Below are 57,671 nucleotides of genomic sequence, written 5' to 3'. Positions count from 1 at the left end.
CATCGTTGGTGACGCCGCGATCGATCAGGGTCGTCTGCTTGAACCAGTCGCGCCCTCCAGCCAGACCCAGGCCGAACTCACCACCGCCCACGCCGTCTTCATTGGCGTATTCGCCGCTGACGACCAGATGGATGCGGTCGTCGGCGAAGCTGGTTCCGGCGGCCAGCTGCACCAGCACCTGTTCATTGTCGCCATATTTGCTGATGCCGCCCTGCACATTGCCCTTGATACCCTTGAACCGGGTATCGGTGATGAAGTTGACGACGCCGCCGACCGCATCGGAGCCGTAGGAGGCCGACGCGCCGCCGTTCACGACATCGACACGCTGGATCAGCAATTGCGGAAACAGGCTGATGTCAGGCACACCTGTCACGTTCGCGCCGACGACGCGCTGCCCGTCGAGCAACGTCAGCGTGCGAATCGCACCCACTCCGCGCAGAGAGAAGGAACTGAGACCCTGCTGGCCGCTCGAGGTGCTGAACGTGTTGGTGGCAGTGCCCGAAGACCCCTGCAAGGACGGAAGCTGCGCGATGGTGGTGAAAATATTGGGCTGCGCATTGGCTTCGATCGCGCCGGAATCGATCACGGTCGTGGGCGTCGGCGCGGTATAGCCGCTTGCCTTGATGCGCGAGCCGGTGACGACGATGTCGGCGGTGTTGCTGCGTTGCGCGCCACTCTGGGGCGGCGCTTCCTGTTCGGCCTGAGCCAATGCGGGCACTGCCAGCAGGCACGCGGACAAGGCGAAGGCGCTGGCCATAGCGGACTGTGCGCGGGCCAAACGAATACGAGAATTGAAACCTGACATCCTGCTCTCCCCAAGATATGCTTTTACATGCATTGTGGGGCATATGCCCCGAAGCCCACGCTATTTTCCGCGCCCCATGACAGGGAATCGACAGAAACTTCGTTAGCGCTAACAAGCCTATTGATAACTTCGCGCTTTATTGTCAATAGTCCGACAAGATAAGGTGATTGAGGATGACGCCCTTGACTGAAAAGACGGCATTGGCAGGGGCGGAACCGCATCGTCGGAGCGGTCGAACGTCGATCGCGCTTTGTTTCTACGTTAACGTTATCGGACGCACATCGTGACGAGCACGCGGATCGGAAAGATACGCTGGACCATCATCGGCCTGTTCGTGGGCGCGATGGTCATCAACTATCTGGCGCGGTCCGTGCTGGGCGTTGCCGCGCCGGTTATCCTGACCGAACAATCCATCAGCAACCAGCAATATGGATGGATCACCAGCGCCTTTCAGATCGGCGTCATGCTCCAGCCGCTGGCCGGATATTTCCTCGATAGCGTCGGGCTGCGCATCGGCTTTGCGATCTGCGTGGTGGCGTGGTCGCTCATCACCATGGCGCATGGTTTCGTCAACGGCTGGTTCGGCTTTGCTGCGCTACGCAGCCTGCTGGGCCTGGCCGAGGGTTCCGCGCAACCTGCCGGACAAAAGCTGGTTGCCGAATGGTTTCCTGCCAGGGAACGCGGCCTTGCGGGCGGCATCTATAATATCGGCGCGTCGTTGGGCGCCGTGTTTGCGCCACCGTTGGTCGCCTTCGCAGTCATGATGCATAGCTGGCGACTGGCGTTCATCATCGCCGGTGCGATCGGGCTTCTCTGGGCGCTGCTGTGGTTCTTCTATTATGAAACGCCTGCGCGCCACCGACGGCTGAGCGAGGGCGAGCGGGATTACATTCTCACCGGGCAGGAAGCACGGCTCGCGGCGCGCGCGGAAAAGCCGTCTTTTCTGGAACTGGCAAAGCGGCGCGATTTCTGGGGCATTGCCCTGCCGCGGATGCTGGCCGATCCGGTGTGGGGCATGCTGTCCTTCTGGATGCCGCTCTATCTGGCGCGGGTGCGCGGTTTCGATCTTGGCCAGATCGCGCTGTTCGCATGGCTTCCCTTTCTCGCCGCCGATCTTGGATGCCTGTTCGGCCCTGCCGTCGTCACCTTTCTCCAGCGGCGCAATGTCGACCTGATCGACGCCCGGCGATGGGCCTTCACATTGGGGGCCTTGATGATGACGAGCATGGCCTTTGTCGGCCTTGCAACCAATCCCTATGCAGCGATCGCACTGCTATGCATTGGCGGCTTTGCGCATCAGACGCTGTCCGTCACCGTCATCACCATGGCGTCCGACCTGTTCCGCCGCAATGAAGTCGCAACCGTGGCAGGCATGGCGGGCCTTGCCGGCAATCTGGGCGTGCTCGTCTTCACCCTGTTCCTGGGCCAGATGGTCGATGACGTCGGCTATGGTCCCTTCTTCATCCTGCTGGGCGTTCTCGACCTGCTCGGCGCTGTTCTTCTATGGACTTTGGTACGCAAGCCAGCATGACTACGATCTCCAATCCTATCATACGGGGCTTCAATCCCGATCCGTCGATCCTGCGCGTGGGCGATGATTTCTATATCGCCACGTCCACATTCGAATGGTTTCCCGGTGTCCAGATCCATCATAGTCGCGACCTGATCCACTGGCGGCTCGTCGGGCGTCCGCTCGCGCGCGCGGCGCAACTCGACATGCGCGGCGAACCGGATTCCTGCGGCGTGTGGGCGCCGGACCTCAGCTATGCCGATGGCCGTTTCTGGCTCATCTTCACCGACGTGAAACGCTATGGCGCGACGACCGTCAATGGCGCGCGGGGCGTGTCCCTGCGTGATTTCCCCAACTATGTCGTGACCTGCGACACAATCGACGGGGAATGGTCGGACCCGGTCCATCTCAACAGCAGCGGTTTCGATCCAGCGCTGTTCCACGATGATGACGGGCGCAGCTGGATGCTCAACATGCTGTGGGATCATCGGCCGGGACAGGGCCGTTTCGCCGGTATCCAGCTTCAGGAACTCGACCGGGCACGCATGGTGCTGATCGGGCAACCGGAACTGATCTATAAAGGCACGGAGCGTGGCTTTACCGAAGGGCCGCATCTCTACAAAAAAGACGGCTATTATCATCTGCTCGTCGCGGAAGGTGGCACCGGATGGGATCATGCCGTCGTTATGGCGCGATCGCGCACCCTATGTGGCCCTTATGAAGATCACCCGGACGGGGCCGTGTTGACGGGCGCGGGGCAGCGCGACATTCCGATCGCCCGGACCGGGCATGGCGACCTTGTCGAACTGGCCGATGGCACGACATGGCTCGCTTATCTGTGCGGCCGCCCCCTGCCGGGCCGCGAACGCTGTATCATGGGTCGGGAAACGGCGATCCAGCCGATGCGGTGGGATGACGATGGCTGGTTGCGCACGCTGACGGGGGACGCGCGTCCCGATCCTTGCCCGGTGGCGCCATCCCTGCCTTGGGCACCATGGCCCATCGAGCCATGGGACGGCAGTTTCAATAGTCCGACATTGCCAGATGATTTCCAATGGTTGCGCACACCCTTCCCCGACCGCTTGTTCAGCCTGACCGCACGGCCCGGCTGTCTGCGCCTTTATGGTCGTGAAACAGTGGGCAGCCTGTTCGAACAGGCACTGGTCGCGCGACGCCAGACCGATTTCCGCTTTACCGCGACCACATGCCTGTCGTTCGCGCCGCGCTGTTTCCAGCAGGCGGCTGGGCTGATCTATTATTATAACAGCACGAAATTCTACTATCTGCACATCAGCGCCGACGATGGCGTCCGGCAGCTTCAGTTGATGTCCGCATCCCCGGAATGGGAGGAAGGCACGACGCTGGACATCATCGCCCCCCTGCCCCCCGGCCCTATCGCGTTACGGACGGAGGTGGATGGCGACCAGTTGACCTTTGCCTGGCGCGCAGAAGAAGAGGAGGCGTGGCACATATTGCCGCGCACATATGATGCCAGCATCCTGTCCGACGAAGTCACCTATCCGGGCCTGCCCAACTTCACCGGCACCTTCGTCGGTATGGCCTGTCAGGATATGTCGGGCGCTGCAACGCCTGCCGACTTTGCGTCCTTTATTTATGAAGAGGTGGGCCTGAACACGCCGGTCGACTGACGCTGGACGATTTCATGGTCGAGGATATGTTCGCGCGGCACGCGTGACTTGCGCCCGTGCAGGCCGATCTCCGCGATCAGGAGACTGAGCGCTTCGGCGGCCAGCGCACGCACGGGCTGGCGAACCGTGGTGAGCGGCGGCCAGAGCGTGATCGCGGCGGTCGTATCGTCGAACCCGGCGACCGTCAGTTCGGTCGGCACATCGAGATGACGGCGATGCGCCACGGAAACCACTGCTGCGGCCATATCGTCATTGCTGGCAAAGATCGCGGTTGGTGGCTTGGCCGCGCCCAGAAGCTGCTCCGCCGCCGCAAGGCCGGACATATAGGTGAAGTCACCCTGCGCCACCTGAACATCCACGCCGCCGGTTTCGCGCACAGCCGCGTAGAATCCCGCCATGCGTTCCGCGCTGGCCGCCTGATCCGGGTTGCCCAGGATGAAGCCCAGTCGCCGGTGGCCAAGATCGAGCAGATGCCGCGTCATTTCATAGGCAGCGGCGCGATCGTCGATGCGTACGCAGATCGTGTCGGGCGATTGATAGGCGCCGACCGCAGCTATGATGCAGCCTGCGTCGCGCAGGACGCGCAGGACTTCGGGCGCTTCGCCCAGCGGCGGTGCGAGCAGGATTCCGCTGATCCGGGACGCGGCCATATCCTCCAGCGCGGCGGTGGGCGGCGGCCCACCCCCTTCCCCCTTGAGCAGGACGAGGCGCGCGCCACGGGCCGATGCTTCTTCGAACACGCCGGTCAGAAAATCGCTCATGAATGCGGCGCTGGGGTTGGAGTAGATGACGCCGATGCGCAGCTCGCTCGACGTCACCAGATTACGCGCCGCAACATTGGGCGTGTAGGACAGCGCCTTGATCGCCTCCTCCACCGCCGCGCGGGTATCGGCGCTGACACCGGAGCGGCCGTTCATGACGCGCGATACCGTCATGGACGATACGCCTGCACGCGCGGCAACATCGACGATGGTCGCCCCTCGTGCCGGATGATCCGATCTCGCCATCTTGCCCCCTTCTTACCGTTTCCGCCGATCGAGCCGAGCTGGAAACGAACGGCGTCCACCATAGTGAACACCACATATATTGCCATTCCTGCGCGCTTCTCCCCTTGGGCCATTATAGCGGATTTGTCGATTGTCGCTTCACCGAACATCGCAGGCAGCCGTCAATTTTATTGTAGGAGTTATTGACCTGCTTTCTGCTTTCGGTAGGATCGCAGCAGGGAAGCCAAGCGCCTCGACAATGACACATGTTAGCGTTATCAGTTGCGCCAATCGCAGGAAAACAGGCGGTGATGGGAGAGAATGGAATGGCATATCGGACTTTGGCACTTGCGGCGCTGTCGCTTCCGCTCCTGTCGCTGGCCGCTGCCCCGGCGCAGGCCGACCCAGCACGGTTCGAGCGTTTCACCTATCAGGGGCAGGAACCGGGCGCGCGCGCTCCCAGGGCAGGAGAATATCGCAATCCCATCCTGTCGGGCTATTATCCCGACCCGTCCGTGACCCGCGTGGGCGACGACTATTATCTCGTCAATTCCTCCTTCGCTCATTATCCCGGCCTGCCGATCTTCAAATCGAAGGATCTGGTGAACTGGACCCAGATCGGCAATGCGATCGATCGGCCCGAACAGCTGGATTTCAACGGTCGCCGCATATCGGAAGCCGTGTTCGCACCCGACATCAGCTTTCACGGCGGTATCTTTTACATCGTCAATACCTGCGTCGAATGTAAGGGCAATTTCGTCATCACCGCCAAAGACCCGGCAGGGCCATGGTCCAACCCGATCTGGTTGCCGTTCGAGGGTATCGACCCGTCCATCTATTGGGAGGGTGACAAGGCCTATATCGTCAACAATCGCGCGCCTGATGAACCGCCCCGCTATTCCGGGCATCGCGCCATCTGGATTCAGGAATATGACTGGCGCGCTGGCAAGATGGTCGGTCCCAGCACGCAGTTGATCAATGGCGGCGTAGACATCAGTAAAAAGCCCGTCTGGATCGAAGGGCCGCATATCTTCCAAAAGGGCGGCTATTATTATCTGACCGCAGCCGAGGGCGGCACCAGCGTCAATCATTCGCAGGTCGTGCTGCGATCCAAGGATTTGCGCGGCCCCTATATCCCCTATGCGAACAACCCGATCCTGACCCAGCGCGACCTGGACCCCAAGCGTCCGAATTTCATAGGATCGGCGGGCCATGCGACGCTGGTCGAAACGCAAAATGGCGACTGGTGGGCGACGTTCCTGGCCGTGCGCCCCTATGCCGACGACTATTATAATATCGGGCGTGAGACATTCCTGCTGCCGGTGACGTGGAAGGACGGCTGGCCGATCATCCTGCCCAAGGGAGAAGCGATCCCCCATATCGTCAAGGCACCACGCCTGCCCGCCCGGCCCAAGCCCGCACTGCCGACCAGCGGCAATTTTGCCTACACCGACGAGTTCAACGGCAATAGTCTGTCGATGCAGTGGATCGGCATCCGCACCCCGCATCAGCCCTTCTATCGCCTAGTCGGCGGCGCGCTGGAACTGGATAGCGGAGCGGCGATCGGCGACCTGAACGGCGTGCCTGGCTTCGTCGGACGGCGGCAGCAGCATGAAAATGCTACCATATCCACGACGCTGCGCTACACGCCGATCAAGGATGGCGACCGTGCGGGGCTGGCCGCCGTGCAGAGCGACCGCAGCAATATCTTCTTCGGCCTGACCCGGATCGCGGGCAAGCCGGTGGTGGCGCTCTACACCCGCGATGCGGCGGATGCCGATACGCTGGTCGCGTCAGCGCCGATCGCCGTCACAGGCCCGGTGACGCTGACCATTCGCGCCACCGGCGGCACGCTGGCGTTCGATTATGGCGTCAAGGGAGCTAAGAAGACGCTCAAGGCCGGGCTGGATGCGACATTGCTCAGCACCAGGAAGGCGGGCGGCTTCGTCGGCACGGTCGTTGGTCCCTATCATTACACGCCCGCTGACTGAGGGCCGGAGAGTATGACGATGCCCCGTTCCCCCGCTTTGCGCGCCGGTCTTGCCATGGCGGCGCTGGCACTTGGCTCCACCCTTTCCGCGCAGGTGTGGCGTTCCGATCAGGGGGACGGCACCTATCGCAATCCGGTATTGTTCGCCGATTATCCCGATCCCGACATCATCCGCGTGGGTGAAGATTTCTATTTCGTCACGACAACCTTCGCCAATGCACCGGGCGTCACCATCCTCCATTCCAGGGATCTGGTGAACTGGCGCATCGTCACCCATGTGGTCGACCGGCTGGACGGCGACCCGCGCTACGACCTGAAAAATGGCGGCGATTATCGGCACGGCTTCTATGCCGCCAGCCTGCGCTTTCACGAAGGCCTCTTCTACCTTGCGGTGACGCCGGTGGGGCACAAGACGCGCATCTATCGATCGGCGAAGATCGACGGGCCATGGACGTATAAGGAGTTGGACCGCGAAGCCTTCGACCCGGCGCTGTTCATTGATGGCGACGGCACGGCCTATCTCGGCACGTCGATCGGCACCGATGGCACGGTGACGCTGCTGACGCTGAACAAAGATCTGTCCGCCGTCACCGCTGTGCGCAAAACCTATTATAACAAGGGTGCGGAAGGATCGAAGATCATCCGGCACAAGGGCTGGTATTATCTGTTCAATTCCATTCCCGGCAAGCTGGCGATGACGGTATCGCGGTCACGCAGCTTGTGGGGACCATGGGAAACCAAGGCTTCGATCGACGATACGACCGGCGGGCATCAGGGCGCGATGGTCGATATGCCCGATGGTAGCTGGTATGGCTTCGTCATGGTCGACAAGGGCGCGATCGGACGCATGACCAATATCAGCCCGATCTTCTGGAAGGACGACTGGCCATATTGGGGCACGCCCGACAAGCCCGATCATGTCCCCGACCGATCGCGCAAGCCGATTCAGGGCCATCCCTTCGTTGAACCCCCTTCGTCCGACGATTTCTCTGCGTCCCAGCTGGGACTGCAATGGCAATGGAACCATAATCCCGACGATAGCAAATGGTCGCTGACGCAGCGTCCCGGTTTCCTGCGCCTGCACGCGACGCAGGCCGACGGCATATGGAGTGCGCGCAACACGCTGACGCAAAAAACACAGGGACCACGGATGCGCGGCGTCGTCAAAATAGACACAAGCGGCATCAAGGCTGGCGACCTGTGCGGGTTTGGCAGTTTTGGGAAATATAATGCCCAGCTTGCCGTCGCGGGTGGTGCGAAGGGCGCACAGGCGCTGCGTGTCCAGTTGACGGAGTCCACCACCAATGGTCCCCGCACGCAGGTGATCGTCCCTTCGCAGCCGATCAAGGCGCGCACGCTATGGCTGCGCACCGACATGGATTTCGACGCCAAACAGGGCCGCTTTGCCTATAGCATGGACAATCGACGCTGGACGGATATTGGCGGCACTTTCCCGCTCGCCTTCGACTGGCGCACGGGGACATTTCAGGGGCAGCAAATTGCCCTGTCCTGCTATAATCCCACCGGCAGGGGCGGCTATCTCGACGTGGACGATTTCACCCTGTCGCCCCTGCCCGCCGGGTCGTAAGGATGACCGTTAGCAGGCGCGAAGCAGGTCTGGGTCTGGCCGCAGGCACGCTGGCTCTGGCGGCTGGACCGGCGCGCGCGGCCAGCGGGGCGGCGCCGCCTGCCGGGCCACTCGCACTGTGGTATCGCCAGCCTGCAAGCGTGTGGACGGAGGCGCTGCCGCTGGGCAATGGCCGCGTGGGCGCGATGGTCTTTGGCGGCACGGGGCAGGAGCGCGTGCAACTGAACGAAAGCACGCTCTGGTCGGGGCAGCCCTATGATCCGGTGAACCCGCAGGCCAGAGCGATGCTGCCGCAGATACGGGCGCTGATCTTCGCGGGCAAGATCGCGGAGGCGGAGGCGCTGGCCAACCGCACGGTGATGGCCAAGCCACTGGGACAAATGGCTTATCAGACGCTGGGCGATCTGGCGCTCGACTTTTCGGGGCTGGGGGAGGTCAGCGCCTATCGGCGCGATCTGGACATCGACAGCGCGATCGCGACGACCCGTTTCACGGCGGGCGGCGTAACTCATGTACGGCAAGTCGTCGCCTCACCCACCGATCAGGTCGTGGCCGTCCGCCTGACTGCCTCCGGTGCGGGCAATCTGGACGTCGATATCGGCCTGCGCTCGCCGCAGCGCGATGTGGTGGTGGTGCAGGACGGATCATCGGGGCTGCTGATGACCGGGCGCAATGGCGCAACCATGGGCATCGAGGGTGGCCTGCGCTTTGCCGCGCGCTTGTCTGCGCGGGTGGAGGGCGGGACCATCAACCACGCGCCTGATGGCAGGTTGCGCGTCCGGGGGGCGAAGGCGGTGACGCTGACCATTGCCATGGGAACCAGCTTTCGCCGCTTTGACGACATCGGCGGCGATCCCGTCGCAGACACGGCCGCCGTCATTGCAAAAGCCCGCCGCCGCCCCTTTGCGCGCATCGCCGCCGATACCGCCGTCGCGCATCAGCGACTGTTCCGCCGTGTCGCCATCGACCTTGGCGCCACGCCCGCCGCAGCGCTGCCGACCGACGAGCGCATCGCAGCGTCGCAGACCAGTGACGATCCGGCGCTCGCCGCGCTGTATTTCCAATATGGCCGCTATCTGCTGATCGCCTCGTCGAGACCCGGTGGTCAGCCCGCCAATCTTCAGGGCTTGTGGAACGACAGCCTGAAACCGGCGTGGGGATCGAAATATACGATCAACATCAATACGCAGATGAATTATTGGCCCGCCGAGCCGACAGGGCTGGCCGAATGTGTAGAGCCGCTGGTCGCGATGGTGCGCGAACTGGCTGTCACGGGCACGCGGACGGCGCGGGACATGTATGGCGCGCGCGGTTGGGTCGCGCATCATAACACCGACCTGTGGCGCGCGACGGCACCGATCGACGGGGCGCAGTTTGGCCTGTGGCCCATGGGCGGCGCGTGGCTGTGTATCCATTTGTGGGACCATTATGACTATGGCCGCGACCCCGCTTACCTGACGTCCATCTATCCCTTGATGGCCGGTGCGGCGCGGTTTTTCCTAGACACGCTGCAATCCGATCCGACGACTGGCTTCCTCGTCACCAATCCGTCGATGAGTCCCGAAAACCCCCATGGCCATGGCGGCACCATCTGCGCCGGGCCGACGATGGACATGGCCATATTACGCGATCTGTTCGACCGGACGCGTGAAGCCGCGACGATTTTGGGCACCGACACCGCCCTGATCGCGGAGATCCGCGCCGCCCGCGCGCGGCTCGCCCCTTACAAGGTCGGGCGGCAGGGCCAGTTGCAGGAATGGCAGCAGGATTGGGACGGTGACGCGCCTGAGCAAAATCATCGCCATGTGTCGCATCTCTATGGCCTGCATCCCTCGCACCAGATCACGCCGGGAGAGACGCCTGCGCTCGCTGCCGCCGCGCGCCGGACGCTGGACATACGCGGTGACCGTGCGATGGGCTGGGCGACGGCGTGGCGCATCAACCTGTGGGCGCGGTTGCGCGATGGGGATCGTGCCCATGCCATATTGCGCTTCCTGCTGGGACCGGAACGCACCTATCCCAATATGTTCGACGCGCACCCGCCCTTCCAGATCGACGGCAATTTCGGCGGCGCGGCGGGGATCGTGGAAATGATGATGGACAGCCATGGCGACACGATCCACCTGTTGCCCGCCCTGCCGCGCGCGTGGGCGACGGGACACATCATGGGCCTGCGCGCGCGCGGTCGCTGCACCATCGATCTGTGGTGGCAGGATGGCCAGTTCCTTCGGGCAAGCCTGCGCCCCGCCATGGACGGGCAAAGGACCGTCCGTCTTGGCGAGCGTCATCGCCTCCTAACCTTGAAAGCCGGGACGCCGGTTGCACTGACAATGAAAGATTTCGCATGACCCTGTTCCGCCGCCTGCTGCCCCTCGCCGCGCTGTGCGCCAGTACCGCCCTGTCGGCGCAGACCGCTGATCCGCTTGCGCCCACGGGTCGCTGGAGCGCCTATCAGGGCGGGCGTGCCGACCTGCCGCCTATGGGGTGGAACAGCTGGAACGCGTTCCAGACGGAGATTGACGAGGAAAAGCTGCTTGGGTCTGCGCAGCGCATCATCGATACGGGGCTGGCCAAAAAAGGATATAGCCATATCAACATCGACGATGGCTGGTGGCTGAAACGCCGCACCGGGGACGGCAAGCTGATTATCCGCGCCGACAAATTCCCGTCCGCCCGCACTGGCAAGGGCGATCCCTCTTTCCGTCCCCTGACCGACAGGCTGCATGCCATGGGCTTCAAGGCGGGCATTTATTCCGACCTTGGCCGCAACAGTTGTTCGCAGGCCTATTCGACCGGTCCCGCCCAATTGCCCGAAGGCAACGTGGCTGAACGTGAAGTCGGCCTCTATGGCCATATCGATCAGGACATCCGCCTGTTTTTCGCCGACTGGGGGTTCGACGCGATCAAGGTCGATGGCTGCGGCATCCGCGCTTTTGCAGCGGACGAGGAGCGGGTGACGAGCGGGCGTTTTCGTGCGCTCACCCCGCTGATCGACCAGACGTCGATCACCCGGTCGAACGTCCCGGCGGTCAAGGCGCTGTTTTCCGACATCAACCAGTCGCTTGTCCGCCATAATGCCGACGGCGACTATATGCTGTCGCTGTGCATCTGGGGCAGCGCGAACGTGCGCGCCTGGGGCAAGGATGTCGGCAATATTTCGCGCACCAGCGATGATATTTCAGCCCACTGGGCCAGGATGCTGACCAATTATGACAGTGCCGTGCGCCGCGCCTTTTACGCCCATCCCGGATCGTGGAACGACCCCGACATGCTGTTCATCGGCGCGGGCGATTTTGATGCGCAACACCTGACCGAGGCGCGGTCGCACTTTGCGCTGTGGGCGATGATGAACGCGCCGCTGCTTATCGGCGCGGATCTGCGCACGACGCCCAAGGCGCTGATCGACATATTCGGCAATGCTGAGCTGATCGCCCTCAATCAGGATCCGGCGGGCAATCAGGCCGTGCTGGCCTTCGACAGCAGCGAGTTGCAGATTCTGGTCAAGACGCTCGCCAATGGCGAGAAGGCAGTCGCGCTGTTCAATCGCGGGCTGGCGCCGGTGGATGCCGTGCTGACCGCCGATCATCTGAAATTCCGCAGCGATCGCACTGTCGCTCTGACCGACCTGTGGAGCGGAGCCAGGAGCGATTTTACCAAAGAGGTAAAATTTAAGGTTGCACCGCGCCAGACTTTGGTTTTCCGCGCGGCGGGCGAACGCGCGCTGGCCGATGGCCTCTATCTTTCGGAACAACCGGGCAGCGTCAATCCGGCCGTGGACGGCACGGTCCACCCACAGCCCGACCATAATGTCTATCGCTCCATTCCCGGATGGCGCGGGACGCGGGGGATAGGCGAGCGGCCAATCTATGCAGGCTGGGGCGGCGCGATGCCGGATGCGACGCCCTATGACCAGCCGCTGTTCGTCGGGGGCAAGGGCTTTGCATCGGGCGTCGGCGTGCTGGCCAATTCGCGGCTGGAGGTGCGCAACAAGGGCTTTGCCGGTTTCGCCGCCAGCGTCGGCGTGGACGACAGCGCGCTCGACGGCGCGCAGTCGGTGCGCTTTTTCCTTTATGGCAATGGCAAGCTGCTCGCCAGTACGCCCCCCATGCGGCGTGGCGATGCGCCACGGTCGTTGGCGGCGGACGTAAAGGGCATCGACCTGATCGAACTCGTCACGCGCGCCGAAGGGGCTAAGGGCAATGCGGTGCCCGTCACATGGGGCGACGCGGCGCTGCGCCGCTGACATACCCACCGTAAAAGCGAACCAGAAAGGATCCCGATGCATTATCCAGTCACCCGTCGCGCTTTATTGTCGTCGGCCAGTCTGCTGCTACCCCTGACGCCCGTCCTGGCGAAGGCAGCACCGCGCCGATCACAACGCGCCGAGCCAGTTGCCAGCCGCCACGTCATGCTCAAGCCCTCGCCCTTTGCGGACGCGATGGCAGCGAACCGGCGCTATCTGCTGTCGCTCGATGCCGATCGGCTGCTGCATAATTTCTACACCTCGGCAGGATTGCCAGCGCCCGCGCCAGTTTACGGCGGCTGGGAAAGCGACAGCATCGCCGGGCATACGATGGGCCACTGGCTGTCGGCCATGTCGCTGATGATCGCCAATAGCGGCGACGGCGAACTGACGGCGAAGCTGGACAGCGCGCTTGCCTCCATGCAGCGGATACAGCAGGCCGAAGGGGACGGCTATCTGGGCGGCATGACCGTCATGCGCGACGGTCACTATGTGCCTTGCAAGATCGTGTTCGAGGAATTGCGGCGTGGCGAGATCCGCACGACATGGGAACTGAACGGCGCATGGGTGCCCATCTATGCGCTGCACAAGATCGTCGCGGGCCTGATCGACGCGCATCAACTGGCGGGTCGCAAGGCCGCCCTGCCAATCGCGATCGGCGTGGCTGGCTATTTCGCGACCATCGTGGAAGCACTGTCCGACGAACAGGTGCAGCAGATATTGTCGGTCGAACATGGCGGCATTTTGGAAAGCTATGCCGAACTCTATGCGCTGACCGGCAATCCGCGCTGGCTGTCGGTTGCGAAGAGGCTGCGCCATCATTCAGTGGTCGATCCGCTGATGCGCGGCGAAGACAAGCTGGCCGGGCTGCACGCCAACACGCAGATCCCCAAGGTCATCGGCCTCGCGCGCCTGTATGAAGTCGGCGGCGATGCGCATGATGCCGACGCCGCGCGCTTCTTCCACCGCACGGTCCTGAACCGCCACAGCTATGTCATCGGCGGCAATTCGGAACGCGAACATTTCGGCCAGCCCGATCATCAGGGCGAACAACTGACCACCGCGACCTGCGAAGCGTGCAACAGCTATAATATGCTCAAGCTCACCCGCCATCTGTTCAGCTGGTCGCCGACGGCCGACTGGTTCGATTATTATGAACGCACACAGTTTAACCATATGCTTGCCCATCAGCGCCCCGACACCGGGCAGTTCGTCTATTTCATGCCGATGGAGGGCGGTGCGAAGCGGGATTATTCGACGCCGGAAAACAGTTTCTGGTGCTGCGTCGGATCAGGCATGGAAAGCCACGCCAAACATGCCGACTCCATCTACTGGCGCGACGGATCGACTCTGTTCGTCAACCTGTTCGTGCCATCGACGCTGGATATGCCCGGCGGCATGAAGATCGATCTGGACACACGCTATCCGCAGGATGGCGCGGTCGCGCTGACGGTGGCGCGTGCGCCGCGCCATGCGACCACGATCGCGATCCGCCGCCCCGCCTGGGCGACCGGTGCGACCGTCGCGCTGAACGGAAACCCGCTGACGCTGGAGCCGCAGGATGGATATTGGCGCATCGACCGGCGCTGGCGCGCGGGCGACCGGATTGCGCTGTCCATTCCGATGACATTGCGGTCGGAGCCATTGTCGGGTGCGCCGGACACCTTTGCCTATATGAGCGGTCCGCTGGTCCTCGCCGCCGATCTGGCCCCGGCGGGCACGCGCTTCGACGGCCCTGCCCCGGCGCTGCTGGTCAGGGGCGCCGTGCAGGATACGCTCACCGCACTGTCCGATCGCCCGCACCATTATCGCGCGACCGACGTGCTGGGGCAGCAGCATGACATCGTGCCCTTTTTCCCGCTCTACGACCGCCGTGCTGCCGTCTATTTCCGCACCTTCACGCCACAAAGCTGGGCGGCGGGGCGTCAGGATTATATGGCGGCGGAAGCCGACCGCGCCGATCTGGCCCGCCGCACGATCGACATTTTCCACATCGGCGAAATGCAGCCTGAACGCGACCATGCCCTCACCGCCACCGCAGGCGCAGGCGGCGAATTTTACGGCAAAAAGAACCGGTCCCTGCCGCAAGGCGCGCAGATGCAGTTCACTATCCAGCGTCGGCCCGGCCCAGCCATGCTTCAGATCACTTATTGGGGCAACGACACCGACCGCGACATGGCGATTGCCGTCGATGGGCAGGAAATCGCGGTCGAGCGGCGGAAAATGCGCAAACAGAATGAATGGGTGGTCGTGGATTATCCGCTCAAACCCACGCGCAACACCCAATCGACCGTGACGCTGACCGCGCGCAAGGGCGACAGCAAAATCTATGGCGTGCGCAGTCTGGAGGCGCGCTGACCGGCACGCCTCCAGACGCCGATCGATCAGCGCGCGGCAGCGCTGTCGATCGGATATTCGAACACGGACGTGGACAGGGGCGGCACGGTCAGCGTCCTGCCCAATGCCGGAACCTTCGCCTGGGCGATCGTGACGCCGGGCTTCGCACCAACTTTGTTCGCGGCGGACAGGGATTTGGCGGTGATCCGCCAGACCTTGCCCTGCCCGCGTGTGCGCCGGCCGGTCAGGTCGATGCCCATGCTCTGCGTCTTGAACGTGGCATTGACGACGCCGATGCGCAGGCTTTTACCATCCGCGCTGAGCGCCGCGACCATATCGAGCGGATAGGTCGCGCTGCCCGCCTTTACCTGCGGATGGGCGGAACCCACCACATGTTTGGGATCAGGCTGTGGCACATTACCATCGAGCGCGACCGGCACGGTGCCAGTGCCGAAATGTTCGCCATAGAGTTTGAAGACGAGACCTGTCGTGTTCAACACAGCGTCGGTCGGCGTGATGTCCATCGTCGATGCGCCCGAAGTAAACGCCGCCATCCGCAGAAAGTCCGTGTGGCGCAGCATTTCCTGAATGACCATGGAGTAAGCGAGCGCTGATTTCAGCGTTGCGCCATCCTTGGCCATATAGGCATATTCGTCCATCGACATGAAAATGCCCTTGCCGTCATTCGCCGTCGCGATGGCCGGGAATTTCTGCTGATAGATTTTCCATTCCTCCGCCTTCATACGCACATGGTTGGATGGCGATCGGGCAAATTCGATCAGTTCTTCGTCCGCTGGCGCTTCGGGGCGTTCCTCACCCCGGTCGTACCAATGTTCGGTAATGCCATCGAACGTGCCCATCGCATCGGCAAAAAAGCCGCCCGTCCAATCCTCTTCGGTGCCGAACTTGTGCTGGATGCTTTGCAGCGACGGATTTTCCTTCACGTCACGGGGATGCAGCTGGTCGGGCATCGCGCCGGATGCGATCAGGGTGATGCCCGGCTCCTTCGCCCGCATCGCGGCGGCGAACTCCTTATGCTTCATCAGATAATAGGCCAGCGACGTCTTGCCGATCTGCCACCAGCCATAGGGTTCGTTGCCGATATTCCACCATGTCACGCCATAAGGCGCGGGGTGCCCATTGGCCGCGCGCTTTGCGCCCCATTCGCTGGTTGCCGCGCCGTTCAGATACTCGACCTCTTCCGCCGCCGAATTGGCGTCGCCAAGGCCCGCATTGACCGTGACATAGGGTTCGACGTTCAGAATACGCGTCAATTCCATCCATTCGTCCATGCCTATGTCGTTGGTCTGCATCGCGCTCCACGCATAATCGAACATCGGCACCCGCTTGTCGCGCGGTCCCAATGCCTGATGCCAGTCCCAGTTGGACAGGAAATTACCGCCGGGCAGCCGCCACATGCCCGAATTGAGCGATTTGGCGATCGCGGTCGTATCGGCGCGCCAGCCGTTGATATTGTCCGCAGGCATCAGCGACACGGCCCCCACGCGGAAACGCCCGCTACCCGTGCCCGTCACCTCCAGCCGTGCGTCGCTCGACGCCTTGTCAGCGGTAAAGCCAAAGGGCAGTTCGGCCCAGCCCGTCGATGGCGTGGGCAGCGTCACCACCTGCCGGTCGCGCGGGCCTTCCCCCCATATCAGCGCAACCTGCACACTCGCGGTCGGATCGCCACTCATCTGGATGCGACCGACATAGGATTTGCCCGCGACAACCGACATGCCGCCCTGCATCATGCCGCGCGGCGTCGTGCCTGACAGCGTGACCACCGGGCTATGCTTGCCCACGAAGGGCATGGCTGCGTCCATGGCGACTGCATCCTCACCGCCGATTGGCCGCCACTTGCGAAACACAGGCGCGGGGCGTCCCTCCACTGTGTCGGGCACCTTCTCATCCTGGCCCTCCACCCGCACGGGATAATGGAATTTGCGGTCGTCCAGCATTTCCGCCCACAGGGTCCGGTTGACCAGCCCGCCAATGGGTTCGATGAACATGCCATACTCATGGCGCGTGACCGCAGCGCTCGTGCGGTTCGTGTCGATCTGCACGCGGATGGCCTGTGCATGCGCCACCCCGACGCTCGCGGCCGTCAACGCCAGCCAGCAGCCAGCCTTCAAAAAATGCGTATGGCGCATGCTCTTATCCTCTCCTGTCGGGAACATGGGCTATCGATGCAGCCTCACGCTCCCATGTTCTGCACTTGTCAGCGTGCCGGTGTGATCGGCAGTTCGAAGGTGGCGACTGGCAGCGGCGCTTCGTCATAGAGGTTGACCAGCGGCGTACCGGCCCAGGCATAGCGCACCCGCGTCGCGGGACGACCGTCGCCCGCCAGCGTCACTTGCTCGCCCTCGACCTTGCCCAAAACGAAGCGACAGCTACCCGCCGCCGCACCACATAGTTCAAAACCGATCGCCTGCGTCGCGCCGCGCGTGTGCAAGGCTCCCGTCAGGCCCGTGAACTGGACGATCGCGCCGCCGTCGGCACTGGCGAGTGCGCGTGCCCCCTGCGGCCCAGTGCGCGACACCGCTTCGCCATAAGCCAGCGCGCGCATGGAGCGCGCGAGGCGGCGGCCGACTTCCTGCTTTTCGCCCGGATGGATGTCGAACGGATCGCCCAGATCGATCGCGGTCGCCAGACCGGCATGATCGTCCTGCGCCATCGCCTGATATTGTATCTGCCGCATCGCTGCCCATCCGCTTTCGGCGGGCTGCGTCTCCGGCTTGCCATAGGCGGCCAGTTGCACCGAAACGAAGGGCAGGTCGGGCGCGCCGAACTGCCGCCGCCAATCGGCCATCATCGCGGTCATCCGCTCCGCATAGCCGGGCAGATCGGCATCGGATTCCCCCTGATACCAGGCGACGCCCTTCAACCCGATCGACCCCAGAGGCGCGATCATGCCGTTATAGAGCGTCCCCGATCCGGTCACGTCCCCCCATGGCACGCGCGGCGCGTCGGGCGGCGACTGCGCGGCGATGACATAGCGCCATCCGTCGGCAATCGGCATCGCGCCGGACTGGCCGAAGATCAGCTTCATCTCGCTGGCAGGACCGGACAGTCCGCCATTGGCATAACCATCCTCGACATTGATGGTCAGAACGTTGCGTCCTGCCTTCAGCACGCCCGGCGGCAGGTCGAAGCTGCTGGGCTGCCATGCCCGCGCGCTCATCCCGACCGGCTTGCCATTGATCCAGACACGCCCCAGATCGTCCAGCAGGCCCAGCGACAGCGCCGTCGCACTCTTCGCCTGCTCCGCCGTCAGGTCGATCTCGCGGCGGAACCAGATCATGCCGTTATAATCGGCCAGCGCAGGCACGCCCCATTCTTCCCAGGCACTGATGCGCGGCACGGGTTGCCACGCCAGCGCGCTGTCGGGCTGCCACGGCTCCTTGCCTGCGGCATCGCCCGTCGCCTTGCGCCACCAGCTTTCCCATTCGGCGCTGGCGGCCCGTTCGGCAGCGTAGGGATCCTTCGCGTGCAGCGCCAGCATCGTCGCCTTTGCGCCCTGCCCGACAGCCGCCTGCGCCCGCGCACCCATCCACGGGCTGATCCGCGATCCGCCCCAGCTGCTGGCGATCGCGCCGATCGGCACATTGGCGGTCTTGCGCAATTCGCGCGCCATATAATAGCAGACGGCGGAAAATTCCGGCACGCTGTCCGGCTCGGCGACCTTCCATGCGGGCGCTTGCTTGAAGTCGCGCAAGGGTTCGTCCGCCGACGCCTTGGCCACCAGCATCAACCGCAACTTGTCGTCGGCGGACGCGCGTGTCTGCCCCTGCGAATCCTGCGCGCGGCGCACTTCGAGTTCCATGTTGGACTGGCCCGAACAGAGGAAAACGTCGCCCACGGCCACGTCCTGCACCACGACATTGCCGGATGTCCCGCGCGCCTCCAGCGTCACCGGGCCGGGCGTGCGCAGCGCATCGAACCGTGCCTCGAACCGTCCCTGCTTGTCGGCCCGGACATCCCGGCTCACGCCCGCCAGCAGAACCGAAATCTTTTCGCCGGGATCGGCGCGCCCGGTCACGGTCACGGGCTGGTCGCGCTGGATGACGGCATGGTCGCTGAACATCGGATCGAATGTGGGCGCGGCCAGCGCGGGATAGGCGGCCATGGCCAAAGCGACGAAGCCGAGCTGCGAAAGCCCCCTTGCGCGGTTGCTGGGAAACATCGCCTTCGCTCCTCCACTGATCATCGGGTCGCCCCTGTGCCGGAACGTCCCCTGCGGCATTAATGCCCATTTCGGGCCACGACACAAGTCTATTTGTTACCGCTACCTTATTTGATCGACCCTATTTCCCTAGCGGTTCTGCCGGAGATGCGGATTTTTAAATTGCTGGAGCAACATCGGCTCGTCTTCAATCTTCGCTATGGCGATCCGCAATCTTCACGCAGGTTGCGTCCCATAAATGATAGCGCTATCTACAATTGAGAAAATCGAGGGAGGATGAGCGTGCATATGCGTAGCAGGTTGAAAGCCATGCCGGTTTTGCTGGCGTTGCTGACGGTTGGGTGTCAGCAAAAAGCAGAAGAGACTCACCCCGCCAATGCCACCGGCGAGGCCAAAGGCGCAGCGACCATGCGGCCCGCATCCGACTATCTGTCGCAGCCGCTCGTCACCGACATCTATACCGCCGACCCGTCAGCCCATGTGTGGAACGGCAAGATTTACGTCTATCCCAGCCATGACATCGATGGCCCGACGCCCGAAGACGATCTGGGCGCGCATTTCGAAATGCGCGACTATCGCATCCTGTCGATGGACAAGATCGGCGGCAAGGTGACGGTCGGTCCCGTCGCGCTGGACGTCAAGGATGTGCCATGGGCCGACAAGCAGATGTGGGCGCCCGACGCCGCCTATAAGAACGGCACCTATTATCTCTATTTCCCCGCCAAGGATAAAGCGGGCGCATTCCGCATCGGCGTCGCCACATCAAAAGACCCGATGGGACCGTTCAAGCCGCAGCCGCAGCCGATCAAGGGCAGCTATTCGATCGACCCGGCCGTGTTCACCGATGACGATGGCGCAAGCTATATCTATTTCGGCGGCATCTGGGGCGGCCAGTTGCAGCGCAACGTGACCGGCACCTATGACGCCAACGGCTCCAAGACTGACCTGGGTCAGGACGACAAGCCAGCGCTCCAGCCGCGCGTCGCCAAGCTGACCGGCGACATGCTGGAATTCACCGAAACGCCCAGGGCGGTGCAGATCCTGGATGAAAAGGGCAAGCCGCTGTTGGGCGGCGACCATGATCGCCGTTTCTTCGAAGCGTCGTGGATGCACAAATATAAGGGCAAATATTACTTCAGCTACTCGACCGGCGACACCCATTATCTCGCCTATGCGATCGGCGATTCCCCTTATGGTCCCTTCACTTACAAGGGCCGCATCATGGAGCCGGTCGAGGGCTGGACCACCCATCATTCGATCACGCAGTGGGATGGCCGCTGGTGGCTGTTTTACGCAGACACGCAACTGTCGGGTCAGACACGGCTGCGCAACGTCAAGGTTACGGAGCTGCATTACAACCCGGATGGCACGATCAGGACGATCAATCCCTTCGTGACCAACGGCAAGGCTGCGGCCAAGCCCTGACCGGCGGACGGGGGACTGACCTCCCCCGTCCATTCATTGAGATGAGCATGACGGCGGCAAGCGATGCGTTGCCGGTGGGAGAAACGATAATGACAAGATTGCGCGCCCTGCACGCCGCAAGCGGGATGCTGCTTGCCACGGTTTCGAGCATCGGCATCGCCCAGACGCCCGACGTCATGCGCGAAGCCGATGCGAAGGCGCAGGCGATCGTGTCGAAGCTGACGGTCGATGAAAAAGTCGATCAGTTGCTCAACGTCGCGCCCGCCATTCCGCGCCTGAACATCCCGGCCTATAACTGGTGGACCGAATCCCTGCATGGCGCGATGGGCGCGGTGCCGACCACCAATTTCCCTGAACCGATCGGCCTCGCCGCCACCTTCGACGCGCCACTCATCAAAGATGTCGCATCGGTTATCAGTACGGAGGTGCAGGCGCTCCACACGCTGGGGCGCCAGACCGGGCATCTGGGGCGCATCGGCACCGGGCTGGACACATGGTCGCCCAATATCAACATCTTCCGCGATCCCCGCTGGGGCCGTGGACAGGAAACCTATGGCGAAGACCCGTTTCTGACCGCCCGCATCGGGGTGGCCTTCATCGAAGGAATACAGGGCGACAATCCGCTGCTGCCCAATGTCGTGGCCACGCCCAAACATTTCGCCGTCCACAGCGGCCCCGAACCCACGCGCCACACCGACAATATCTTTGCGACCCCGCGCGATCTGGAGGACACTTATCTGCCCGCCTTCCGCGCAGCGATAGTCGAAGGACAGGCCGGGTCCATCATGTGCGCCTATAACCGGGTGGACGGGCAACCGGCCTGCGGCAGCCACATGCTGCTTCAGGATTATCTGCGCGGCGCTTGGGGATTCAAGGGCTATGTCGTGTCGGATTGCGATGCCGTCGTCGATATATACGACCATCATAAATATGCGCCCGACGCGGCCACCGGGGTCGCGGTGGCGCTGAAATATGGCGTCGACAGCGAATGCAACAACGCCACGCTAAGCGGCAAGACCGGTCTTGGCGACCGATATAAGGAGTCGTTGAAACGCGGCTATATCAGCGTCGGTGACATCGACACCGCATTGACCCGCCTGTTTTCCGCGCGCCTGCGCAACGGCGATCTGCCGGGCCTGACCACGCGCCAGCCCAACCGCACGCCCGTATCGACCATCGACACGCCGCAGCACCGGGCGCTGGCGCTCAGGACGGCGGAAAAAAGCCTCGTCCTGCTCAAGAATGACGGCATCCTGCCACTCAAACCGGGCACCCGGATCGCGCTTGCCGGGCCGCTTGCCGACGCCACGCGCGTGCTGCGTGGCAATTATTCCTCTACCAAAAGTGCGCCGCCCATATCGGTCGCGAATGGCCTGATACAGGCGATGCCGGGGGCCAATGTGACAGTCGTGCCGTTCAGCGCCTCGATCACCGATGGCGATCCGGTGCCGAACTCGGCGTTGCTGACTTTGGATGGCAAGCCGGGCCTGAGGGCAGACTATTTCAACGCCACGGCCAAGGATCAGTTCGCATCCAAGCCCGTCCTGACCCGCGTGGAAAATGGGCTTACTTCACGGGCGTCCGAATATAAGCAGGTATCCAAAGAGCATAAAATCCAGTGGAGCGGCTATCTCGTCGCGCCGGAGACCGGCGTCTATCGTCTGGCCCTGACTGGCGTGACCGGCGACATATCCCTGAACGGCAAGCCCGTCGTGTCCGCCGCCGAATATTCCCGCTGGGCCGAACCGCTCAAGCTGAGCGAAGTCCGCATGACGAAGGGGCAGCGTTTCGCAATCCGGCTTCAGGGCGAAAGCAGCGTGTCGGCCAACCCCGGCATCTTCTGGAAGCGTATCACCGACGATCTGGATCGCGATCTGGCGGCAGGCGCGAAGGATGCCGATGTCATCGTCGCGGTCATCGGCCTGACGTCGGACCTGGAGGGCGAGGAAATGCCCGTCAATGTCGAGGGCTTCTCCGGCGGAGACAAGACGACGCTCGACCTGCCGGCTGACCAGCGCGCTTTCCTTGAAAAAGCCAGGGCCACCGGCAAGCCGCTGATCGTGGTTGCGATGAACGGCAGCGCGATCGACCTGTCCTGGGCCAAGGACAACGCAGCCGCCATCGTCGAAGCCTGGTATCCCGGACAGTCTGGCGGCCTTGCCGTCGCCAACGTTCTGTCCGGCAAGGCCGATCCGGGCGGTCGCCTGCCCGTGACATTCTACAAGAGCATCAAGGATCTACCGCCATTTACCGACTATGGCATGGAAGGCCGCACCTATCGCTATTTCAAGGGAGAGCCTGTCTATCCGTTTGGCCATGGCCTTAGCTACACCAGCTTCCGCTATGCTTCCGCATCGATCGAGCCAGTGAACGGCGCGGTGGAAAATGGCTTGCGGGTGCGGACCAGCATCACAAACACCGGCGGGCGCGAAGGCGATGACGTTGCGCAGCTTTACATTACTCCGCCCCGCTTCGATGGCGCGCCCAAAACCGCGTTGCGCGGTTTCCAGCGCATCTCGCTCAAACCGGGTGAGACCAAGCCTGTCGACTTCATCCTGTCGCCCCGCGACCTGAGTTTCGTGACCGCAGAGGGCGTGCGCGCCCTGATACCTGGCACCTATCAGTTGAGCGTGGGCAGCGGCCAGCCGACGGATGGAGCAGGTAAACAAAATGCCCGCTACAGCATAACGAAAATGGTCGAGCTTCCGAAATAACGAGCCGACGATAAGCATGAAATCACCATGGGAGAGAAGAACATGCCATCGCGACTGTCAAAGCCCTTAATCGGCACTGTACGTTCCAAACCATCCAGACTGGCTGCATTCGGGCTGGCATGTTGCCTGCTGATCCCGATGCCCGGTCAGGCACAGGAGGACAAGATGGTCCCCATCGCCGCACCCGCTCAACCGGGCGCGATCGAACTGGGTACTGGTCCCCTACCCGGCGCGAAGGCCACGGAAACATGGCATCGCCAGTATCGAAGCCAGTTCGCGCGCAATGTCACGGTCGCGACGCTGACGCCGTTCCTGCCCGATCCGGCTACGGCGTCCGGCGCAGCAGTCATCGTCGCGCCGGGCGGTGGTTTCCGCACCCTGTCGATGGAAAATGAAGGCTGGGATGTCGCCAAGGCGCTGGCCGCCAAGGGTGTCGCTGCCTTTGTCATCAAATATCGCCTGCGCCAGACGCCCGCCGACATGGCCGGGTTCGAAAAGTCGATGCAGGAGATGTTCTCCGGCACCGCCCGCACGCCCGCGCCTGCACCAGCAGCCATCGGGAACGACATCGCGCCGCAGATTGCGGACGCCAGCGCTGCCTTTCGCCTGATCCGTAGCCGTGCGGCGGAATGGCATGTCGATCCCGATCGTATCGGCATGATCGGCTTTTCCGCAGGCGCGATGCTGACGATGGCGACCACTTTGTCGACCAAGGACGCCAAGCCGGCCTTTATCGGCAACATCTATGGTCCCTTGGGCACGATGAGCGTGCCGGCCGATGCCCCGCCGATGTTTGCCGCGATCGCCGCCGATGATCCGCTGTTCGGCAATCGTCCCTTCACCCTGATTGACGACTGGCGCGCGGCAAAGCGGCCGGTGGAATTTCACCTGTATGAACGGGGCGGCCATGGTTTTGGCATGTACCAGAAGGCGACCACGAGCACCGGATGGTTCGACGCCTTCGTGCGCTGGATCGACATGCACGGGATGCTGAAGAAAAAGCCTTAAGTCCAACGGATGAAGCAAGATCGCCGACCTCGACAGGTCGGCGATCACTCGCCTCGCAAAAGCCGCATCACCAGCGCGCGAATGCGACCATAATTGCCCGATGCCAGCGGTCCCAATATCCCATGTTTTTCAGCGGGCAGGTGCGCCAGGGGATGTCCGTCCGGCCTGAACACATAATGATCGAAGAAAGCGCGCCACGCCGCGCGTTCCGGCTCCGGGCGCTCGGCGATCGCGATCATCGCCAGAAGCAGGCTGGTATAGGGCGCGTCGGGACCATGACTGAAATTGTCCCACCAGTAATTGACCAATATGTTGAAGGGCGACTGCGCTTCGACCTGATGCCACCATAATTTGGGCAGATAAAGCGCGTCGCCGGGCGACAGATCGACGATCATCGCCCCATCGCGCGCATTGGCGAAACGGGGATAGCGGTCATTGTCCATCGATCCGGCGGCCAGGCTAACGGGTTGACCCGCCAATGTATAGTCGATCGGCCCCACATAGAGGTCGGCGATTGCTTCTGGCGGGTATAGCGTGAATCGCCGATGCCCGGCGACGACGCATGCCAGATTATCGTAGCTGTCATAATGACAGGCGATGACAGACGCGTTGCCCATCCATATTCGCGGCGCGGCGGAGGGCGGCAGGATGGCAAGACCATTATCCTGCGCGAAACCCGGCAGATATTGGTCGATCGGCAAAGAACCCAGATATCGTGTAGGTGCATCTGTGTCCGTGCCCGCTGTCACGATATGGCGCAGATGATCGACGACAGCGGCGGTTTCGCGCGTGAAATTGACGCCCGTCAGGTCGCTGTCGTAATAATAGCGTCCGCCAAGCGCGGCATCGCCAACTAACGCCTCGGTCGATATGCCTGCATCGAACTGGGCAACATAGGCTGCGGCCTGTGCATCCGACGCTCTGGCTGCGCGGACCGCAGGCCATTGCGCGCACAGACCCCGGATGACGGTGGGTCGGCAACGGACCGCCAGGGCGGACATAGCCGCACCATCCGGCACATCGGCAGCATCGATATAGTCTACGCTATTTGCCGACACGGCCCTGCCTTACATCTGCGTCAGGCGCGCGTTACGCCTGCGCGCGAAAATGTCGATCTGTCGCAGGGATCCGATCATGGCATAGGCCAGTTGCAGATGGCCCGCGCTGAACAGGGACGTCAAAGCGGTCTGATCCAGCCGATGCAACCTGTCGAGACTGATCGAGAACAGTCCCTGCAACGAAAGTCGTTCGCCATCATCGAACCGCAGATCGATGTCGACAGGTTCGATCAGCCGGTGCGCCAGCAACGCTGCGATAAACTGGTCGGCTTCCGGCGTGCCCTGGATCAGCGTGCGCAGCGCGTTCTGGATCCGGCGCAACGCCACCGCGGGAACACCGCCGTCGTCAAAGAGGCGTGCGCCATCCCCCTTGTCGAACCGGGGATGGTCGGCGTCGATCGATATATGATCTTCGGTGGCGTAAAACCCTTCCCTGATGAACTCCGCCGACTCGAACGCTGGCTTGCCATCGGGCAGATCGATCAAATAGTCGTCGGGGCCAAGGCCCAGCGCCGCGCCCGGATAAAAAGCGCCGGTGTCGCGGTGCTTGGAAAAGAATAGCGGGCAGGCCACCGCCGCCGCCGCAAATTCGCTCGGTACGATGCGGACGAAATGGTTCGGGGCGCGCCAGTCGCGCTTCAGCCGTAATTGGCCGTGCTCAGCCGGGTCGAGCGTTTCAAGCGAATTCAACGACATCTCCTCCTGTCCCTTTTATCCGGCACGTTCGATCCATGGCGTGAGAGATCATGACCGCGCACCTTGTCCTTCGATTATTCCCTAACGTGCAGGTTCGAATAATACTCCTACAAACTCTCTTGATTAGCAATTAAGATAGCGCTACCAATTGGACAAGCTCAAGAGGGCACTGAACCATCGCTGTTGCAGCAGCAGGTTCTATGGCCATCGACAGCTGTCACGCCGGACGAAAAGATCCGCGTGAAATGGGTGTGAATACAGGGGAGGATAGAATGATTTTACAGCATCTTTGCGTGCCATCCAGTCGCCATCGTCAGATGGGCGTGCGGAAAATCGTGCTGGCAGGCGCCGTCAGCTTCCTCGCATTGTCGAGCGCAATGCCGACTTTCGCGCAGGACAGCGCAGACCAGGCCGGCGCCGTCGCCGCCGCCGACATTGTCGTGACGGGCATCCGCGGGTCGCTTCAACGCAATCTGGACATCAAACGTACCTCCGCAGGCGTGGTTGACGTCATTTCTGCCGAAGACATCGGCAAATTCCCCGATTCCAACGTCGCTGCATCGTTGCAGCGCCTGCCGGGCGTGTCGATTAACCGTTCCGGTTCGCGCGGCGAGCCGGATGGCATCACGGTGCGCGGCTTTGGCGGCGACTTCAACGAAACGCTGATCGACGGCCGCCGCATTTCGACGGCAACCGGCGGACGCTCGGTCGATTTCTCGTCCGTTGGCGCGGATTTCGTCGGTCAGCTCGCGGTCCTCAAGACCCCCGACGTGTCGCTGTCCAGCAGCTCGATCGGCGCAACCGTCAACATCTCCTATCCCAAGCCCTTTGACAGCCCCGGCACCCGCGTCGCATTCAGCGCGTCCGGCTCCGTGCAGGACGAAGCGGGCAAGGTAGTGCCAACCGTCGGCGCACTGTTCAGCAAGACCTTTGCCGACGACACGCTGGGCATATTGGTCGATGGCATCTATACCCGTCGCGATACGCAAACCAACCGCGTCTATGTCTCGGGCTGGCAGGGCGGCCTGTTCGCACCTTGCCAGTTGGCGGGCAGTTCAGCGGCCACCTGTAATCCATCCGATGCTACCACTGCCTCCGCATCCGACCGCAAGAGCGTCGTCGGCTGGTATGGTCAGCAATATGGCGCGGATCAGCGCTATACAAAGGATGAGCGCATTGATGGTCGCATCGCCCTGCAATGGGCGCCATCCGACGACGTGGTTCTGACGCTGGACGACAATTATTCGCGGCAAAAGATCGTCACTGACATTTCCGGCTTCGGCGTCTGGTTCAACCAGGGTTCGATGCGCAATGTCAAACAGGATGAAAACGGCACGACGATCGACTTCGTGCAGCAGGGTTCGCCGACCGACTTCACCGCAGGCACCGACACCCGCGTGCTGGAAACCAATCAGGTTGGTCTGAACGTCAAGTGGGATGCGACTCCCAACCTGAAGATCGAGGCTGACGGCAGCTATTCCAAGAGCCGCCAGAACCCCGGTGGCGAAATCACCAGCGAAAATGGCGACATCGGCTATGGCGGTCTGCTCGGCACCGCCAATGGCATCCGCGTGAGCGGCAGCAGCAGCAAGGCCTTCCCGGAACTCACCGCTTTTGGTCCGAACGGGGATGCATCGCGCTGGACGGACCCGTCGATACTGGGTTCGCATGTCACCGTGCGTCAGCAGCAGCTCAACAGCGACGTCATCAAGCAGTTCCGGCTGGGCGCGACCTGGGAACAGGATAATCTGACGATCAAGTTCGGTGGCCGCTACATGGAAGATCGCTTCAAACTGCAAAATAGCAGCACCTTCACCAACAATTTCTGGCAGGCCTATGCCGGTTATGGTGGCCCTTCGGGTCAGGGCAGCGGCGTGTTGATCCCGGCCAGCCTGATCCAGGGCACGATCGGCACCAACAACTTCATCCCCGGTTTCTCGGGCAGCCTGCCACCCGGCCTGCTGGCCTATGATGCACGGGCCTATCAGGCCTATCTGGAGGGTCTGGGCAATCCGCAGGCACAGAACATCCCCGGCTACAACTATGGCTGCTGCGGCACCGCCTACACCGGCAAGTTCGACCTGCTTCTCGATCCCGGCAGCGTGCAGGATGTCCGGGAAAAAACATGGTCCGCCTATGTCCGTGTGAATTTTGAAGCCGATGTTGCGGGGATGCCGTTCCACTTCAATGCCGGCGCGCGTGAAGAAATCACGAAGCTGGCATCGTCGGGCATCGGTCGCCTGCCTGTCTCCATCGCAGGCAGCACCGCCGATCCGACGTTGCTGACGGTCGCCTTTGGCGATCAGCAGCCGATCACGACCAAGAGCAGCTATTCCTACTTCCTGCCCAGCCTGGACATGAAGCTGGAACTGACGGACAAGCTGCACCTGCGTTTCGACGCATCGCGCACGCTGACTCGTCCGGCGCTGAACACGTTGACGCCCGTGCTGAACGTGGGTGTTGGACAGCGCGTGGGCGCACTGACGGCGACGGGCGGCAATCCTTCGCTGCAACCCTATCTCGCCGACAATTTCGACCTCGCGGCGGAATGGTATTATCAGCGCAACTCCTACGCGTCGGTGAACTTCTTCATCAAGGATGTGTCGAACTTCGTCGTTGCCGGGACACAGCGCCAGGGTATCAACGGCGTGATCGATCCTTCGACGGGTGCCGAAGCCGTCTTCACCGTGTCCCAGCGGGTCAATGGACCGTCGGCTGTGATCAAAGGCGTCGAACTGGCATGGCAGCATGTCTTTGGCGACAGCGGCTTCGGCTTCAACGCCAACGCCACCTTCGTGAAAACCAACAAGCCCTATGACGACACCGATTTGTCGCAGAGCGGCTTTGCAGTGACGGGCCTTGCCAATTCGGCAAATCTGGTGGCCTTCTATGACAAGCATGGCTTCCAGTTCCGCACCGCGATCAACTGGCGCGACGAATATCTGCAACAGTTCGGTCAGGCGCAGAACAACTCGGCCTTTGGCGCGGAACCGACCTTCGTCAACGCCAGCACCCAGATTGATCTGAGCACCAGCTATCAAATCAACGAACGGCTGAGCATCTTCGGCGAAGCGCTCAACATCACCAACGAAACGGTCAGCACCCACGGGCGCTATTCCAACCAGTTGCTCGACGTCTATGCCTATGGCCGTCGCTTTACGGCTGGCGCGCGCTACCGCTTCTAAATGTCCCCACCTTGGGGGGTATCGACATATGTTGACACCCCCCATATTTTTATGATGCCTGATCCCATGATGCATCCTGTCAAGCATATCGTGATCGTAGGCGGCGGCACCGCCGGATGGCTGACCGCAGGCGTCATCGCCGCACATCACCAAAGCCGAATGCCCGGTGGCTTCACCGTTACGCTGGTCGAATCCCCCAACGTCCCGATCATCGGAGTGGGCGAAGGCACATGGCCGACCCTGCGCACGACGCTGTCGCGCATGGGCGTATCGGAAACCGATTTCTTCCGCGAATGTGACGCGTCCTTCAAACAGGGCGCGCGCTTCAACCGCTGGACCACCGGCGCGGCCGACGACGGCTATTATCACCCGCTCATGCTTCCGCAGAGTTTCGGGCAGGTCAATCTGGTCCCCCACTGGATGGCGGATAGCGCGACCAGCAGCTTTTGCGACGCCGTCACGCCGCAGGGCGCGATCTGCGACGATGGCCTTGCGCCCAAGACGATCGCCACAGCCGAATATGACGCGATCGCCAACTATGCCTATCATCTGGACGCGGGCAAATTCGCGCCCTTCCTGCAACGCCATTGCTGCATGAAGCTGGGCGTCCGCCATGTGCTGGCCGATGTCGAGCGGGTAAACAGGACCGACAATGGCGACATCGCCAGCGTCACCACCACGCAGGCGGGCGACATAGCGGGCGACCTGTTCATCGACTGCACCGGGTTCAAGGCGCTGCTCATCGGCGAAGCGATGGGCGTGCCGTTCAAGGATTGCAGCGACATATTATTCTGCGACACCGCGCTCGCCATGCAGGTGCCCTATGACGCACCGGACGCCCCGATCGCATCGCACACCATCTCGACCGCCCAGAGCGCGGGCTGGATATGGGACATCGGCGTCCCCACCCGGCGCGGCACCGGCCATGTCTATTCCAGCAGCCATATTTCCGACGAGCAAGCCGAACGCGAGCTGCGCGCCTATATCGGCCCCGCCGCCGAAGGGCTGACCGCGCGCAAGATTCCCATCCGGTCCGGCCACCGCGAAACATTCTGGAAGGGCAATTGCGTCGCCGTGGGCCTCGCCGCTGGCTTCCTCGAACCGCTCGAAGCATCCGCCATCGTGCTGATCGAACTGTCGGCCAAGATCATTGCCGAACGCTTGCCCGCCTGCCGCGAAGTCATGGACGTCGTCGCATCGCGCTTCAACGCCACGACGCTCTATCGCTGGGGCCGGATCATAGACTTCCTCAAGCTCCATTATGTCCTGACACAACGCACCGACACGGATTTCTGGCGCGACAATGTGCGGGCGGACAGCATCCCCGACCGCTTGCAGGAACTGCTGCTCCTATGGCGTTATCATTCGCCCTGGTTCCATGACGAATTCGACCGGGCCGAAGAAGTCTTCCCCGCCGCCAGCTATCAATATGTCATCTACGGCATGGGCTTCCGCACGGAAGTGGAGATCGAGGCACTGGCCCGCGACGATCGGCTGGCCGAACAGGCGCTACGCGAAAACGCCCGTCAGACCGAGCGCCTGCGCACGGGCCTGCCCCGCCACCGCGACCTGATCGACAAGATCATCGCCCACGGCCTGCAACCCGTCTAAGTCCTTAAGCCTCACCCCACCTCCGTTCGCTTCGAGCGAAGTCGAGAAGCCAAGCGCTATGCTTATATTTCTCGACTGCGCTCGAAACGAACGCAGGTCGGGTGTCACGGCTTGCCCAACCGATCCGCCGCGTTCACCAGGTCGATCCACGCCGCGCCTTCGGGAATGACATATTCATTCTCGCCCCAGAAGAATGGCCAGTCCTCATGGTTCTCTGGGAAGTCCGGCTTCACCACCAGCACGCCGGGCACCACGCCCCCGGCAATGAAGGAAAAGTCCGCCCGGTTGTTGCCATAGGCGACTTCCTTCGACTTCGTGCCGACTGCTGACACAAAGGAAATGTCCGAGCCGGGGTGATGCCCCGTCATAAATGCGATGCCGCGATACACCGCATCGTTCGACACGATGTCGGGGAAAGCGCGATGCAGCGCTGCGCTGGTCAGGGCAAACCCCATCACCGTGCCCGACCCGGCCCAGCCTCCGGTCGTGATCGGCACGCCGAACGGATTGGCCCGCGCCGCCGCCTCGCTATCCTTCGCCCATTGCCGTACCATCGGTTCCATCGCCGCGCGGTAGGATGCAGGCATGAAGGGTATGGCCGCAGCGGCCGTCACGGCATTGCCCCGAAAATTCTTCGCGATGCCCGGCCATAGCGCCATCACCCGGTCGGCATAGATGCGCTTGCCCGTTGCGCGCAGCAGTTCGACTGCCGCCGCGAAAGACTCCGCATCTAATGGCCCGCCCGTGGTATTGCCATGAACGAAGATGTCGGGCGCGTGTGTCTGTTCTTCCCCCCAGGCCTTCTCCGCTGTCGTCAGCGCGCGCGTGGCCAGAGCGTCATCCTGCCCCTTCAACACCCGCGCCGCTGCCGCCAGTCCCGCGATCGCGCCATAGTTGAGCGCCGACGACTTGCTGGTAAACACCCAGCGATCGTCGGGCGTCCCACTACGCCCGTTGCGCACCTCGCCCACTTTCAGCGCAGGATCGTAAACCAGCCCGTCAGTCTTGTTCACCGCGTCGCCCAGATGGGTATATTGCGCCACGTCCGGCTCGACTATCCCATGGATAGCATGACCGACCGCATCGAACTGCGCCAGCAACTGGATCGTCCCGTGCGCGACCTGCTGCACGATGTCGGGCTTGCCGTCGGGAACATGCATTTCTACATGCCGCCGCGCATAATCGACGCTGACCGTATCGCGATCCAGCCCATATAGTTCCCGGCTTTCGACCAGCGAACGGATCACTTCATATTGCGATTGGGTGCGGATATCGAAATCCCCCGCATCATACCATCCGCCGACATTCAGGCCGGGAATATGCTCGCCCGGTTTGTAGGGCGTGTCGGTCGTCGGTCCCTGCCGATACAGGTCGATATGCTCATGGTTGAGCGGTGCCTGACGCCCGTCGTCGCGATGGGAATCGCCATGCCAGGACCGATAGGCTTCGTTGACGGACATATGGTCCATTGCGACCGGGAAATAGACGTCGTTCGTAGGATGCCAGGCATTGGCATAGACGTCCCGCGCAATACGAAAGGGCGCAGTCCGCACGTCGCCATATTCCAGCATGTAAAGGCCCGGCTGCGTTACTGCGCTGAAATCGAGTTGCAGATAATGATAGCGCAGATAATCGCCCCACTCGCGCGCAGGCCCGGTGGCAACCGGCGTGATCGCGCCCCTATCGCCGATCCGCAGCAGCCGGATCGGCGCGCGCTTCGCGTCATTGCGATCCAGTTCGACCGTCGCGACCTTCGTGCCGCCGGGCAGATAGCCCAACTGGCTATGCGCGATCACTGGCGTGCGCAGCCAGCCTGTCACCGCATTGACGTCCACATTCCATTGCAGGACGGTGCCGACCTTCCCCACCGGCAGCATCGATCGCAGCACGAACCAGCCATTTTGCGCCTGATTGCGGCCATCATACAGCATGATCGGCGCATCCCCGCTGACCGTGATCCGCCGCGCGGGATCTTCGGGCGCCAGGACGAAGCGCGAACCCTTCGCGATCGGCATGGGTTCGGCGCCCGGACCTTCGCTGCGTCCGCTCGCCGCATTGCGTTCTGCCGTGACCGTCATCCTATCGGCGGGATAGCGGGGAAAAATGCCAGTCGTCGCATCGGCCAGATAGCTGTGATGGAAATAGGCCGATGGCAGAAATTCGAGGTTGAAGCCCGCCTTCCCCACTAGTGTCTTCGGCACAGGCTTGTCCAATATCACGCTGATGACGACCTGCGTGCCCTTGCGTTCGGCGCAGACGACATAGTCCCAGTTCAGCTCCGAATAGCGCATCCGCGTTTCAATCGTCCCTGCGCCCTTGTCCACGGAGCGCTTGACCACGATGGCGACCGGATCCCACTGACCGGGCGTGGGCGACAGGCGCACGTCGCCATTGGTGGCGCTGCGCAATCCCTGCTGGATGATCTCAATGCCGCCAATCTTGGAATCGGCGAACAGCCCATCATAGCTGTTGGAAAAGGCCAGGATATTGACACCCGCCCCTTCGAAATAGCCCGCATCATTTATGGCAATCGCGGCTGCATCCTGCGCCAGCGCCGATGCGCTCGCAAGCAGCAGGGGGACCAATGCCGCAAATCCCAAAAACCGCCTCATCCCACTCTCTCCCGCCTCAATCTTCGTTGATAAGGCGGGGTTTTAATGGAAATCTTTCGCCAATGATACCGCTATCATTATGTCAGGTAAGAAAATCCGTCGCCGTTACTCGACGGAACCAGCCAACAGGGCGCTCGTTATGCTTTCGTAAGAATTTTCGTATCGGATCGCCGTCACACCGCCGCTCGCTCCAGTAAATGGCTCGACTTAGGCAGATGGTATAAGAGGAATGCACTTGGACGACCTACCGCCTGAAGTCGCTCTCACCGGCATTACCGGACTCGATGATATCCTCGGCGGCGGCCTGACGCCCGACCGCATGTATCTGGTCGAAGGAACACCTGGCACCGGCAAGACGACCCTGGGTCTGGGCTTTCTGCTGGCGGGCGCGGAGACCGGCGATAGCGGCCTCTATATCACGCTTGCAGAAACGAAGGTCGAACTGTCCGCCGTGGCCAAAACTCATGGCTGGTCACTCGATGCGCTGACGATCTTCGAAATGGTCCCCGCCGACGGTCTGGGCGAAGATCAGGAACAGACGCTGCTGCATCCCAGTGAAGTGGAACTAGGCGAAACCGTCCGCGACATCATGGCCAAGGTGCGGGAATTCAAGCCCGCCCGCGTCATTCTCGACAGCCTGTCGGAACTGCGCCTGCTCGCGCAAAGCCCGATCCGCTACCGCCGCCAGATCCTCGCGCTCAAACATTTTTTCTCGACTCAGAACTGCACCGTCCTGTTTCTCGACGATAAAAGCGCCACCGGCAGCGACCTGCAATTGCACAGTATCGCCCATGGCGTGATCTCGCTCGACCAGACCCTGTCGGGCTTTGGCGCGCAGCGTCGGCGGCTGCATGTGGTCAAGATGCGCGGCATGCGCTTTCGCGGCGGTTATCATGATTTCGAAATCGAACGGGGCGGGCTATGCGTATATCCGCGTCTGGTTGCTGCCGACCATGAAGACAGAGAAGCCGGACCGCCCGTATCGACCGGCTCGCGCGCGCTCGACGCACTGCTGGGCGGCGGCCTCGTCCCCGGCACGTCCAGCCTGCTGACTGGTCCAGCGGGCGTCGGGAAAACGACCGCCTGCATCCAGTTGATGATCGCCGCGCTCAAGCGTGGGGAAAAAGCCTCCTATTTCCTCTTCGATGAACGCCTGCCGACGCTCCTGACCCGCAGCGCGTCGCTCGGCATGGACCTCACACCCTATATCGATGGCGGCTTGCTGGAAATTCGCGCGATCGATCCGGCTGAAATGTCGCCGGGCGAATTTTCAGGTGCCGTGCGCGCCAGTGTCGAGGAACATGGCGCCCGGACGGTCGTCATCGACAGCCTCAACGCCTATCTGCAATCCATGCCGAACGAGCAGTTCCTGATACTCCAGATGCATGAAATGCTCAGCTATCTCGGCCAGAAAGGCGTGGTCAGCCTGCTCATCCTTGGCCTCCACGGCATTACCGGCGAGGTCCGCTCCGACATCGATCTGAGCTACCTGTCCGACACCGTCCTCCAAATGCGCTATTTCGAAGCCCATGGCGAAGTCCGTCAGGCTATCTCCGTCATCAAGACCCGCACGGCCGCGCACGAACGCACCATTCGCGAATTTCAGATTGGCCAGAACGGCCTGCATGTGGGCGAACCCCTGCGTGAATTTCGCGGCGTCCTGACTGGCGTGCCAACCTTTTCGGGCGGCGGTGAGGCGCTGATGATGTCGCGGGACAAGAGCCTTTAGTGAAGGAACGCATTCTCATATTGGCTCCTCGCGGGCGCGACGCTCTCATTGCCGCCGACCTTCTGGGAAAGCATGATCTGGCCGCCGACATATGCCGGGATCAGGCCGGGCTGGTGACGGAACTGGCAGCCGGGGCCGGAGCCGTGCTGATTACCGAGGAAGCGCTGGCGGCGGAGGAACCAGTCGGCATCGTACACTGGATCACGCAGCAGCCCAAATGGTCGGACATGCCGTTCGTCGTGCTGGCCAATGGCGCGCGCACGCCACGCACCGCTTTTGCCACCAGCAGGCTCGACAATCTGGGCAATGTAGTCCTGCTTGAACGCCCGCTTCATGCACAGGCCATGTTGGGCGCGATCCGATCGGCGTTGAAAGCGCGACAACGCCAATATGAATTGCGTGACGCTGCCGCAACACTCGAACGCGCAGTGATTGATCGGACCCAGGAACTGGAAACCGCCCGTGAAAGCCTGGCCATTGCCCTCGATGCAGCCGGGATGGGCGGTTGGGACATCAACCTGCGAACCGGCGAAACCCGGCGCACCGCGCGCCATGACGAAATATTCGGATATGCCCGCCTTCTGCCGCAATGGGACGTTGCGACCTTTTTAAGGCATGTGGATGCCGATCAACGGCCAGCGGTTGCAGCGGCGTTCGACGACGCCATGGTCAGCGGATCGCTGGAGATTGAATGTTCGATAACGAGGGTGGACGGTCAGCGGCGCTTTATCGTCGCCAGGGGCCGGGTGCGCTTTGACGACGATGGCGTTCCCACCCGTATGGCGGGCGTCGTATCCGACGTTACCCATCAGAAGGAAGCCGACGCCCAACTGGCCCAGGCGCACAAGATGGATGCGATCGGCCAGTTGACGGGCGGCGTCGCCCATGATTTCAACAATCTGCTGACCCCCATCGTGGGCAATCTGGATCTCATCGCACGCCGGCACGGGGACGATGCGCGTACCCAGCGCCTGATCGACGGCGCCATTCAGGCGGCAGACCGCGCCGCTACCCTGACACAGCGCCTGCTCTCCTTCGCCCGGCGTCAGGCGTTGCAGCCCAAAGCCGTCGATATTCGCGCGCTGATCGAGGGAATCGTCGAACTGATCCGCCGGTCGCTGGGGCCGACCATCGCGGTCATCCTCGACATGGCGGACGATCTGCCATCTGCGCGCGTGGATCCCAACCAGCTTGAACTCGCGCTGCTCAACTTGTCGATCAATGCGCGCGATGCGATGCCCGATGGCGGGACACTCACCCTGACCGCCGTCCTGATCCAGACGGATAGCAGCCATGTGTCGGGGCTGGAGGAAGGACGCTATGTCCGCATTGCAGCCGCCGATACCGGATTTGGCATGGACGCAGCGACGCTCGCCCGCGCGGCCGAACCCTTCTTCTCCACCAAGGGCGTCGGGCGTGGCACGGGCCTGGGCCTATCCATGGCGCATGGGCTGGCCGCGCAATCGGGCGGCACATTGTTGCTGCACAGCGTTCCCGACATGGGGACGCAGGTCGAACTGTGGCTGCCCGCGACTGAGGAAAAAGCGATCAATGTCGATTGGACAAAGGCCGAGCCAGTGATGGCGCGCCATGCCGCTACGGTATTGCTGGTCGACGACGAAAAGATCGTCCGCACCGCCACGGCGGAAATGCTGCGCGACATCGGCTATCTCGTCACGGAATATGGGTCGGCCAGCCACGCCTTGCAGGCGCTGCGATCGGGGGTTGAGGCTGATATTCTCGTCACCGACTATCTGATGCCCGGCATGACAGGCGGCCAGTTGATCGCGGAAATGCGCGGCCTCGACGCCCACATGCCGACCTTGCTCGTCACCGGCTACACCGCCGCCGGCACCGACGTCCCCCCCGACGTCCCGCGCCTTGCCAAACCGTTCAGGCAGGCGGATTTGGCCGCCAAGGTCGATGAACTGCTCCAGCGCGAACGCGCCAAACACCGCCCCGCTGCGTAGCCCCCCTCACACCCTCCGTTCGCTTCGAGCGAAGTCGAGAAGTCCGTGGCACTGCGCTTCCATTTCTCGACAGGCTCGAAACGAACGGAGGTGGGGCTGCTCCGCCTCACCCGCCCCTAGACGATCTCCAGCGCCACCGACTGCACGTCCCGGCTGTTCGACCCCGCCATGATGTCATAGACGCCCGGCTCCACCACTTCATCCATCGCGCCATTCCACAGCGCAAAGGCGTCCGGGCCAAGCGTCAGCCGCACGGTGCGCCGCTCGCCGGGCTTCAGCGTAACGCGCTCGAAGCCCTTGAGCTGCCTGATCGGTCGGGTCACGCTGGCGGTGCGCTGATGGACGTAAAGCTGGACGACCTCATCCCCTTCGCGCGCGCCGTCGTTCGACACGTCCACCTCCACATTCACGCTGCCCCCCGTGCCAATGCGCGCAGCCGACAGGCGCGGCGGCGACAGGGTGAAGGATGTATAGCTCAACCCAAAGCCGAAGGGGAAAAGCGGGTCGATTTCCTCGAACACATAACCGCGCCGCGCCGAAGGCTTGCGGTTGTAGAAGATCGGGATCTGCCCCGCATCGCGTGCCACCGTGACTGGCAGCTTCGCGCCGGGATTGACGTGCCCGAACAGCACGTCGGCCATCGCCGTGCCGCCCTCCTGCCCCGGATACCAGCATAGCAGCAGCGCATTGGCCTGCGCCGCCACGGTCGGATAGCTCGGCGGACGGCCATTGATCGCGCACACGATGACGGGCTTACCGGTCGCCTTCACCGCCTCGAACAGCGCGTTCTGCTCGCCTAGCAGGTCCAGCGTCGTGCGGTCGCCCAGATGGTTCTTCGCAAAGCCCTCCCGGCTCGTCTGCTCGGTGTCACCCAGCGCCAAAATCACGACATCGGCCCCGCGCGCAACCTCCACCGCCTGCGCGATCAGCGCCCGGTTCCTGTCGGGATCAGCCAGCAGTACGGCGTCGGCCGATCGGTCCTCGCTCTGGGTAATGAACACGCCCTGTGCATGCACGACCTGCGCCTGGCCGCCCAGCTTCGCCCTGACCCCCTCCAACAGGGAAACCGTTTGCCGTGGCTCGCTGCTATACCCACCCAGTCGCGCGATGGCGGCATTGGGTCCGATTACCGCGACCCTTTTATGCTGTCCCGCCGTCAGTGGCAAAATGCCGTCATTGCTGAGCAGCGCGATCGAACGGTGCGCGGCTTTCAACGCCAGCGCACGGGCCTGCGCATTGCCGGTCAGCCGATCATAATCCTTCTGCGGCCACGGATTTTCAAACAGGCCAGCGCGGAATTTGAGCGTCAGCATCCGGCGCACGGCCATGTCCACGGCTGCCTCTGGCACGGTCCCCGCCCGCACCTGCTCCACCAGCGTGCTATAGGCATAGCCATCGGGCAGTTCGCAATCCACGCCCGCCTGCAACGCAGCCCGCGCGCTTGCGGCGAGGTCCGGCTGCACATGATGGATCGTGTCGAGTTCGTGGATCGCGCCATAATCGCTGACCACCGCCCCGTCGAAACCCCATTCCCCGCGCAATATGTCGGTCAGCAGCCAGCGGTTCATATGGCTGGGCACGCCATCAATCTCGTTATAGCTTGGCATCACCGCACCGATCCCGGTCCGCTGCACCACTGCGCGAAAGGGCGGAAAGAAACTCTCACGCAATTCCCGCTGCGCGATCGGCGCGGGCGCGACATTCTCGCCCCCCTGCGGCTGGCCATGGCCGGTCATATGTTTGAGCGTCGCGAACACCTTGCCAGGCGCAAGCGTCTTGCCCTGTCCCTGAAGCCCCAGCACGGCAGCGACGCCCATCTCGCCGCACAGATAGGGGTCTTCGCCAAATGTCTCCTCGATCCGGCCCCAGCGGGGATCGCGCGCAATATCGACCACCGGCGACAGGGCCAGATGCACGCCGCGCGCACGGACCTCCCGCGCTACGACGGACTGGACATCCTCCATCAACTGACGATCGAAACTGCCCGCCAGCCCGATCGCCATCGGGAACATCGTGGCCTCGCTCGCCATATAACCGTGCAGCGATTCCTCATGAAACAGCACCGGTATGCCCAGCCGCGTCTTCTGCATCGCCCATGTCTGGACGGCAGTGATGAACGCGACCGTATCGGCGGGCGTGCGCCACCGCGCGCCAGTACCGCCAGCCTGCGTCGATCCCGACGGCGCGCCGCGCTTGTCGGACGGGCGGGTGATCTGGCCAAATCCAGCCGGATAGGCAGCGCTGGCCTTGGCCGGAGAGAAGGTCAGAACGTCCATGATGTCGGCCTTGCGCGCCCACAGCGCGATGATCTGCCCGACCTTCTCCTCCAGCGTCATGCGCGACAGCAGGTCGCGCACGCGCAGGTCGATGGGCGCACTCGCATCCTTGTATAGCGGACCGGACGCCGCCCTCACCGGCGCGGCCATCGCAACGATCATCGACGTGGACGCCATCAAGCCCAGCGCCTGACGGCGCGCAAAAACCGGCGCGCTCATGGTGTCACCGTCAGCGTCGCGGATTTAAGGTCAACCGAGTTGCTCCCCGTCATGATCTCGAACGCGCCCGGTTCGACCACCCGCTCCATATGATCGTTCCACATCTGCAAAGCCTCCGGCCCTACCGTGAACGTCACCGTGCGGCTTTCACCCGGTTTCAGCGTCACGCGCTGGAACCCCTTCAATTCCCTGACCGGGCGCGTCACCGAACTCACCTTGTCCCGGACATAAAGCTGCACGACCTCGTCGCCTTCCCGCGCGCCGCTGTTGCGCACATCCACCGATACCGTGGCGGTCCCACCCGGTCCCATAGTCGCACTCGACAGGCGCGGAGGCGACAGATCGAACGTCGTATAACTCAGGCCAAAACCGAACGGATAAAGCGGCGCGTTTTTGTCGAACAGATAGCCGCGATGCGCGCTCGGCTTGTAATTGTAAAAGACCGGCAACTGCCCGACCGATCGCGGCACTGTCACCGGCAGCTTGCCGCCCGGATTGACGTCGCCGAACAGGATGTCGGCCATCGCGTTGCCCCCCTGCTCGCCCAGATACCATCCCTCGACAAGAGCATTGGCCTCCGCCGCGATCTTCACCGTGGATGCGGGCCGACCGTTGATCAGGACCACGGTGATCGGCTTGCCCAATGCCTTCAACGCATCGAACAGCGCCTGCTGCTCTCCCGGCAGGTCCAGACTCGACCGGTCGCCCAGATGGTTGCTGGCCCACCCCTCACGACTGGACTGTTCCGTATCGCCCAGCGTCAGCACGATATGATCCACCCCCTTCGCCGCATCGACCGCCTGCGCAATCAGGGCGCGGTTGGCGGCTGGATCGGCCAGCTTCACCTTATCTTCCCACCAATCGTCATTCTCGGTAATCTTCACACCCTGCGCGAACAGGATCTTGGCCCGTGCGCCGACCTTCGCCCTGATTCCGTCGAGGATGGAAACCGTATGCGGCGGCTGCCCATAATAGCCGCCCAGCCGTGCGACCGCCGCGCTCGGCCCGAACACGCCAATCGTGCCTTGCGCCTTCAACGGCAGCGCTCCGTCATTCTTGAGCAGAATGACGGAGCGCTGCGCCGCCTTCAGCGCCAGAGCGCGCGCTTCGGCATTATTCGTGATCGCAACGGACTTCGCCGCATCCGCATAGGGATTTTCGAACAGCCCCGCGCGGAATTTCAATTCCAGCATTCGTCGCACCGCCCGATCGACCGTCGCCTGCGCCACCCGCCCCTCACGCACCGCTTTGGTCAGCGTGGCGTAGGACAATCCCTCCGGCAGATCAGCGTCCACCCCGGCATCCAGCGCCCGGATCGCCGCCCCCTCCAGATCGGGCGCGATATGGTGCAGGCTCATCAACTGGTCGATCGCGGAATAATCGCTGACCACCGCCCCGGCAAACCCCCATTCGCGCCGCAATATATCCTCCAGCAGCCAGCGGTTCGCATGGCTGGGCACCCCATCAATCTCGTTATAGGAGGCCATGACCGCCTCGATCCCGGTGCGCTTGACCACCTGCTCGAAGGGGGGAAAGAAATTCTCGCGCAACTCGCGCTGCGATATGGGTGCGGGTCCGACATTGGTGCCGCTTTCCGGCTGGCCATGCCCGGTCAGATGCTTGAGCGTGGCAAACACCTTGCCCGGTCCCAGCGTCCGGCTACGCCCCATGCCTTGCAGTCCTTCGACCGCAGCGACACCCATTTCCCCGACCAGATAGGGGTCTTCCCCGAACGTTTCCTCAATCCGCCCCCAGCGCGGATCGCGCGCGATGTCCACCACCGGCGATAGCACCAGCGACACGCCGCGCGATCGGATTTCGCGCGCGATCACGCCATTGACCGCCCGCACCATGTCGGGGTCGAAGGAGGACGCCATCGCGATCGACTGCGGAAAGCTGGTCGCGCCGACCGCCGCATAGCCATGCAGCCCTTCCTCATGGAACAGGATGGGGATGCCCAGCCGCGTCTGCGTCATCGCCCATTTTTGCAGGGCGTTGACCAGCGCGACGGTCTGGCGTGGATCGCGCCCCTTGACCACGCGCGGGCTGACCGCGCCCTTGGCATCGGACGGGCGAGCGAAATGGCCCAGCCCATTGGGGAAAGTGGACGAGAGTTTCGACGGATCGAGTTGCAGGTTCGCGTCGAAAATCCTGACCTTATTTTCCCACACCGTGGTGATCTGCGCGATCTTTTCCTCCAGCGTCATCCGCGCCAGCAGGTCATCGACGCGCGCCTCTACCGGGGCGCTGCCGTCCTTGTAGATCGCCTTGTGCGCCGCGCTGGCCGACGCGCGCGGAGCGGCCTGCGCCATGCTTCCCCCGGCTATCAAAGCCAGCGCGGATATCGCACCCATAAATCGCCGATTTCGCATCAAGCCACCCCTCCAAACGCGTTTCATGCCGACATTATGGCTTGCCGTAGCATGATTGATAGCGTTACCATCAAGGAACGGCCCGGCTGTTGTCAATCCCCTTAAAGGCGGATTGCCTGACCGGTCACGGGGAGAGGCTATGAAGAGGTTGCTGCGCCTGGCATTGATAATGCTGGCTTTTCTGAACATCACGCAGGGTGCGTGGGCGGAAGACGGCTATGATCTCTGGCTGCGCTATCGCCCCGTGCCCAATGCACAGGCCATTCAGCCACACAGCATCACCGCCCCCGGCCACTCCCCAACCGTGAAGGCAGCCGTCGCCGAACTGACACGCGGTCTCACGGGCCTCACCGGCCAAGCCCCCGCCACCGACGCCATGCTCCGCGACGGCGCACTCTGGCTCGCTACCCCGACCGATTCGCCAGACATCGCGCGCCTCGCCCCCGGCCTGACGAAACTCGGTGCGGAAGGTTACGCCATCCGCTCCCTCTCCCGCGACGGCAAGGCCGTAACCCTGATCGCCGCCAACAGCGACAGGGGGCTGCTCTATGGCAGCTTCCATTATCTGCGCCTCGCAGCCAGCGGCGCGCCACTCGCCCGACTGGACGTGCGCGAAAGCCCCCGCATTGATCTGCGCCTCCTCAACCATTGGGACAATCTGGATGGTCAGGTCGAGCGCGGCTATGCCGGATCGTCGATCTGGGACTGGTGGACGCTACCCGATGACAAGGGCGCGCGTTATACCGACTATGCCCGCGCCAATGCATCGATCGGCATCAACGGCACTGTCCTCAACAATGTAAACGCAAAAGCGGAAAGCCTCACCCCCTTCTACATTGCCAAGGCCGCCGCGCTCGCCGACGTCTTTCGTCCCTATGGCATCAAAGTCTATCTATCGGTCAAATGGACCGCGCCGATGGAACTGGGCGGCCTCAAAACCGCCGACCCGCTCGACCCCGCCGTCGTCGCATGGTGGCGAGCCAAGGCCGACGAAATTTACGCCACCATCCCCGATTTCGGCGGCTTTCTGGTCAAGGCCAATAGCGAAGGCCAGCCGGGACCGCAGGATTACAAGCGCACCCATGCCGATGGCGCAAACATGCTCGCCGCCGCCGTCAAACCCCATGGCGGCATCGTGATGTGGCGCGCCTTCGTCTATGCCCATGACAATCCCGACGACCGCGCCAAACAGGCCTATAGCGATTTCAAGCCACTCGATGGCCAGTTCGCCGACAATGTCATTGTGCAGGTCAAAAATGGTGCGATCGACTTTCAGCCGCGTGAACCCTTCCACCCCCTCTTCGGCGCGATGCCCAAAACGCCGCTGATGATGGAGTTTCAGATTACCAAGGAATATCTGGGCCAGCGCACCCACCTGACCTATCTTGGCCCCCTGTTCGAAGAAGTGCTGCGCGCCGACACGATGGCGCGGGGCAAGGGATCGACGGTGGCGAAAGTCATCGACGGATCGCTCGACAACCACCGGCTGACTGGCATCGCGGGCGTCGCCAATATCGGCACGGACCGGACGTGGAGTGGCTCTGTCTTCAACCAGGCCGACTGGTATGCGTTCGGGCGCATGGCGTGGAACCCGGACCTGTCGGCGCAGGCGGTCGCGCGCGAATGGGCGGCGCAGACCTTCTCCCCCGCCCCGTCCGTCATCGACCCTATCGTCACCATGATGATGGGATCGCGCGAAGCCGCCGTTAATTATATGACCCCGCTTGGCCTTGCCCATATCATGGCGACCGGCCATCATTATGGTCCCGGCCCATGGGTGTCGGACCTCGCTCGCCCGGAATGGAACCCGGTCTATTATCATCGCGCCGACGCCAGCGGCATCGGGTTCGACCGCACGAAAACCGGCAGCAACGCCATCGCTCAATATGCGCCCGCACTGGCCCGCAGGCTGGCCGATCCCAGAACCACGCCGGAACGCGACCTGCTGTGGTTCCACCATGTCGGCTGGGACCAGAAACTCGCGTTCGGCGAAACGCTGTGGAACGCGCTCGTCCATCATTATGATGCAGGCGTCGCGGACGTGGTGGCCATGCAGGCGACATGGAACGGCTTGGCGCAGCAGATCGACGCCGACCGCTTCGCCCAGACGCAAACCTTCCTCGCCATCCAGCATCGGGAAGCGATATGGTGGCGCGACGCCTGCATCGCCTATTTCCAGTCCATTGCGAAACGCCCCCTGCCGCCGGGCAGCGCCGCCCCCGCGCATCCGCTCGACTGGTACAAGGCGCTGCAATTCCCCTTCGCACCAGGAAACCCGAAATGATCGTCCCTGCTCGCCGCCTGATCGCGCTCGCTTTACTCGCCTCGACCGCGCCTGTCTTTGCGCAGGGCCGCCCGGTCGTCCCCCTGTCGCCGCAGATCGACGCCAGCCGCCCCGACTGGGAAAATCCGGCGGTCTTCGAACGCGGCAAGTTGCCCGCGCGCGCTACGGCCTTCCCGTTCGAAAGCCGCGACCTCGCGCTGGCGAACGATCCGGCGGCGTCGAAACGCTTCCTCTCCCTCAACGGCCAGTGGCAGTTCCATTTCTCGCCCAATGTCGATCGCGCACCCGCCGACTTTTATCGCGACGATTTCGACGTGTCCGGCTGGAAACAGATCCGCGTCCCCGCCGACTGGCAGGCGGAGGGTTACGATCAGGCGCGCTACAACAACATCACCTACCCCTTCCCCGCCAACCGGCCGCTGATCCCGCATGATCGTAACCCCGTTGGCTCCTACCGCCGCGACGTGGACCTGCCGACGGACTGGTCGGGGCAGGACGTCATCCTGCACATCGGCGCGGCGGGATCGGCCTATTATGTCTGGGTCAACGGGCAACAGGTCGGCTATAGCGAGGACAGCAAATTGCCGTCCGAATTTGACGTCACGCGTTTCCTGCGCCCCGGCAAAAACACTATCGCACTGCGCATCTATCGCTGGTCGGACGGCTCCTATCTGGAGGATCAGGATTTCTGGCGCGTGTCCGGCATCGAACGCGACGTCTTCCTGATGGCCGCGCCCAAGACGCGCATCCGTGATTTTGCCGTGCGCGCTGGCCTGACTAACGACTGGCGCGACGGCACGCTGGACGTCACTGCCAAGGTGCTGCCCGCCAGCAAGGCGGCATCGGTGCGCGTCACCCTGCTGGACGGTGCGAAGGCTTTGGTAAGCCGCACCGCCGCCGTCCGCCCCGGCAGCACGGAACAATCCATTCGCCTCACCGACCGGATAGCGAACATACGCCCATGGTCGGCGGAAACGCCCAACCTCTACACCATGCTCATCGAACTGGTCGATGCCAAGGGCGCGGTCGTGCAGGCGACCCGGCAGCGCGTCGGCTTCCGCGATGTGGCGATCCGCAACGGCCAGCTGATGGTCAATGGCCAGCCGGTCTATATTCGCGGCGTCAACCGCCACGAACATGATCCCGAAACCTTCCACCTCATCTCGATGGACTCGATGCGGCGCGACATCATCATGATGAAGCGCAACAACGTCAATGCCGTGCGCACGTCCCACTATCCCAACGATCCGCGCTGGTATGATCTGGCCGACGAATATGGCCTCTATGTCATGGACGAGGCGAATATCGAATCCCACGCCTATATGGAAATGGGGTGGAAGGGCGATGCGGAGCGTGAACTTTACCAGTTGGGCTATGACAAGGCATGGGACGCCGCCCATGTTTCGCGCGTCGCCAACATGGTCGAGCGCGACAAGAACCACCCGTCCATCATCTTCTGGTCGCTGGGCAATGAAGCGGGCATCGGCCCGGCATTTGAAAAGGCCGCCGCCGAAGCCCGTCGCCGCGACCCCACGCGCCTCATCAACTATCTGGGCTGGGGGACATTGGAAGAACCCAAACCCAACGCCTATGCCGACATCTTCGCACCCATGTATTACAGTGTCGCGCAAACCATTGAATATGCACGCGACAAACGCTTCACCCAGCCGCTGATCCAGTGCGAATATGCCCATATGCAGGGCAATAGCGGCGGCAACCTCACCGACTATTGGGACGCCATCTACGCCAATCCCAAATTGCAGGGCGGTTTCATCTGGGATTGGGTAGACCAGTCCATGTATGCCCGCGACGACAATGGCGAACCCTATTGGGGGACCGGCAATCTCTACGGTCCCAATCCGGGCGGCGACATCGAATTTGGCGACGGCCTGATCCAGCCGGATCGCACGCCCAACCCCCACCTGTTCGAACTGCGCAAAGTCTATCAGCCCATCACCTTCCGCGCGCAGGATGCAGCGGCAGGACGCTTTACCGCGATCAACCGCAACGATTTCCGCAACCTCGCCGATTATGATCTGGGCTGGATACTGATGGACGACGGCGTCGAAATCGCACGCGGCGACCTGCCTGCCATGAACGTCGCCGCGAGAGAGGAAAAGGCACTGGCCGTCCCCGTCCCGCAGGATCGGCAGGCCGGGCATGAATATGTCGTCACCCTGACCGCGCGCGCGCGCGCCGGAAGCGAGGCGCTGATACCCGCCGGACATCTAATCGCCTGGGATCAGTTCGTCCTTCCCGTCCAGAACATCATTAAATCAGTATCTTCTGAGCCAGTCCGTATAAATGATGACAAGAAAGCACTGACGCTATCGGCAGCAGGCATGGACCTCCAGGTCGATCGCGCCACTGGCCTGATCACCTATCGTAAGGACGGTCGCACATTGCTCTCAGGCGGCACCCCCAACTTCTACCGCGCCCTGACCGACAACGACATCGGCACCCGCGTCGATCGCACCCACAACATCTGGAAAACCGCCTCGACCCAGCGGACCGTCAAAGCCCTCAAGGTAGAGCGAAGTGCAAAAGCTGTGGTCCTCACTCTGGAATTTACCGTCGGCGAAAACGTCGCCAGCTTCACCAGCCGCTACCAGATGCATGGCGATGGCAGCGTCTCGGTGGACGCCCAATTCACCCCGCTCGCCACCACCCTGCCCGATCCGCTGCGCGTCGGCCTTGCCTTCCAGATGCCCACCGACTTCACCGACGTGGAATGGTATGGCAAAGGGCCACATGAAAGCTATGGAGACCGACAGGCCGGCGCACCACTGGGCCGTTGGGCCGGCGCGATCGCCGACCAGAACCACGACTATATGCGCCCGCAGGAAACCGGCAACAAGGTCGGCGTCCGCTGGCTGTCCGTGCGCGGCACAAACCAGCCGACCCTGACAGTGCGCGGCGACCAGCCGCTCTCCGCTAACATCCTCGCCTTCCCCTATGAAGACCTCTCCCGCCGCCCGCCCGGCACCCGCAAAAGCAGCGATATAGTACCCCACGGTCATGTCAGCCTGATGATCGACGCCGTGCAAAGCGGCGTCGGCGGCACCGATAGCTGGAGCGCAAACGGCAGGCCGCTGGAAGCCTATCGCGTGCCCCTGAACCCGTTACGCTATGGCTTCACGATGGAGATCTCGAAAAACGTCAGAGCCGCACGCGGCGCACGCCCCGCCACCGCGACTGGCACCCCGGTGGAGTTTTAAGCAGCGCCTGCCGCACAAGGCTGACGCGCCCCCGGTACGCGCTCCCTTTCTCATGGCATTGCAGGGCAGTTGCAATCGGCCTCCCAGCCGCACCGCAATCTCAAAGCAGGCGTCCAGTTGACTTCCGCGTACTCTCCCGCACGCGCGGGCTGTTGTTGAGCACATTGGATACGGTCATCGCCGACACGCCAGCTTGTTCCGCCACGGTCTGGATGGTGATGGCCTGGCTGGCGCGGCGCCCCGTACGGGCCATGAGGAATCCTTCTTGTAAAGGGGCGGGCATGGACATCCCCAGATCACTTTAACGCGATATTTCTCATGGGTGCAAATGTCCCGCATGTGCCCTGTGGCATAAAATCCGCATGCACGCCGGAATAATGTAGCGCTATAATTTCTCGATTGACACTTTCCTCTCCCTTCTTGATTTAGCGCTACAACCGAGCGGCGGGACCGCTGTTCGTTGATGATGTAATGATGACGCGCGAACCAATGCGTCGACAGGGGAGGATATATGCTTTTTTCCAAAGCCATGATGATGCACCGCACTGCGGTGTCCATCTTCAGCCTGGGCGTCGCGATCGCGCCTAACGCCGTATTCGCGCAGGACGCCGCGCCGCAATCGCCGGTACTCGACGGGACCGATATCGTCGTCACCGCGCAAAAGCGGGCGGAGCGCTTGCAGGACGTGCCTCTGGCCGTAACGGCCGTAAGCGCCGACGCGCTCGCCAATCGCCAGATCAACGACAGCAGTTCGCTGGTGCAGGCCGTGCCCTCGCTGACATTCCAGCAGGGCGCGACCCCTACGAACAACAGCTTCCGTATCCGGGGCATCGGCACCGCGCTCTTTGGCCAGGGCGTCGAATCGTCGGTATCCACAGTCGTCGATGGCGTCGTCGCCGTGCGCCAGACGCAGGGCTTCACCGACCTGGCCGACATCGAGCGCGTCGAAGTGCTGCGCGGTCCGCAGGGCACGCTGTTCGGCAAGAACGCAACCGCGGGCGTCATCAGCGTCACGACCGCCCGCCCTTCGCGCGAATTTGAAGGCCGGGGCGAATTCACAATCGCCGAACATGGCGAATATCGCGCGCGTGGCACCGTATCCGGCCCGATCACCGATACGCTGCGCGCCCGCGTCACCGGTTTCTACAACGACGTGCGCGGCGTCGCCCGCAACATCGCCACTAACAGCTGGGACAACGGGTCCAAATCCTGGGGTGTGCGCGGCAAGCTGGAATGGGATGCGACCGACAATCTGAACCTGCTGTTTGCGGGCGAATATCGCAAGACCAAAGCGGATTGCTGTGCATCGACCTGGATCGCGATCACCAATCCCAATCTCCAGACGCTGGTCGGCCCGATCAACGCCACACGCACCAACCGGACCCTGAACGACGAAACCGTCACCTATTCCAACAGCGACCAGCAAACCTATTCGTTGCAGGCCGACTGGGATCTGGGCGCTGCTACCGTGACGTCGATCTCCGCCTATCAATCCTATAATCTGGACGTGAACCAGCCGATCGAGCGCATCAACAGCACAGTGCCCCTGTTCGTAGGCGCGGCTGCATCCTATGCGATGTGGAGCCAGAACCATGGTCAGGTCGACCTGAGCGCCTTCAGCCAGGAACTGCGCATCGCCAATAATGGCGGCGGCGACTTCAACTATGTCGCCGGTGTGTTCTACATGCATTCCGATATCAAGCGTCCGTTCGACCGTCGCCGCGCCCGCTGCACCGCCGGAACCTTCGGCCAGCCATGCGCGCCAGCCAACACCATCTACCAATCCTCGGCCAGCAACATCCGGCTGAAGCAGGATAGCATCGCCGCCTTCGGCCAGGTCGATTATCGTATCGTCGGCGGGCTGAAAGCCATTGGCGGCCTGCGCGTGCAATATGAAAAGGGCACGAATGGCGGCAGCCGAATCTCCCCCCTCGTTCCGGGTGACGCAATCCTGCCGGGCAATGCGCCGGTCAGCGGATCTATTTCGGCAGACGACACTGCGGTTACCGGCAAGGCCGGCCTACAATATGAATTCAGCCGCAATGCCCAGGTCTATGCCAGCTATACCCGCGGGTATAAGGGACTGGGTTACGAGATGGAAATCTCCGCCGACCTCGCGAACCAGCGCGTGCTGGAGCCGGAACATGTGAATGCCTATGAAATCGGCTTCAAGGGTCGAACATCCGACGGCGTCCTTAGCATTAGCACCGCGCTGTTCCTGGCGGACTATTCGAACCTTCAGGTACAGGCCAACCGGTCCGACATCGCTGCGGGCGTGGTCCAGTTCGTGTCCACCAACGCAGGCAAGTCACGCACCAAGGGCTTTGAGATCGAGGCGACCGTGCGTCCCGACGATCATTTCAGCCTGACCGGCGCGGTCACCTATTCGGATGCGACGATCGACATCGACGGTCTGAACTGCCCTCAGCAATTGAACGCCGCAGCGCCCGTCCTGTCGGGCATGCCGACCAATATCTGCTACCGCACTGCGGCGGGTGTTACCCCGACGCAGAATCTGCGCGGCGCAACCCAGCCGGTCAGCCCGAAGTGGAAGATCACGGTTGCACCCCGTTACGAAGCGGACATTCCGGGCACCGACTTCGCAGGTTTCGCGCAGGTTGGCGTCAATTTCCAGAGCAAGATGAACTTCTCGGTCGAACAGGATCCACTGCTGGAACAGCCCGCCTATGCGCTGGTCGATGCCAGCATCGGCGTGAAGCAGATCGATGGCCGTTACAGCCTGACCCTGTTCGTCAAAAACCTGTTCGACGAAAACTATCTGACCAGCATCGGCCACACATCCTTCCTGGGTGGCAATTATGATCTGGTCGGCACGTTCAATAAGGACGCGGATCGCTATTTCGGCGCCACTCTCGGCATGAAATTTTGATCATCGGGCGCGGCGGCTCTGGTCGCCGCGCCATTTACCGGGTTCAGTCCGGTCGATGCTTTTTGCGGGAAGGAACAGTTGCGATGCCAGGCTTGCTCAGGATCGCTACGGCGTCGCTGTTCGTTCTGGCGCTGGCGGGCGCAGCATCGCCGCCCAAAGGCTGGCGCGACCTCAACCATAATGGCCGCCTCGACCGCTATGAGGATGTACGCGCGCCGATCAATGAGCGCATCGAGGATTTGCTGAGGCAAATGACGCTGGCGGAAAAAGCGGGCATGATGCTGCATGGCACGCTGCCTACGCCCGGCTCCTCGATCGGTTTCGCAGGTACGATCTACGATCAGACCGCGACCACCGCCCTGTTGCGCGACCGCCATATCTCCAGCTTCATCACCCGGCTGGTCGTTTCCCCCGCCGCCCTCGCTACCCAGAATAACGCCGTGCAGAAACTGGCGGAGGCTGGCCGCCTTGGCATCCCCGCCACGATCAGCACCGATCCGCGCCACCATTTTCAGGCGACGCTGGGCGCGAGTACGACCGGCGGCGGTTTCTCGCTCTGGCCCGATACGTTGGGCTTCGCCGCACTGGGCGACGCAGCGACGATACGCCGCTTTGGCGACATCGCCCGCGCCGAATATCGCGCCGTGGGCATCCACATGGCCCTGTCGCCCCAGGCCGACCTTGCCACCGAACCACGATGGGCACGCTTTTCCGCCACCTTCGGTTCCGATCCCGACACCGTATCCCGGCTGGCAGGCGCGTATGTCGAGGGGTTCCAGCAGGGCCGCAACGGCGTCACCGCACAGGGCGTCGCCACTATCGTCAAACATTGGGTCGGCTATGGTGCGGAACCGGAAGGGTTTGACGGGCATAATGTCTACGGGCGCAACGCGACGCTGACCGACGCCTCGTTCGTGGATCATGTTCGCGCCTTCGACGGAGCGCTGGAGGCACACAGCGCGGGCGTGATGCCCACCTATGTCATCGTGCGCGGTCCAAAGGTCGCCGGCAAGCCGCTGGAACCCGTCGGCGGCGGCTTCAACAAGCAATTGCTGTCCGGCCTGCTACGCGGCGACAAGGGGTATCGCGGCCTGATCGTTTCCGACTGGTCGATCACCCGCGATTGTCCGCAGGCCTGCATGGCTCCCGATGCCGCCAATCCGCAGACACCCGCATCGATCGGCATGCCATGGGGCATGGAAAGCGCCGACAAGACCACCCGGCTTTCTAAGGGCATAGAGGCGGGCATCGACCAGTTCGGCGGTGCGGACGACGCGGCGCCGATTCTGGATGCGGTCGCCAAAGGACTTGTCAGCGAACAGCGGATCGACGAGTCCGTCCGCCGCGTGCTGCGCCTGAAATTCGAACAGGGGCTGTTCGACAATCCCTATGTCGATGCGCACGCCGCCGCCAGGATAGTGGGCAATCCACTGGCCCAGAGCCAGGCCGACGCCGTTCAGCGCGCCAGCCAGGTGCTGCTGCGCAACGACAATGCCACCCTGCCGGTCGCCCCCGGAAAGCGCATATGGCTGCATGGCGTCGATCCCGTGGCGGCACGAGCGGCTGGTTTCGTCGTGGTGGATGATCCAGCACAGGCCGACGTCGCACTGGTCCGCACCGCCACGCCGTTCGAAACGCTCCACCCCCATCATTTCTTTGGCGCGCGCCAACATGAAGGGCGACTGGATTTCCGCGCCAGCGACCCGGATGTGCAAGCCATCGCGCGCGCATCCGCGCATGTGCCCACCATCGTCGCGGTAGAAATGGATCGCCCGGCGGTCCTGACCGTGATCGAACCCATGGCCCGCGCACTGATCGTCACCTTCGGCGCAAGCGACGCAGCCGTGCTGGACGTCGTGCGTGGCCGGGCCATTGCAAAGGGTCGCCTGCCCTTCTCCCTCCCCCGGTCGATGGCCGATGTCGCAGCGCAGCGCCCCGACCTGCCCGACGATGGTCCGCCACCGGCCTATCCGCGCGGCGCGGGGATTGTGCTCAGGGCGGCGACCAGTGACTGACGGCATGGTCCATTTGCCCGGCGGCACGTTTCTGATGGGGTCGGACCGCTTTTGCGCGCTGGCCGGAGTCGCGCCGGACATCAGGGATTATCCCGGCATGAACGACCTTTTCGCCGACCCCGGCAACCCGCCAACCCGTGTCGATCGGCTTCGTCGCCATCTATGTTCTGGCGCAGTTTGGCATATGGGTCGCACTGCTCACACCTGTGGTCCTCACTCTGGCAATCAGAGTCGGCGACATCGCCAGCGAAGCCGAAAAAGGGCGCTGGCTGGGCATGATTTTGGCGATCGGCGCCTTCGTCACCCTGGTCGCGACACCGCTGTGCGGCGCGTTGTCCGACCGCACGTCGCAAACCGCTCGTCTTTCTCGCCGCCACGCTGGAGGCAGCAGGCTTCCTGACGATCGCGCTCGCCTCTTCAGTGCCGCCATCTACCCGACCGGCATGGTTTTGCCCTACTCGGCGCATTCGCCATCTGCCCGGTACGGCGGTCCAGATGGGACCGGCATCATATTGCTGGACGGGCGGGACAGTGGGGCGCTACCCCATGCTCCCCGAAACCGCTAATCGGACGCACGCATGTCCAACACCCCGCCTGCCGCTCATCCATGGTGGGAAAGCGGCATAATCTACCAAATCTATCCCCGGTCGTTTCAGGACAGCGATGGCGATGGCGTGGGCGATCTTACCGGGGTCGAAGCGCGCCTCGACCATATCGTATCGCTGGGTGTCGATGCGGTCTGGCTGTCCCCGATCTTCCCCTCTCCCATGGCCGACTTCGGCTATGACGTCGCCGATTATTGCGATATCGACCCGATGTTCGGCGACCTCGCTGCTTTTGACCGCCTGCTCGCCGCCGTCCACGCGCGCGGATTGAAACTCATCCTCGATTTCGTGCCGAACCACAGTTCCGACCAGCATCCATGGTTCATCGCCAGCCGATCCTCACGGCTCGATCCCAAGCGGGACTGGTATATCTGGCGCGATGCGCAGGCCGATGGCGGACCACCGAACAACTGGATCAGCGACTTCGGCGGATCGGCCTGGCAATGGGACGCGGCGACGGGGCAATATTATCTCCATGCCTTTCTGAAGGAACAGCCAGACCTCAACTGGCGCAACCCGGACCTGCGCGCCGCGATGATGGACGTGCTGCGTTTCTGGCTGGATCGTGGCGTCGATGGCTTTCGCATCGACGTCCTGTGGCACATCTTCAAGGCCGACGGCCTGCCCGACAATCCGCCCAACCCGCACTGGACGCCTGAACAGACCGAACGCGACCGGCTGATCCAGCGTCATTCCACCGACCAGCCCGAAGCCCATGCGATCTCCGCCGATATGCGGGCGCTGGCAGACAGTTATGGCGACAGGGTTCTGATCGGCGAGATATTCCTGCCCAATGATCGCCATGCCCGCTGGTACGGCACGGCGGATCGACCGCAAGTCCATCTGCCGTTCAATTTCCAGCTCATCGAAAATGCCTGGGACGCAAAAACGCTCTCCCGGCTGATCGCGGACTATGAAGCGGCCCTGCCGCCGTTCGGCTGGCCCAACTGGGTCATCGGCAGCCATGATGCCCCCCGTATCGCAGCGCGGATCGGCGATGCGCAAGCTCGGGTGGCGGCGATGTTGCTACTGACTTTGCGAGGAACGCCGACCCTCTATCAGGGCGACGAAATTGGTATCGGGCGCGTGGACATCCCGCCAGACCGCATTCGCGACCCCCAGCATATGCAGCAACCTACGCTCGACATCGGTCGCGATCGGTCGCGGACGCCCATGCCGTGGGATGCTTCCCCCAATGCGGGTTTTTCCAGTGGGGATCCATGGCTGCCCCTCAACGCAGACTGGCCAAGCCGCAATGTCAAAGCGCAGCAGGATGACCAGGCCTCGATACTGACGCTTTATCGCACCCTTATCGCCCTGCGCCGATCGACACCGGCGCTTTCTATCGGCAGCTATCGCGCAGCTGGGGCCGATAAGGATGTACTCGCCTACGAACGAGGGCATAGGGGCGATCGCCTGCTGATCGTCCTCAATCTGTCCGCGCAGATACGCAGCTTGCTCCTACCGCCCGGAACGCGGATAGCGACTATACTGGCATCTACACTGGCACTTGCGCCAATCGACAGTAGCGTGAGGGCCAATGAGGCTCTGATCCTGCGCCTTGAGGATATCGTCTGACATGAAGATTGCGATGCTGGCGCCCATCGCCTGGCGCACGCCGCCACGCCATTATGGCCCGTGGGAACTGGTCACCAGCCTGCTGACGGAGGCGCTGGTCGCGCGCGGCATAGACGTCACCCTGTTTGCGACACAGGACAGCGTGACCTGCGCGACCCTGGACGCCGTCGTCCCAGCCCCCTATTGCGAAGACCCGTCGATCGACGCGAAAGTGTGGGAATTCCGCCATCTGGCTCATCTGTTTGGCAAAGCGGACCAGTTCGACCTGATCCACAATCAGGCCGATTTCCCCGCCCATGCCTTTGCTCACCTGGTCGATACGCCGATCGTCACTACCATCCATGGCTTCTCGTCCGATCGGATTTTGCCGATGTATGCGCCGTTCCAGGATCGCATCCATTATGTCGCAATCAGTGAGGCGGACCGTCACCCGGCGCTACGTTATGCCGCGACGATCCATCATGGCGTCGATCTGAACGAATTTAGCTTCGACGCGGAAGGAAGCGACAGGCTGCTCTTCTTTGGCCGCATCCATCCCGACAAGGGCGCCAAGGAGGCCATCGCCCTCGCCCGCGAGGTCGGTCAGCCGCTCGACCTCTATGGCATCGTGCAAGATCAAGGCTATTATGAGCGAGAGGTATCGCCCGCGACTGACGACAGCCTCGTTCATTACCACGGCCCCGTCGGCGGCACAGCGCGGATCGTGGCTCTGGGATCGGCCAAGGCGCTGATTCACCTCATCAATTTTGACGAGCCATTCGGACTGTCCGTTATCGAGGCGATGGCGTCAGGCACGCCCGTCATCGCCACCCGCCGCGGATCGATGCCCGAACTGATCCAGCATGGCGTAAATGGTTTCCTGGTGGATGGCCCGGATGAAGCCGTAGAAGCGCTGGCGCGGATCGATGAACTGGACAGGGCGACAGTGCGCAAAACAGTCGGCGACAGGTTTACGATTGAGAAAATGGCCGATGCCTATGTCGGCCTGTATCGTCAAATATTGGGCGGCTGATCCGTCACCGACAGGCACCGCGTAACTTGCCCGGCATGTCATGAGACCATGTGGCTGGGACGCTACATTGCAAACATTCGAACAGTCGCAAATCGGTAATCGATCAGACGTTTAGACGAAACAATGTCCCCCTAAGCGCACGGCAACACCGGCGGGAAAAGCTGGTTGATCCAAAGGGGACATCATGATCAACATGCGCAGCCGGATGGCCATTACGGCCTCCGGCCTCATTCTCGCGGCCTCCACCATGTCGGCCTATGCCGCCGACACAGTCGTGCCTGATGCGGCCGCAGATGGCGCGGGGCTTGAGGCGATTGTCGTTACCGCCCAAAAGCGGCCTGAGAACCTTCAATCCACGCCCATTTCCATGTCGGTGATGCGGGCTGAAGATCTGGTCAATAGGCATGTCACATCCTTGCTCGATCTGGGTGACGGCGCCATCCCGTCGCTAAAGATCGCACCATTCTATTCCCGCAATTCGGCGCTGATTGTGAACATTCGCGGCATCGGCGTATTGTCCGACGCCAACCAGCCAGCGCGCGATCAGGGCGTGGGCATGTATATCGACGGCGTCTATCTCGGCCGTGCTCAGGGGTTAGGCACCGCCTTGTTCGATATCGAGAATATCGAAGTGCTCAAAGGCCCGCAGGGAACACTGTTCGGGCGCAATACTGAAGGCGGCGCGGTGAATATCGTGACCAAAAAGCCAACCGGCGAATTTCACGTCAACGGCACTGGCGGCATCGGTAATTTCGGCAGCTACAAAGGCGAAGTCCATATCGACCTGCCGTCTTTCAACAATATCGCGTTGAAGATCGACGGCGTCATCGCCCATCGCGATCCGCTGGTAAAGAACCCGCTTGCCGGATCGGAAGGCTTCAATCAATATGACAAGCGCGGCCTGCATGTCGAAGCGCTGTGGAGTCCTTCGTCCGATTTCAGCGCGGATTACAGCTTTGATATTTCCAAGGATGAATCGACGTCGCAATATTTGAACCTGATCGCTGCCGGAACGAACAGGCTTGCCGCCGCCGCCACGATCCAGCCGGATCGTGTGCGCACTGCTAATGTCGGCGTGCCGCAGATGCCCAGTGTCGGCAAAGTGCATGGCCATCGCCTGACCCTCGACTGGCAAGTAGCGCCAGAGATCATGTTGAAGTCGATCACTGCCTATCGAAAGCTAAGCCAGAGCCAATTCGATAATGGTTCGGCTGCCAGTTCAATGTCGATTCCAGCAGCGACGTTCAATCCGGTGACAGGCTTCAACGGCTTCCAGTTCGCCCGCGACAGCCTGGCCCGGTTCGACCAGAATCAATGGAGCCAGGAGTTTCAGGCGATCGGCGATATAGGCCGGGTCAAGTTCGTGACTGGCGCACTCTATTATCGCGAACATGTCGCTGACGATGCGCAGGCGTTTAACACCAATGTCTTCACCAATGTCGCCGGATCGACTTACACTGCCAGCTTCATCGATCCCGCAACGCAGCGGATCGACCGTGCCAGCCATGTCACCACCAAAAGCATCGGCGCATTCGGTCAGGCAAACTGGACCCCGGACATCTGGAACGACGCCGTTCACCTGACGGGAGGCCTGCGCTGGACGAAGGACAGCAAGCACGGCGCGCTTGAAATCGTCAACGGCTTACTGCCGGTCAACCGGAATGGCGTGTCGGGCGAAATCGGGCTGGACGCCAGCTGGACGCGGGTCGATCCGATGGTCAACCTTGCGATCGATCTGAGCCGGGACATTCATGTCTATGGCAAATGGTCCACAGGCTATAAATCGGGCGGCGCCAATTCGCGCAGTCAGGAATGTCAACGGCGGAGCAAAAGTCGGCCATTCGGCGGCGTAAAACCAGGCCATCGTGTTACATGCCGGGGGGAGTGGCGTGAGGGCGTAGCC

The 57,671-nt window shown here is 62.5% G+C and carries 32 protein-coding genes (1 of these 32 running past the window's edge); 22 read left to right on the top strand and 10 right to left on the bottom strand.

What is annotated here, in order from left to right; genetic code table 11:
* Positions 1-805, bottom strand: partial view of a TonB-dependent receptor plug domain-containing protein gene (locus WA070_RS06545; RefSeq protein WP_422633287.1) — the beginning only. The gene continues 2,141 nt to the left of window position 1, outside the view; only the first 805 of its 2,946 coding nucleotides appear in the window; its start codon is at positions 803-805; its stop codon lies off the left edge, out of view.
* Positions 806-1,088: 283 nt separating this feature from the next.
* Here WA070_RS06545 and WA070_RS06540 point away from each other — a divergent pair, with 283 nt between their 5' ends.
* Together WA070_RS06540 and WA070_RS06535 are read left to right on the top strand one after the other, a co-directional pair.
* Positions 1,089-2,336, top strand: a complete 1,248-nt coding sequence (locus WA070_RS06540; RefSeq protein ID WP_422633286.1) for an MFS transporter — start codon at positions 1,089-1,091, stop codon at positions 2,334-2,336.
* A complete protein-coding gene (locus tag WA070_RS06535) occupies positions 2,333-3,964 on the top strand; it encodes a glycoside hydrolase family 43 protein (protein WP_422633285.1) in 1,632 nt (543 codons plus the stop codon). Before WA070_RS06540 ends, WA070_RS06535 begins: the two co-directional genes overlap by 4 nt.
* On the opposite strand, the gene WA070_RS06530 is transcribed toward WA070_RS06535, so the two are convergent.
* Positions 3,928-4,971 carry a LacI family DNA-binding transcriptional regulator gene (locus tag WA070_RS06530; protein ID WP_422633284.1) on the bottom strand — a complete coding sequence of 348 codons (1,044 nt, stop codon included), beginning with the start codon at positions 4,969-4,971 and terminating at the stop codon, positions 3,928-3,930. The genes WA070_RS06535 and WA070_RS06530 overlap by 37 nt on opposite strands.
* A gap of 305 nt (positions 4,972-5,276) precedes the next feature.
* Between WA070_RS06530 and WA070_RS06525 the strand changes: the two genes are divergently transcribed.
* From WA070_RS06525 to WA070_RS06505, 5 genes are read left to right on the top strand one after another with little or no spacing between them, the layout of a single operon-like run.
* A complete protein-coding gene (locus WA070_RS06525; RefSeq protein ID WP_422633283.1) occupies positions 5,277-6,941 on the top strand; it encodes a glycoside hydrolase family 43 protein in 1,665 nt (554 codons plus the stop codon).
* An 18-nt stretch (positions 6,942-6,959) separates the two neighbouring features.
* Positions 6,960-8,528: a glycoside hydrolase 43 family protein gene (locus tag WA070_RS06520; protein ID WP_422633282.1), complete on the top strand. Its 1,569-nt coding sequence runs from the start codon at positions 6,960-6,962 to the stop codon at positions 8,526-8,528.
* Between the two features lie 2 nt (positions 8,529-8,530).
* Entirely contained in the window at positions 8,531-10,876 is a 2,346-nt protein-coding gene (locus tag WA070_RS06515; RefSeq protein WP_422633281.1) for a glycoside hydrolase family 95 protein, read from the top strand.
* Entirely contained in the window at positions 10,873-12,771 is a 1,899-nt protein-coding gene (locus tag WA070_RS06510; protein ID WP_422633280.1) for an NPCBM/NEW2 domain-containing protein, read from the top strand. Before WA070_RS06515 ends, WA070_RS06510 begins: the two co-directional genes overlap by 4 nt.
* 36 nt (positions 12,772-12,807) lie before the next feature.
* The gene (locus WA070_RS06505; RefSeq protein WP_422633279.1) at positions 12,808-15,129 is read left to right on the top strand and encodes a glycoside hydrolase family 127 protein; all 2,322 of its coding nucleotides are present in this window, start codon (positions 12,808-12,810) and stop codon (positions 15,127-15,129) included.
* Between the two features lie 26 nt (positions 15,130-15,155).
* Here the strand turns inward: WA070_RS06505 and WA070_RS06500 are convergent, their stop codons facing one another.
* Both WA070_RS06500 and WA070_RS06495 read right to left on the bottom strand, forming a co-directional pair.
* Positions 15,156-17,258, bottom strand: coding sequence for an alpha-L-arabinofuranosidase C-terminal domain-containing protein (locus tag WA070_RS06500; RefSeq protein WP_422633278.1), 2,103 nt, complete (start codon positions 17,256-17,258; stop codon positions 15,156-15,158).
* A 68-nt stretch (positions 17,259-17,326) separates the two neighbouring features.
* Positions 17,327-19,291, bottom strand: a complete 1,965-nt coding sequence (locus WA070_RS06495) for a sialate O-acetylesterase (RefSeq protein ID WP_422633277.1) — start codon at positions 19,289-19,291, stop codon at positions 17,327-17,329.
* Positions 19,292-19,579: 288 nt separating this feature from the next.
* Here WA070_RS06495 and WA070_RS06490 point away from each other — a divergent pair, with 288 nt between their 5' ends.
* From WA070_RS06490 to WA070_RS06480, 3 genes are all read left to right on the top strand, one after another.
* Positions 19,580-20,716 carry a glycoside hydrolase family 43 protein gene (locus tag WA070_RS06490; protein WP_422633276.1) on the top strand — a complete coding sequence of 379 codons (1,137 nt, stop codon included), beginning with the start codon at positions 19,580-19,582 and terminating at the stop codon, positions 20,714-20,716.
* Between the two features lie 125 nt (positions 20,717-20,841).
* Positions 20,842-23,430 (top strand): glycoside hydrolase family 3 C-terminal domain-containing protein, encoded by a 2,589-nt coding sequence (locus WA070_RS06485; RefSeq protein ID WP_422633338.1) that lies wholly within the window; start codon positions 20,842-20,844, stop codon positions 23,428-23,430.
* Between the two features lie 138 nt (positions 23,431-23,568).
* On the top strand, positions 23,569-24,438 hold the full coding sequence (locus tag WA070_RS06480) for an alpha/beta hydrolase (RefSeq protein ID WP_422633275.1): 870 nt from the start codon (positions 23,569-23,571) through the stop codon (positions 24,436-24,438).
* Positions 24,439-24,482: 44 nt separating this feature from the next.
* Here WA070_RS06480 and WA070_RS06475 read toward each other — a convergent pair whose 3' ends face one another.
* Positions 24,483-25,439, bottom strand: a complete 957-nt coding sequence (locus WA070_RS06475; protein ID WP_422633337.1) for a cupin-like domain-containing protein — start codon at positions 25,437-25,439, stop codon at positions 24,483-24,485.
* A 66-nt stretch (positions 25,440-25,505) separates the two neighbouring features.
* Positions 25,506-26,186, bottom strand: coding sequence for a SapC family protein (locus tag WA070_RS06470; protein WP_422633274.1), 681 nt, complete (start codon positions 26,184-26,186; stop codon positions 25,506-25,508).
* Between the two features lie 323 nt (positions 26,187-26,509).
* Here WA070_RS06470 and WA070_RS06465 point away from each other — a divergent pair, with 323 nt between their 5' ends.
* Together WA070_RS06465 and WA070_RS06460 are read left to right on the top strand one after the other, a co-directional pair.
* Positions 26,510-29,377: a TonB-dependent receptor gene (locus WA070_RS06465; protein ID WP_422633336.1), complete on the top strand. Its 2,868-nt coding sequence runs from the start codon at positions 26,510-26,512 to the stop codon at positions 29,375-29,377.
* 69 nt (positions 29,378-29,446) lie between these two features.
* On the top strand, positions 29,447-30,988 hold the full coding sequence (locus tag WA070_RS06460) for a tryptophan halogenase family protein (protein WP_422633335.1): 1,542 nt from the start codon (positions 29,447-29,449) through the stop codon (positions 30,986-30,988).
* A 104-nt stretch (positions 30,989-31,092) separates the two neighbouring features.
* Here WA070_RS06460 and WA070_RS06455 read toward each other — a convergent pair whose 3' ends face one another.
* Entirely contained in the window at positions 31,093-33,600 is a 2,508-nt protein-coding gene (locus WA070_RS06455) for a glycoside hydrolase family 9 protein (RefSeq protein ID WP_422633273.1), read from the bottom strand.
* Positions 33,601-33,835: 235 nt separating this feature from the next.
* Between WA070_RS06455 and WA070_RS06450 the strand changes: the two genes are divergently transcribed.
* Positions 33,836-35,329, top strand: a complete 1,494-nt coding sequence (locus tag WA070_RS06450) for an ATPase domain-containing protein (RefSeq protein WP_422633272.1) — start codon at positions 33,836-33,838, stop codon at positions 35,327-35,329.
* On the top strand, positions 35,329-37,299 hold the full coding sequence (locus WA070_RS06445; RefSeq protein ID WP_422633271.1) for an ATP-binding protein: 1,971 nt from the start codon (positions 35,329-35,331) through the stop codon (positions 37,297-37,299). Before WA070_RS06450 ends, WA070_RS06445 begins: the two co-directional genes overlap by 1 nt.
* A gap of 116 nt (positions 37,300-37,415) precedes the next feature.
* Here WA070_RS06445 and WA070_RS06440 read toward each other — a convergent pair whose 3' ends face one another.
* Positions 37,416-39,794, bottom strand: a complete 2,379-nt coding sequence (locus WA070_RS06440) for a glycoside hydrolase family 3 N-terminal domain-containing protein (protein WP_422633270.1) — start codon at positions 39,792-39,794, stop codon at positions 37,416-37,418.
* On the bottom strand, positions 39,791-42,106 hold the full coding sequence (locus WA070_RS06435) for a glycoside hydrolase family 3 N-terminal domain-containing protein (protein ID WP_422633269.1): 2,316 nt from the start codon (positions 42,104-42,106) through the stop codon (positions 39,791-39,793). Before WA070_RS06435 ends, WA070_RS06440 begins: the two co-directional genes overlap by 4 nt.
* 229 nt (positions 42,107-42,335) lie before the next feature.
* Here WA070_RS06435 and WA070_RS06430 point away from each other — a divergent pair, with 229 nt between their 5' ends.
* Both WA070_RS06430 and WA070_RS06425 read left to right on the top strand, forming a co-directional pair.
* Positions 42,336-44,450, top strand: coding sequence for an alpha-glucuronidase family glycosyl hydrolase (locus WA070_RS06430; RefSeq protein WP_422633268.1), 2,115 nt, complete (start codon positions 42,336-42,338; stop codon positions 44,448-44,450).
* Positions 44,447-47,668 carry a glycoside hydrolase family 2 TIM barrel-domain containing protein gene (locus WA070_RS06425; protein ID WP_422633267.1) on the top strand — a complete coding sequence of 1,074 codons (3,222 nt, stop codon included), beginning with the start codon at positions 44,447-44,449 and terminating at the stop codon, positions 47,666-47,668. Before WA070_RS06430 ends, WA070_RS06425 begins: the two co-directional genes overlap by 4 nt.
* A 100-nt stretch (positions 47,669-47,768) precedes the next feature.
* Here WA070_RS06425 and WA070_RS06420 read toward each other — a convergent pair whose 3' ends face one another.
* Positions 47,769-47,921, bottom strand: coding sequence for a LacI family DNA-binding transcriptional regulator (locus WA070_RS06420; RefSeq protein WP_422633266.1), 153 nt, complete (start codon positions 47,919-47,921; stop codon positions 47,769-47,771).
* Between the two features lie 258 nt (positions 47,922-48,179).
* Here WA070_RS06420 and WA070_RS06415 point away from each other — a divergent pair, with 258 nt between their 5' ends.
* The 6 genes from WA070_RS06415 to WA070_RS06390 all read left to right on the top strand — a co-directional run.
* Positions 48,180-50,558, top strand: coding sequence for a TonB-dependent receptor (locus tag WA070_RS06415; RefSeq protein ID WP_422633265.1), 2,379 nt, complete (start codon positions 48,180-48,182; stop codon positions 50,556-50,558).
* Positions 50,559-50,641: 83 nt separating this feature from the next.
* Complete coding sequence (locus WA070_RS06410; protein ID WP_422633264.1) at positions 50,642-52,573, top strand: glycoside hydrolase family 3 protein; 1,932 nt, start codon at positions 50,642-50,644, stop codon at positions 52,571-52,573.
* A gap of 137 nt (positions 52,574-52,710) precedes the next feature.
* On the top strand, positions 52,711-53,139 hold the full coding sequence (locus tag WA070_RS06405; protein WP_422633263.1) for a hypothetical protein: 429 nt from the start codon (positions 52,711-52,713) through the stop codon (positions 53,137-53,139).
* Between the two features lie 12 nt (positions 53,140-53,151).
* Positions 53,152-54,756 carry an alpha-amylase family glycosyl hydrolase gene (locus WA070_RS06400; RefSeq protein ID WP_422633262.1) on the top strand — a complete coding sequence of 535 codons (1,605 nt, stop codon included), beginning with the start codon at positions 53,152-53,154 and terminating at the stop codon, positions 54,754-54,756.
* A gap of 1 nt (position 54,757) precedes the next feature.
* Positions 54,758-55,768, top strand: coding sequence for a glycosyltransferase family 4 protein (locus tag WA070_RS06395; protein WP_422633261.1), 1,011 nt, complete (start codon positions 54,758-54,760; stop codon positions 55,766-55,768).
* 184 nt (positions 55,769-55,952) lie between these two features.
* Positions 55,953-57,671, top strand: a 1,719-nt coding sequence (locus tag WA070_RS06390) for a TonB-dependent receptor (RefSeq protein WP_422633260.1), incomplete at its 3' end; no start/stop codon positions are given.

Origin of the sequence: Sphingobium sp. (assembly GCF_049304695.1) — a bacterium.
Classification (GTDB): Bacteria; Pseudomonadota; Alphaproteobacteria; order Sphingomonadales; family Sphingomonadaceae; genus Sphingobium.
This window is presented reverse-complemented; position numbering and strand designations above follow the sequence as displayed.

Excerpts from the sequence above, each read along its gene's own strand:
- WA070_RS06485 (WP_422633338.1), top strand. The coding sequence starts at position 20,842 with ATGCTGCTTGCCACGGTTTCGAGCATCGGCATCGCCCAGACGCCCGAC.
- WA070_RS06395 (WP_422633261.1), top strand. The coding sequence starts at position 54,758 with ATGAAGATTGCGATGCTGGCGCCCATCGCCTGGCGCACGCCGCCACGC.
- WA070_RS06515 (WP_422633281.1), top strand. The coding sequence starts at position 8,531 with ATGACCGTTAGCAGGCGCGAAGCAGGTCTGGGTCTGGCCGCAGGCACG.
- WA070_RS06400 (WP_422633262.1), top strand. The coding sequence starts at position 53,152 with ATGTCCAACACCCCGCCTGCCGCTCATCCATGGTGGGAAAGCGGCATA.
- WA070_RS06500 (WP_422633278.1), bottom strand. The coding sequence starts at position 17,258 with ATGCGCCATACGCATTTTTTGAAGGCTGGCTGCTGGCTGGCGTTGACG.
- WA070_RS06490 (WP_422633276.1), top strand. The coding sequence starts at position 19,580 with ATGCGTAGCAGGTTGAAAGCCATGCCGGTTTTGCTGGCGTTGCTGACG.
- WA070_RS06430 (WP_422633268.1), top strand. The coding sequence starts at position 42,336 with ATGCTGGCTTTTCTGAACATCACGCAGGGTGCGTGGGCGGAAGACGGC.
- WA070_RS06480 (WP_422633275.1), top strand. The coding sequence starts at position 23,569 with ATGCCCGGTCAGGCACAGGAGGACAAGATGGTCCCCATCGCCGCACCC.
- WA070_RS06420 (WP_422633266.1), bottom strand. The coding sequence starts at position 47,921 with ATGGCCCGTACGGGGCGCCGCGCCAGCCAGGCCATCACCATCCAGACC.
- WA070_RS06415 (WP_422633265.1), top strand. The coding sequence starts at position 48,180 with ATGCTTTTTTCCAAAGCCATGATGATGCACCGCACTGCGGTGTCCATC.
- WA070_RS06435 (WP_422633269.1), bottom strand. The coding sequence starts at position 42,106 with ATGGCGCAGGCCGCTCCGCGCGCGTCGGCCAGCGCGGCGCACAAGGCG.
- WA070_RS06425 (WP_422633267.1), top strand. The coding sequence starts at position 44,447 with ATGATCGTCCCTGCTCGCCGCCTGATCGCGCTCGCTTTACTCGCCTCG.
- WA070_RS06505 (WP_422633279.1), top strand. The coding sequence starts at position 12,808 with ATGCATTATCCAGTCACCCGTCGCGCTTTATTGTCGTCGGCCAGTCTG.
- WA070_RS06510 (WP_422633280.1), top strand. The coding sequence starts at position 10,873 with ATGACCCTGTTCCGCCGCCTGCTGCCCCTCGCCGCGCTGTGCGCCAGT.
- WA070_RS06475 (WP_422633337.1), bottom strand. The coding sequence starts at position 25,439 with ATGTCCGCCCTGGCGGTCCGTTGCCGACCCACCGTCATCCGGGGTCTG.
- WA070_RS06520 (WP_422633282.1), top strand. The coding sequence starts at position 6,960 with ATGCCCCGTTCCCCCGCTTTGCGCGCCGGTCTTGCCATGGCGGCGCTG.
- WA070_RS06440 (WP_422633270.1), bottom strand. The coding sequence starts at position 39,794 with ATGAGCGCGCCGGTTTTTGCGCGCCGTCAGGCGCTGGGCTTGATGGCG.
- WA070_RS06495 (WP_422633277.1), bottom strand. The coding sequence starts at position 19,291 with ATGTTTCCCAGCAACCGCGCAAGGGGGCTTTCGCAGCTCGGCTTCGTC.
- WA070_RS06410 (WP_422633264.1), top strand. The coding sequence starts at position 50,642 with ATGCCAGGCTTGCTCAGGATCGCTACGGCGTCGCTGTTCGTTCTGGCG.
- WA070_RS06460 (WP_422633335.1), top strand. The coding sequence starts at position 29,447 with ATGCATCCTGTCAAGCATATCGTGATCGTAGGCGGCGGCACCGCCGGA.
- WA070_RS06455 (WP_422633273.1), bottom strand. The coding sequence starts at position 33,600 with ATGAGGCGGTTTTTGGGATTTGCGGCATTGGTCCCCCTGCTGCTTGCG.
- WA070_RS06525 (WP_422633283.1), top strand. The coding sequence starts at position 5,277 with ATGGCATATCGGACTTTGGCACTTGCGGCGCTGTCGCTTCCGCTCCTG.
- WA070_RS06530 (WP_422633284.1), bottom strand. The coding sequence starts at position 4,971 with ATGGCGAGATCGGATCATCCGGCACGAGGGGCGACCATCGTCGATGTT.
- WA070_RS06535 (WP_422633285.1), top strand. The coding sequence starts at position 2,333 with ATGACTACGATCTCCAATCCTATCATACGGGGCTTCAATCCCGATCCG.
- WA070_RS06465 (WP_422633336.1), top strand. The coding sequence starts at position 26,510 with ATGGGCGTGCGGAAAATCGTGCTGGCAGGCGCCGTCAGCTTCCTCGCA.